This is a genomic window from Kocuria arenosa, assembly GCF_042879215.1.
GTDB lineage: Bacteria > Actinomycetota > Actinomycetes > Actinomycetales > Micrococcaceae > Kocuria > Kocuria arenosa.
Genome location: NZ_JBHZTA010000002.1, coordinates 1 through 57,439 on the forward strand (window position 1 = coordinate 1; position 57,439 = coordinate 57,439).

The window sequence follows — 57,439 nt, forward strand, 5'->3', positions numbered from 1 at the left end:
AAGAACGAGTCCATGCCGAAGGTCCGGGCCTCGTCGGGGACGATGGGCACGATCCGGTGGCCGAACTCCTTCTCCCGCAGGAGGTCCTTCAGGATCCGCACGAAGGCCATGGTGGTGGCGGCCATCTGCTTGCCGGAGCCCTTCTTCGCGGACTTGTACGCGGCGTCGGTCGGCAGCGCGATCTCGTGCTGCTCGTGCGGGCGGTCCGGGACGAAGCCGCCGAGCTCCTTCCGGCGCTCGAGCAGGTACTTGACCTCGGGCGAGTCCTTGCCGGGGTGGTAGTACGGGGCGCCGTAGAGGTCGCTCTCCAGCTCCTCGTCCGAGATGGGGATGCGCAGGTGGTCGCGGAAGGCCTTGAGGTCCTCCAGGGTGAGCTTCTTCATCTGGTGGGTCGCGTTGCGCGCCTCGAAGTGGCTGCCCAGGCCGTAGCCCTTGACGCCCTGCGCCAGGACCACGGTCGGCTGGCCCTCGTGCTCGGTCGCGGCCTTGTAGGCGGCGTAGACCTTCTGGTAGTCGTGCGCGCCGCGCTTGAGCTCCCAGATCTCGTCGTCGGTCATGTCCGCGACGAGCTCCTTGGTGGCCGGGGACTTGCCGAAGAAGTGGTCGCGGATGAATCCGCCGGACTCGGCCTTGAAGGTCTGGAAGTCGCCGTCCAGGGTCTCGTTCATGATCCGGACCAGCTCGCCGTCCTCGTCCTTGGCGAGCAGCTGGTCCCACTCGCGGCCCCAGAGGACCTTCACGACGTTCCAGCCGGCGCCGCGGAAGAAGGCCTCCAGCTCCTGGACGATCTTGCCGTTGCCGCGCACCGGCCCGTCCAGTCGCTGCAGGTTGCAGTTGATCACGAAGGTGAGGTTGTCCAGCTTGTCATTGGCGGCCAGCTGGAGGAGGCCGCGCGACTCCGGCTCGTCCATCTCGCCGTCGCCCAGGAACGCCCACACGTGCTGGTCGGAGGTGTCCTTGATGCCGCGGTTGTGCAGGTAGCGGTTGAACTGCGCCTGGTAGATCGCGTTCATCGGGCCGATGCCCATGGACACGGTCGGGAACTGCCAGAAGTCCGGCATCGAGCGCGGGTGCGGGTAGGAGGGCAGACCGTTCGGGGCCTTCGTCTTCTCCTGCCGGAACCCGTCGAGCTGCTCCTCGGTGAGCCGGCCCTCGAGATAGGCGCGCGCGTAGTTGCCGGGGGCCGAGTGGCCCTGCCAGAACACCTGGTCGCCGCCGCCGGGGTGGTCCGGGCCGCGGAAGAAGTGGTTGAGGCCCACTTCGTAGAGGGTCGCCACGCCGGCGTAGGAGGAGATGTGCCCGCCCACCCCGATCTCCGGGCGCTGGGCCCGGTGCACCATCACGGCGGCGTTCCAGCGCAGGAACGCGCGGTAGCGCCGCTCGATCTCCTCGTCACCGGGGAACTCCGGCTCCTGGTCCACCGGGATCGAGTTCACGTAGTCGGTGGTGGTGACCATCGGCACGCCCACGCTCTTCGCGCCGGCGTGCTGGAGGAGGGCGCGCATGACGTACTGCGCGCGCTCCGTGCCCTGCGTCTCGATCAGGCCCTCGAAGGACTCGATCCACTCCCGGGTCTCCTCGGTGTCGGAGTCCTTCAGGTTGTTGGTCAAGCCACTCAGGATGTGGTGGTTGCTGGATGAAGGCACGTTCAACCTCTCTTCGTCGAGTTGCCCGACGGAACCCGGGCGGGTGCGCGCGCGAGGACGCGGCCGGGTCGTCCGACAGTCTCAAAATACCCGTTGCCCGTTCCGCTGTCCGGACGCCACCCGGAACGGGTGGACGTCCGGGAACCGGCCCGTCGTGCGGATCGCGCCGCCGGGGCTGTCTCGGGCGTACGGAGTGTCTGTTGGGACCATGCTTCCACACCCGGGGCGGGCCGTCACACGGCGCGTCGCCCCACGATTCGGAGGCGCTCACCGTGCGGGAGCTTGAAAGACTTCCTGATCCGGTGTTGTCTGGACGGTGAAGCCGGTATCCGGCCCGCCACCGTGCCCCCGCGGTCCGCCGACGGGCAGGCGGAGCCCAGCACCGGTACGCAGTGCGCGGTCGTCGTTCGTCGGCCCGATCCCAGAAGGAGCAAGAACAGTGAGCGAGGCCAAGACCACCGCGGGTGACGCGGTAGTCCAGCTCGGTTTCAAGGATGGCGACTACATCCAGGAGTTCGGATACGACGAGGACGTCGACCTCGACCTGAGGGACGGCATCGAGGAAGTGATCGGGACGGACCTGCTCGACGAGGACGACCAGGAGGTCGTCGACGCCGTGCTCCTCTGGTTCCGCGAGGGCGACGGCGACCTCGTCGACACGCTGGTGGACGTCACCACCACCCTGGACGACGGCGGCGTGGTGTGGGTGCTGACCCCCAAGGCCGGGCGCGACGGCTATGTGCCGCCCGCAGAGGTCCAGGAGGCCGCGCCGACGGCGGGTCTGCACGTGACCACCACCGCACGCGTCAGCGCGGACTGGGCCGCGACCCGGCTCATGCCCAAGCGCAACGTCTGACCGGCCGTCACGGACCCCACCGGAGGAGACCACGCATGCTCGAGATCGGCACCCCCGCCCCGGACTTCACCCTCAAGAACCAGTTCGGCGAACCGGTCACCCTGAGCGCCCTCCGCGGCCGCCCCGTGGCGATCGTCTTCTACCCGTTCGCCTTCTCCGGGGTGTGCACCGGCGAGCTGTGCCGGCTCCAGGACAGCCTCTCCGTGTTCGACGACGCCGGGGTGAAGCTGCTCGCGGTGTCCGTGGACTCGAAGTACACGCTGCGGGCGTTCGCCCGGGAGGAGTCCTTCGACTTCGACCTGCTCTCCGACTTCTGGCCCCACGGGGAGGTGGCCCAGCGCTACGGGGTGTTCGACCCGGTGGCCGGTCTCGCGGAGCGGGCCACCTTCGTGCTGGACGCGGAGGGTGTCGTCGTCGACGCCTTCGGGGCCGAGCGCGGCGCGCCGCGGGAGCTCGAGGCCTACCGCACCGCCCTCAGCAAGCTGCACGGCTGAGCCCGGCCGGCCCGGTCCCGAAACGAGCAGCGATGTCCACCGTCCGCGCCGGCTACGGCGCTCCTGTGCACCCGGACCAGTTCCCCGACCCCGACGCCGCCGGGCTCGAGGCCGGACTGGCCGAGGCGGCCGCGCTGCTGGGCGGCCGGCGGACGGCCGTCCTGACGGGCGCGGGCATCAGCACCGACTCCGGGATCCCGGACTACCGGGGCCCCGGCTCCACCCCGCGCACCCCCATGACCTTCGACGAGTTCATGGGCAGCGCCGCCATGCGCAGCCACTACTGGGCGCGCAACCAGTACGGATGGCGCCACCTGGCCCGCGCCCGCCCCAACCCCGGGCACGCGGCCCTCGCCCGTCTCGAGGAGTCGGGGTGCGTGACGGGCCTGGTCACCCAGAACATCGACCGACTGCACCAGGCCGCGGGCTCCCTCAACGTCGTGGACCTGCACGGGCGCTACACGCAGGTCGGGTGCATGCGCTGCGCCACCCTCATCCCCCGGGCCGTGCTCTCCGACCTGTTCGACGCGCTCAACCCCGGCTTCTACGACTCGATCTCGTCCCCGGACGACATCGAGTTCGCCCCGGACGCCGACGCCGTGGTGCCGCGCACGGCGGGGTTCCGGGTGCCGGACTGCCCGGTCTGCGGCGGGGTCCTGAAGCCCGACGTCGTGTTCTTCGGGGAGAACGCGCCCCGGCACCGGGTGCTGCGCGCGCTGCGCATGGTGGAGGCCGCCGACGCCCTGCTGGTCGTGGGCTCGTCCCTGACCGTGAACTCGGGGCGCCGCTTTGTCCGCCACGCCGTGCGCGCCGACGTGCCGGTGGTCATCGTCAACCACGGGCGCACCCGGGGCGACGCCGCGGCACGGCTGAAGGTCGACGCGTCCGCGACCGACTTCCTGGTGGGGCTCGAGCGGCGACTCGCCCGGCCGTAGGACGGACCGGTGGATATGGTGAACGTCACGCCGGAGGGGGCCTGCCCCCGGTCGGCACCGATCCGTCACGGCGGGTAGCCTGTTCGGGAACCGGGTGCCGGCGGTTGCGGAAACCGCCCACCCGGTTGTCAGGGTCTTTAGCTCAGCTGGTAGAGCGCCACGCTTACACCGTGGATGTCATCGGTTCGATCCCGGTAGGACCCACCACGACCCTGCCGTGCCCCCCACGGGATCCGGCGCGGAGCGCGGTCAGCGGAAGTACACCTGCTTGTTCCCGGACCGGGTGCAGAGGACCACGACGGTGCCCAGGCGATCCGCCTTCCGGGCCCGCGTCGTGTAGCTGGAGGCCGTGCCCCCGCACAGCCGCGACGCGCCCTCGCTGACCTGGGTGATCGTCCCCTCGTCGAGCACCACTTTGGTGCCGAGGACCAGGTCCACCCTGCCGTCGGCGGCCGCCGCCGGTGCGAGTCCGGCGCCCCACCACAGGGCGGCAGCGGCCACAGCGCCCGTCAGTGCTCTCTTCCACGCGTCCATCCCGGCCCCCCCGGCTCGTCGTGCTCCAGCACTAATGTAAATGTAGGGCCCCCGGTGGGCGAGCGGCGATTGTGACGGAGGTCGTCCTCCGGCCGTCGCCGTCGTCCTGCCCCCTCCCTCCTCCCCGGCGAGCCGCGGCAACCAGTGCGCACCGGACGAAGCCCCCGCCCGGAGTTTGTAGGCTGGGGGCATGGCAGCAGAACAGAAAGCTCAGATCGGGGTCACCGGCCTCGCGGTCATGGGCGCCAACCTCGCCCGCAACTTCGCCCGGCACGGTTACACCGTCGCCCTCCACAACCGCTCCGTCGAGAAGACCGACGCCCTGCTCGACGCCCACGGCGACGAGGGGACGTTCATCCGCACGGAGACCCTGCAGGAACTCGTGGACGCCCTCGAGACCCCCCGCCGCATCCTCGTGATGGTCAAGGCCGGCGCCCCCGTGGACGCCGTCATCGAGCAGCTCGTGCCGCTGCTCGAGAAGGACGACATCATCATCGACGGCGGCAACTCGTACTTCCAGGACACCCGGCGCCGCGAGCGCGAGCTCGCCGAGAAGGGCCTGGACTTCGTGGGCATCGGCGTCTCGGGCGGTGAGGAGGGCGCCCTGCTCGGGCCCTCCATCATGCCCGGCGGCCCCCGCAAGTCCTACGACTCCCTCGGCCCCCTCCTCGAGGACATCGCCGCCAAGGCGGAGGACGGCACGCCGTGCTGCGCCTGGATCGACACGGACGGCGCCGGCCACTTCGTGAAGATGGTGCACAACGGCATCGAGTACGCCGACATGCAGGTCATCGGCGAGGCGCACGAGCTGCTGCGCTCCGTCGCCGGGCTCGAGCCGGCCGAGCAGGCCGACGTCTTCGAGCAGTGGAACCGCACCGAGCTGGCCTCCTACCTCATCGAGATCACCGCCCACGTGCTGCGCCAGGTCGACGCGCGCACGGACCAGCCCCTCATCGACGTGATCGTCGACGCCGCGGGGCAGAAGGGCACCGGCCGCTGGACCGTCCAGGAGGCTCTCGAGCTCGGCTCCCCGGTCACCGCGATCGCCGAGTCGGTCTTCGCCCGGGCGCTGTCCTCCGCCGAGCCGGAGATGCGCCTCGAGGCGCAGCGCGTGCTGCCCGCCGGCATCGGGGGCACCACCGAGGACGTCGTGCACGACCCCGGGTTCGTGGAGGACGTGCGCAAGGCCCTCTACGCCTCGAAGCTGGTCAGCTACGCCCAGGGCCTCGACATGCTCACCATGGCCGGCCGGGAGTACGGCTGGGACCTGGACCTCGCGACCATCGCGGGCCTGTGGCGGGAGGGCTGCATCATCCGGGCCGAGCTGCTCGAGGTCATCATGGAGGCGTACAAGGGGGACAAGCAGCCGCTGAACCTGCTGTTCGCACCCGAGTTCGTCGCCGCCGTCGAGGAGGCCCTGCCGTCCTGGCGGCGCGTCGTGGCCCGGGCCGTGGAGCGCGGCATCCCCGCGCCGGTGTTCGCCACCACGCTGAACTACTACGACTCGCTGCGCCGGCCCCGGCTCAACGCGGCCCTGACGCAGGGGCTGCGCGACTTCTTCGGCGCGCACACCTACCGGCGCGTCGACGACGCCGAGGGCGTCTACCACACCCTGTGGAGCGGGGACCGCTCCGAGGTCGTCTCCTAGCCGGGACCCCTCACGACGACGCCGGCCGGCCGCCCCCCAGCACGGGGGCGGCCGGCCGGCGTCGTCGCGGGGACGACCACCGGGCGGCTCACGGCGCGTCGAGGAAGGACCGGACGTCGGCGCCCAGCCGGCGGTCCGTCGCCGTGCCCAGGTGGCCCTTCGTCCGGTACAGCGCCAGCCGGCCCTGCGGGGCGGCCTCGGCCGTCTCCGAGAAGAGCGCGGGCCCGTAGAAGCGGTCGCGCCCGCCCCCGACCACGAGCAGCGGACAGGCGAGTCCGGGGAGCCGGCTCCCGGCGTCGAAGGCGTCCTCCGCGGCGATGGTCGCCAGCACGTCGGGGTCCGCCCCCGCCGTCCAGGGGCCCAGGACCCAGCCCAGGGCGCCGAGCAGGCGGCCGGTCAGGGGGCGTGCGGCCAGGTGCGGCATGAGGAGTGCGCCGGCGCTCCGGGGGCGGTGTGCGGCCAGCAGACGGGCGTACTCCCTCTGGGCCGCGCGGCCCGTCGGGCCCAGCCGGCAGGCGCCGGCGACGAGCACGAGCCGGCGGACGCACTCGGGGTGGTCCAGGGCGAGCTGGAGTGCCACGCTGCCACCGGTGGACACGCCGACCACGTCGACCGGTTCCGCGAACAGCTCGTGCAGCACGTCGGCGTAGTCCGTGGCCAGGTCGGTCATGGTCGCACCGGCGGGGAGGCCGTGGCGCCTGGTGATCCACCAGACGGTGCGGCTCGCGGCGAACGGGCGCACCTGGCCGAGCTCGAGCGCCAGTTCGATGCCCTCGGGGACCCGGTGGTGTCCGCTGAGTCCCGGGAGGAGGACGAGAGGCGGCCCGGAGCCGGCACAGAAGTACGGCAGGCCCGGCCCGAGGCAGCCGCTGCGCGTGACAGCGGAGCGCCCGCGGGGGCGGCTCACCGACGTCTCCGCGCGGCGGAAGGAATCCTGTGGTCATCGAGCTGTGCCATGTGCGCACCCCCCCGGCCCAGGGTGGACCGGGACGCGGGAGTCCGTCAACAGCGGGAGGCGCGGGCGACCTGCGGAGGGATGGAGCGGGACGGGCTCAGATCCACATCGCGGGGTCGATGTAGGTGGAGGGGTCCACGAGCGGCTGCTGCTTCTCGGGGGTGCGCGGGCGGACCTTGCCGGGGATTCCGGTGACGATCGAGTCCTCCGGCACGTCCTTGACCACCACGGCGTTGGCGCCCACGGCGGAGTCGGCACCGATCTCCACGGGGCCCAGGATCTTCGCGCCGGCGCCGATCACCACACGGTCGCCCACGGTCGGGTGCCGCTTGACCTTCTCCAGCGAGCGCCCGCCCAGGGTCACGCCGTGGTAGATCATCACGTCCTCGCCGATCTCCGCGGTCTCACCGATGACCACGCCCATGCCGTGATCGATGAAGAAGCGGCGCCCGATGGTCGCGCCCGGGTGGATCTCCACGCCCGTGAGGAAGCGGCCCAGCTGGGAGACCGTGCGGGCCAGCAGCCGCCGGTCGGGGTGCTGCCACAGCCGGTGGGACAGGCGGTGCACCCAGATCGCGTGCAGACCCGAGTAGTTGAGGGCGATCTCCACCCGAGAGCGCGCGGCCGGGTCGTGCGTCCGGGCCGTCTGCAGGTCCTCGGCGAGTCTGCTCCAAAAACTCACGGTCTTCCTCTGTTCTTCCGGGTGCTGGGTCCTGTCCCGCCGGGACCGGCAGGACGTGATGTGGGGCGCGGACGGGAACGACCCGCCCACCACCGGGGGCAACGTCACCGGCAGGCGGCGCTATTCCCGGCGGGGACGGGTCGTGGGCCCGTGGCGCGGCTCAGCCCCGGATGTCCTCGTAGAGGAGGGTGGAGATGTAGCGCTCGCCGAAGTCGCACACGATCGCCACGATCAGCTTGTCCCGGTTCTCCTCCTTGGCGGCCTCCTGGAGGGCGGCCCACACGATGGCTCCCGAGGAGATCCCGCCGAGGATGCCCTCCTTGGTGCCGAGCTCGCGGGCGACCCGCACGGAGTCCTCGACGGTGACGTCGTAGACGTCGTCGTAGATCGTACGGTCGAGGTTGTCGGGGATGAAGTTCGCCCCCAGGCCCTGGATCTTGTGAGGGCCGGCCTTGCCCTCGGTGAGCAGCGGCGAGTCGGCCGGCTCGACGACGACGAGGCGCACGTCCGGCTTCTGCTCGCGCAGGTAGCGGCCCGCGCCCGTGATGGTGCCACCGGTGCCCACGCCGGAGACGAACACGGCGACCTCGCCGTCGGTGTCCTCCCAGATCTCCGGGCCGGTGGTCGCGTAGTGGATCGCCGGGTTGGCCTCGTTGGCGAACTGCTTGGCCAGGACGGCGTTCTCGGTGCTGTCGACGATCTCCTGGGCCTTCTCGACGGCGCCGCGCATGCCCTCCGCGCCCGGGGTGAGCACGATCTGGGCGCCGTAGGCGCGGAGCATGACCCGGCGCTCCGTGGACATGGTCTCGGGCATGGTCAGGATGACCTTGTAGCCGCGGGCGGCGCCGACCATGGCCAGGGCGATGCCGGTGTTGCCGGAGGTGCCCTCGACGATCGTGCCGCCCGGCTTCAGCTGCCCGGACTTCTCGGCGGCGTCGATGATGGCCACGCCGATGCGGTCCTTGACGGAGTGGGCCGGGTTGTAGAACTCCAGCTTCACGGCGACGTTGCCGGGCAGGCCCTCGTCGAGCCGGTTCAGGTGGACGAGCGGGGTGCGGCCCACGATCTCGGTGACGTCGTTGTAGATCTTCGGCATGTGCGTACCTCGGTTTCTGCGTGGTCGGTTCTCTGTCGGATCTGGGTGGTGCTCGGGTGGTGCTGTGGCCGCCGGCGCTCTGGGGGGCCCGCGGCGGCGCGGTCCTAGCTCAGCCTAGCCAGGCACCGCAACTGCTACTACGCGGTAAGCCACGCGGAGTAACCTTTCCGGACCTTCGCCAGCTTGGGGTTGATGATCACCTGGCAGTAGCCGTTCCAGGGCTGCTGGGCGTAGAAGTCCTGGTGCTCCGGCTCGGCCTCCCAGAACGGTCCCAGCGGTTCCAGCGTCGTGACGATCGGCTGGTCCCACGCCGGCTGGGCCCGCCGGATCGACTGCTCGAACAGCTCCCGCTGCGCCTCGTCGGCCCAGAACATGGCGGAGCGGTACTGGGTGCCCACGTCGTAGCCCTGCCGGTTGAGGGTGGTGGGGTCGTGACCGGTGAAGAACAGGTCGAGGATCACGTCCGCCGGCACGACCGACGGGTCGAAGGTCACGGCGACCGCCTCGGCGTGCCCGGTCGTGCCCGAGCACACCGCGTAGTAGTCGGCGCGCCCGGGGTCGCCGCCGGTGTACCCGGAGACCACGGACGTGACTCCCCGGGTGATCCGGTAGACGGCGTCGAGGCACCAGAAGCACCCGCCCGCGAGCACGAAGGTCACGGGTGCGGCGGGGTCCTCGGCGGAGGGGCGTGGAGCGGGGGCAGGGCGTGCGTCGTCGTGCGCGGAGAAGGCCATGACCCGTACAACACCGCGCGGCCCGCATCATTCCCGCGTCCGGCACGGGACCCTCCGTGCCGGCCTCGGCGGCCGGTGCGCGACGGACTCCTAGACTGGGGCGCATGAGCGAGCAGAGCACGTCCCCGCCCGGGCCCGCCCCCTCCCTGTCGGAGGTGCTCGAGACCGTCGAGCAGCTGTGGCCCCTGCGCCTGCAGGAGCCCTGGGACGCCAGCGGGCTCGTCACCGGCCGCCCGGACCAGCCCGTGCGCCGGATCCTGTTCGCGGTGGACCCCGTGGCCGACGTCGTCGCCGAGGCCGTGTCCACCGGCGCCGACCTGCTGGTCACCCATCACCCCCTGCTCCTGCGCGGTGTGACCTCCGTGGCCGCCGACGGCTTCAAGGGCGCCGTGGTGCACGAGCTCATCGAGCACCGGTGCGCCCTGCTCGCCTGCCACACCAACGCGGACTCCGCCCCGGACGGCGTCTCGGACGCCGTGGCGCGGGCCGCCGGGCTCACGACGACGACGCCCCTCGCCCCCCACCCCGCCGATCCGGCCGTGGGCATCGGTCGGGTGGGGGACCTGGTGCGGCCCGTGCGCCTGCGGGAGCTGGCCCGGCGCCTGGCCGACGCCGTGCCGCCCACCGCCCACGGCGTGCGCGTGGCCGGGGACCCCGACGCCCTCGTCCGGCGCGTCGCGGTGTGCGGGGGAGCGGGGGACTCCCTCTTCGACGAGGTGCGGGCCGCCGGGGCCGACGTCTACGTGACCGCGGACCTTCGCCACCACCCCGCGTCCGAGGCGCGCGAGGCGGCGACGGGCCCCGGCGCCGGCGGCACCCCGTACCTCGTGGACCTCTCCCACTTCGCCAGCGAGTGGCTGTGGCTGCCCGTGGGCGCCGCCGCGCTGCGGCAGGCGCTCGCCGCACGCGGCCACGACGTCCGGGTCGAAGTCTCCGCACGGCGCTCCGACCCCTGGGACTTCCGCATCGACCACCCCGACCACGACCACCCCTCCCGTCCCGTCCACGACCCCGCCGCCGACCCCGCCGCACCGACCGCAGGAGGACCCGCATGAGCACCGCCACGCCCGAGCAGCAACGAGCCCTGCTGGAGCTCGAGCGCGTCGACGCTCGGCTGCGCCGGATCGCCGCCCGGATCGCCGAGCTGAAGACCGACCCCGAGGTCGCCGCCGCGCTGCAGCTCCGGGCCCGGGCGATCGCCACCGCCAAGGAGCTCGACTCCGGCGAGCAGGGGATCCGCGCCCGGCTGGCCGCCGCCGAGCAGAAGGTCGCCCGCGTCCAGGCCTCGATCGAGAAGGACCGCCGGCGCCTCGAGCAGGGCGGCTCCGCCAAGGACCTCATGGGCCTGCAGCACGAGATCGACACCCGCACCCGGCAGCTGGCCGAGGCGGAGGAGGCGGAGCTGGAGGTCATGCAGGAGCTCGAGGACGCTGTCGCCCACCGCGCCCGCATCACGCCGCGGCTCAAGGAGGCCGACGCGGAGGCGCGCCGTCGCGTCGAGGCCCGGGACGCGGAGGGCCGGGCCCTGACGGCCGAGCGGGGCGAGCTGGCCGGCACGCGCACCGCCGCCGCGGAGGGCGTGGGGCATCCCGGGCTGCTGGCGCGGTACGAGAAGATCCGGACCGGGCGCGGCACCGAGCGGCCGGCGGCCGCGGAACTGCGGGGCACCGCGTGCGGGTCCTGCGGAACGGCGCTCAGCCCCACGGACGCCGCGACGTTCCGGGCGGCCGCCGCGGACGAGGTGCTCACGTGCCCCGAGTGCGGGGTGGTCCTCGTCCGCTCCTGAAGCCTCCCGGGTCCGTCTGACGCCGGAGTGGCGCCGGAGGGCGCCGGGAGGGGAGCGGGGGACAGGCCGGCCTGTAAGCCGGGTTCTGTGCACACGGCCGGTCACCCGTGCCGTGCTGGTGACCATCCATCTAGGCCCACCGTTGCCGGTGGGCTCGAGCGGCCTACCCGGGTGCTCGGACGAGCAGCCCTCGGACGCACCCTGTCTGGCCTTGCTCCGGATGGGGTTTACCGAGCCGCGCCGGTCACCCGGCGCGCTGGTGGTCTCTTACACCACCTTTTCACCCTGACCCGCCGCCCGGACGGGCCGGGGGCGGGCGGTCTGTTCTCTGTGGCACTTTCCTGCGGGTCTCCCCGAGTGGGCGTTGCCCACCATCCTGCTCTGCGGAGCCCGGACTTTCCTCGCGCCGCGGCAACCGGAGCTGCGCGGCCCGCGGTCACCCGGCCGACCTGTCCGCCGTCCATCCTACCCGCCGGACCGGGGTGCCCGGACCGGCCCGCGGTGCGTCCCGACCGGCCGTCGGTGTCACTCGAACGGTCGCCGACATGCCCGCAGCCGGCCCCGCCGGCAGGTCCCGCCGGTGCGTACCGCTGCCCCCGCGGGACCACTAGACTTCTGCGGGTGCTGATCCTCCTCCCGCCCTCCGAGACCAAGACCGCCCCAGGCGCCGGGGCGCCCGTCGACCCCGCCGTCCTGTCCTTCCCCGGGCTCGCGGCCGCCCGGGAGCAGGTGCTCGCCGAGCTGGCGGCGACGAGCGCCCGCGCGGACGCGCTCGAGGTGCTGGGCGTGGGGGAGCGGCTGCGCGGGGAGGTCGAGCGCAACACCCGCCTGGGCAGGGAGCCCGCCGCACCGGCCCTCAGCGTCTACACCGGGGTGCTCTACGACGCCCTCGACCCGGCCGGGATGACCGGGGCGCAGCGGACCGCCGCGGCGGCCTCCCTCGTCGTCGTCTCGGCGCTGTGGGGCGCGGTGCGCCCCGACGACCGGATCCCGGCCTACCGGCTGTCCATGGGCGCCGAGCTGCCCGGGCTCGGCCGGCTCGCGGCCCACTGGAAGCGCCACCTGCCCGCGGTGCTGGAGCCGGCGGCCGGGAACGGGCTCGTCGTGGACTGCCGGTCGGCCGCCTACGCGGCGGCGTGGCGCGGCCCGCGCGAGCGGACGGTGGGGGTGAAGGTGGTCCGGGAACGGCACGGGAGGCGCCAGGTCGTGTCCCACATGGCCAAGCACACCCGCGGCCTGCTCGCCCGGCACCTCGTGGAGCGCGCCGCCGAGGGCGAGCGCCCGGAGTCTCCGCAGGAGCTGCTCTCGGCGGCGCAGGAGCGCTGGCACGCCGAGCTGACGGAGCCCACCGCCCGCTCGGCGGGCGAGCTCGTCGTCGTGCGCACCGAGGACTGAGCCCGGGGCGGGCGCCGGGTCCGGTGCGCGCCGGCCGCTCAGTGGCCGAACGGGTCCTCGTCGACGCCGGGGGTCCAGGTGTGGCCGCCACGGCCCCAGCCCTCGGCCCTGACCGCCTTGCGCGCCTTCCGGGACCACTTGTCGTTGAGCCGGTCCACGTAGAGCTTGCCGTCCAGGTGGTCGTACTCGTGCTGCATGACGCGGGCGAACCACCCGGTGGCCTCGAAGTCCACCGGCCGGCCGGCCACGTCGAAGCCGGCGACCCGGACCCAGTCCGCCCGCTTCAGCGGCCAGCTGTAGCCGGGCACGGACAGGCAGCCCTCGGACTCCTCGTCCGGATCCGGTGCGTCCTGCGAGATCTTGCCCGGGGTCAGCACGGGGTTGACGAGGACGCCGCGCGGCGCCACGTCGTCGTCGTTCTGGAAGGTGTAGGTGAAGATCCGCAGCCCCACGCCGATCTGCGGGGCGGCGAGCCCCACGCCGTGGGCGGCGTCCATGGTCTCGTACATGTCCTCGACGAGGGCGCGCAGCTCGTCGTCGAACTGCGCCACCTTGGCGGCGGGGCGGTGGAGGACGGGATCGCCGGTGATCACCACGGGGCGGACGGCCATGACGCACTTCCTTCGACTTGCCGGGGCCTGCGCCCCTTCGAACCGGACCGGGAACGACGAAAGGCCGTCCCGAGTCCTCGGGACGGCCTTTCACAGTGGGTGAGCGACGGGGGTTGAACCCGCGACCTCCTGGACCACAACCAGGCGCTCTGCCGAACTGAGCTACGCCCACCATGAACGCCCGCCGGAAGACCGTGCTTCCGCTGGGCAACGCATACGAGTGTACCGCATTCCCGGAGCGCCCCGGACCACGTCGGCCCGCCCGGCTTGCGGGGCGGACGTGGTCCGGCGCCGGGCGGAGGACTCAGGCGCCCGTGCGGGAGGCGGAGATCTCCGCGGCGATGCCCTTCGCGGTCGCCGAGTCCGGCCCCGGCTCGGCGGCGAACACGGCGCGGCGGTAGTACCGCAGTTCGTCGATCGAGTCCCGGATGTCGCCCAGGGCCCGGTGGTTGCCGGTCTTCGGCGGGGCCTGGAAATAGGCGCGCGGGAACCACCGGCGGGAGAGCTCCTTGATGGTGGAGACGTCGATCACGCGGTAGTGCAGGTGCGCCACGAGCTCCGGCATGTCGCGCACCAGGAACGTGCGGTCCGTGCCCACCGAGTTCCCGCCCAGCGGCGCCCTGCCCGGCTCGGGCACCCACTCCTTGATGTAGGCGAGGACCTGCTCCTGCGCCTCCTCCATCGTCAGACCGGAAGGGAGCTCGTCGAGCAGCTTGGAGGAGGTGTGCATGTTCCGCACGAAGTCCCCCATCTGCGCCAGCGACGCCTCGCTTGGGCGGATCACGACGTCGACCCCCTCCCCGAGGACGTTGAGCTCGTCGTCGGTGACGAGCGCCGCGACCTCGATGAGGGCGTCCTCCTCGATGGACAGTCCCGTCATCTCGCAGTCGATCCACACTATGCGTCCGTTCGAAGTAGCCACCCGGACAATCTACCGTGCCGCCCCGACGCCGCCGGTCCCGGCCGGTCCCCACCGTGACCCGTCGGGGACTCCCGGAGGAGCCGGGGATAGTATCGGGTCGACCACGGGTCCGTGCTGCGCCCAGCAGGGGCGCCCGCAGCCACCGGACGGGCGCATCGGGAGAGCAGTGCAGACCACTTCCAGGACGCCGGCGCCGGGCGGGGGCGCCGACGGCGCCGAGCCGGCCGGGAGCCCCGGCAGTTCCGGGTACGACTCCGGCTCGCTGCCGCGGACCGTGCTCATGGGCACCCTCGGCTCCGTCATGCTGCTCGTCGGCTCGCTGGGCGTCGGCTGGCTCGCCTCCGTCTCCCCGCTGCGGCAGGCGCCGGTGATCATCGGCATGCGCTTCACGACCACCGGGGTGATCGTCTCCATCCTCCTGCTCGCCGTGGGCGGGATGCTCCTGACCCGCGAGTGGCTGCGGCTGGGGCAGAAGCTCAACCGGTGGGGGCCCGGCAGCGGCCGGTGGGTGCTCATCGCCATCGCCGCGTGGTCCGCCCCCATGCTCGTGACGATCCCCCTGTTCAGCCGGGACGTGTACTCCTACATCGGCCAGGGCAGGGTGATGGCCAACGGCCTGAACCCCTACGAGCACGGCGTCTCCACGATCGACAACTTCTTCCAGCTCGGGGCGGACCAGATGTGGTCGGAGTCCCCGCCGCCCTACGGACCGCTCTTCCTGTGGCTCGAGCAGTCCGTGGTGGCCGTCACCGGGGCCGACCCGGACGCGGCGGTGCTCTGGTTCCGGGGCATGTGCGTGCTCGCGGTGATCGCGTGCATGTGGCTGATCCCGCGGCTCGCACGGCTGCACGGCATCAACCCGGCGCGGGCCCTGTGGCTCAGTGTGGCGAACCCCCTCTTCCTCACCACCTTCATCGTCTCCGTGCACAACGACGCCATCATGATCGCCCTGGCCCTGGGCGGCACCTACGCGGCCGCCGTGCACCGCAACTGGAAGGGCGGCCTGCTCGGCACCACGCTGGTCACCCTGTCCGTGGCGATCAAGCCCATCACCCTCGTCTTCCTGCCCTTCATCGGCCTGCTGTGGGCGGGCAGGAGCGCCTCGTGGACCCGGCGCTTCGCGGTCTGGTTCCTGGTCCTCGCCTACTCGGTGGCCCTGCTCTGGCTGATGGGCGAGGTCAACGGCTTCGGCTTCGGCTGGGTCGCCGCCATGTCCACCCCCGGCACGGTGTCCATCTGGTACGCCCCGGTGGGCCTCGTCGGCCTGCTCGCCACCACCCTGGCCGCGGCCGTGGGCGCCGACTCGGGCCAGTGGCGGGAGGTGACCCACTCGGTCGGCCAGGCCCTCGCGGTGCCCGTCGTCCTCTGGTTGATGTTCGTGGGCCGGGACGAACGGATCATCCGCAGGCTGACCTGGGCGTTCGCCGCGATCGTGGTGTTCTCCCCGATCATCCAGGCCTGGTACGTGGTGTGGCTCATCCCCCTGTTCGCCGTCACGGGCATCCGCAGCGACTGGCAGGTCGACATCCTGTTCTTCCTCACCGTCTTCTTCATGATCTACGCCGTCTCCGACCAGCTCGACGTCTTCCCGTACCTCGACCTGGACCTCAGCTCCGGCCGGTTGATCGCGGCGGTCGTCGCCCTCTCCTACGGCGTGTACCTGTGGTTCATCGACCCGGCGACCAGACGGCTCTTCCGCGGCCGCTACCAGCCCCTCGTGCAGAGCGCCGTGATCTGAGGGACCGGTGCCGCCCCGGCGAGTTGGTAAACTCGACGGCGGCGCCCGGGACGCGGTCCCGGGCGGCCCGCCCCAGTAGCTCAGTGGATAGAGCAGGAGCCTTCTAATCTCTTGGTCGGGGGTTCGACTCCCTCCTGGGGCACCGCTGCGACCCCGCACCACCGGATCACCGCCGGTGGTGCGGGGTCGCCCCGTGTCCAGGACCACGTCGCCGGAGACCCACCGCACCTTCTCCGTCCCCCAGCGGCCCCCGAGGTCGCGAAAGTGTGGACAAGCACCACCCTGTGAATTCGCATACGTTAAGTAGCACATCGACAGGTGCAGCGATCCGGTCACCCGACGTCCGCGCCAGGGCGGACGGCGACCCGGGGGAGCACCTCGGCGACGATCTCGGCGGCAGCCCGCCGGGACGGCCGCAGTTCCCGGACGGGGTGCCCGGGGCGGCCACGGACCACGCGTCCGGATCCGATTCAGGGGGAGGAACCATGAGCGTCACCATCATCAGGCAGTGGACGGGCAGGGGGGCCCGTTACTACCACTACGACACGGTGGAGGAGGCCGCGGAGGACACCCGGGACTTCATCGTGCGGCACGTCGGCCCGGACATCGACCCGCAGCAGCTGGAGGCGATCACCCGGGGCGTCGTCGACCTGCACTGCATGCACCTCGACTTCCGGGAGGACTGCATCGTCGTGGAGCCGGGGCACGCCGCCTAGCCACGCGGGGCGCACCGTGGGCGGGCAGCGGTGCACGGCGCCGGGGCACGGGAGAGCGCCTCGGCGCCGACCGCCGCACCCGGCCCGGGGGCCGCACTGCACCGACACCACCGGTTCCCTGCCGTCGGGACGTCCCTGCCGACGCCCGCGGGGACGCCCCGCCGACCGGAGGAACGGCTACGGTCGGCGGGGCGTCCTGCGGAACCGGGGGAAACGGCTCCCGTTCCGGCGGGCCGGCCGCCGTGCGGGCCACGAGAAGTCGATCTCCGCTGCATCCACAGGCGCTCCCGCGCCGGTAGTAGGGGTGAGGACACCCGCGCAGGATGACTTCCGGCAGGCCGCCGCCTGCCAGGCCACTGCAACGAACATCGAGGTGAGTCCGATGGCCCGGATCCGACTCTGCCAGTGCGGCGCCCCACCCCTCTACGGTCCGTGGTGCTGGGCGTGCTCCCACGAGCAGGAGAGGCGCCGGGAGCCCCTCGCCGTCATCTCCTGGAACGCCGCCGACATCGACTGACGGGCGCTCGCGGACCGTGGCGCGGCCGAGCGGCGGTCGCACTGCACAGGACGCGGTCCCCGGACGCGCGGCCTGCTGCGGTCCACAACCGGGGCTTCCCCGCCGCGGCGGCCCCCGGTCCGGCAGGACGCTGGGTGCACCCCGCCACCGGGGCCAGCACCGGCCGGAACGGCCGCCGTCCAGAGGAGTTCCCGATGACCGAGCAGATCACCGTCCGCGGCTACGTCGCCACGGACCCCGAGTCCCGCAACCTGCCCGACGGCACCGTGGTGGTGACCTTCCGGCTCGCCTCCACCCCGCGCTGGTTCGACCAGCAGGCGGGTTCGTGGCGGGACGGGCACACGGACTGTGAGTCAACATAGTCTATGCTCAGAGAGTGAAACGCGCTGTCATCTACGCCCGCATCAGCCAGGACCGCACTGGGGCTCACCTGGGGGTGAGCCGCCAACTCAGCGAGTGTGAGGACCTCGCTCGAGGCAGGGGTGTTGAGGTGATCGACCGTCTCACGGACAACGACATCAGTGCCTACTCTGGCAAGCGTCGTCCGGGCTACGAGGAGCTGTTGAAGCGGGTCCTCGACGGGTCCGTCGATGAGGTGCTGGTGTGGCACACCGATCGTCTCCACCGCTCGCCCAAGGAGTTGGAGGAGTACATCGATGCCTGCAGCGTCCACGGTGTGCAGACGCAGACGGTCAAGGCCGGCGAGCTGGACCTGGCGACGTCCACAGGGCGATTGATTGCCCGCCAGCTGGGATCTCTGGCCCGGTACGAGTCCGAGCACAAGGGTGAGCGGGTGAAGGCCAAGCGCCGTCAGGCCGCGCTCGCGGGCGTGTGGCAGGGTGGTGCTCGTCCGTTCGGCTGGCAGATCGTCAAGGAGACCGACGAGCACGGGAGCGTTCACAATTTGCCGGTGATCGACGAGACCGAGGCAGAACTGGTGCGGTGGGCCTTTCGGGCCGTGCTGGAGGGCAAGCCCATCTCCGCCATCGTCGCTCACTTCCAGCGTTCCGGGGTGCCCTCGGCACGGGGGAACGGATGGCGGCATTCGACTGTGCGTTCGCTGATGGGCAAGACCCGAAACTGCGGGATCGAGTCCTTGCACGGCGAGGAGCTCGGTCCCTCACAGTTCCCCGCTCTGGTCGACGAGGGAACCTTCCGCGCCGTCCAGCGCATCCTGAAGGACCCGAAGCGGCGGTCGCAGGACGACAACCGGGTCAAGCACCTTTTGGGTGGAATCGCGAAGTGTCACTGCGGGATGCCGATGGTAGTGGGTGGCACGGGCAAAGGCACACGGCAGTACGTCTGTGAGTCCTACCGGTACCCGGCGACTCGGCGCAAGGACATCAGCCATGTGAGTCGGCGTCTCGATGAGCTGGATGCGCACGTGGTGGAGCGGTGGCCACTCGTGATTTACGGTCGGTCGGGCGCCGCCCTGCGCCTTCATGGTCCTGCCAATGCCGATGATCTCGAAAAGCTCCAGCATGAGCTGAACATTCTTCGCGCTCAACAGGACGATCTGCTGGGCATGTGGGACCGGAAGGTGATCACCAGCAAGCAGTTCGAGACCCAGAACGTGCGATTCAGCGGGCGCGTAGGGGAGCTGGAGTCACGGCTGGCGACGATGGCCCAACAGGGCGGGGTCCTGCCGGACCTGCGCCCGAACCAGGTGATGGCCTACTGGGAGACCCTGGACGTACTGGAGAAGCGGGCGCTGCTGAAGCAGAGCGTGGAGATCATCTGCTACCCGACCGGAGGCAAGCAGTTCAGCAAACTGGCGAGTCCGTGGGAGTACGTGCGGATAACGCCACGAGCAGTCGCTGACGGCTCCGAGCGCATCGTCTATTGGACGCCCACCGTGGAGCCCGACTACGGCGAAGACGATCCTGCGTCCGTCGGGCTGCCTCCCGACACGCCACCACCTTGGCCACCACCGAGCTGACGAAGTCCGGGTTGGTGTCGAGACCGCGCTTCGGTGTAGAACATAAAGCTGACCTGCAAGAACGGAAGCGGAGGACCCATCAACACCAACGACCGGCTGATCCTGGAGCTGGTGGCCTCAGAGACCGAACGGGCAGGGAAGCTCCACGCGTCTATCCGCTACATTGCGAGCTGGCTGAACCTGCACAAGAACACCGCGCAGAGCCGTGTCACGGGCCTTGTGCGCGCCGATCTCATCGAGAAGGTGGATCGGGGTTCGATGCACAGTTCGGCCTCCTACCGGGTCACACAGAAGGGCCTGGCGGCCCTCCAGGTGCTCCGAGTGCCTCTGACGTGGGAGGTGATCACGCATGATGGCGGGGTGGATACGGAAGGATCTGGTACATGGTATAGGAGTGCGCAGGTGCCCGACGGCATGCGCCAGCCGCATCTTCGGGGACCCTGGGAAATGTGGAGCTCACTGCCCCACAACGTCTGGTACACGCCCGACGACGCGTTGCCCTACCTGACGACGGTGACGACGAGGTCGGTGCGCAACTGGACCAAGACCCTGGCGACACTGGAGATTCCACTGGCCGAGTGGGGCAAAGCCGGCACCCGGTTCCGCCTGCTCGATGCCGATCCCGGCGTGTTCGACCAGCTGCGTCTCGTTCAAGAGCACGAAGCGGCCCAGCAGGGGAGGACACTGGTCTCCCGTGCGTCCCTGGAACGGTCCTATGACGTGGAACGGACCCGGGCGGACGAAGCTTTGGAGAAGAGCAGGCGTGGGTCGTGACCCACTCCGCCTGCCGTTACATCGGTTGCCGCAACCACATCGAGCCCGGTATGGCATGGTGCCTTACGCACCAGCTGAATCTATGGGCGCGGATGGATCCGGACTTGCGGGAACGATTCGCCGCTCGCATGGTCGAGGGCATCACCACCAACGCCTCCGGGTGCTGGCTCTACTCGGGCTACCGCAACCCGGCGACCGGATACGCCGCTCCACTGCACGGTGGTCGTCGCACCACGGGCCATCGCTGGATGTTTTGGCACCTTAAGGCTCCTTTGAAGCCCGGCTATGATCTCCACCACATCTGTGGCGGCATCGGCGAAGAAGAGACCCGCCACTGCATTCGTCCAGCCCACCTGGTCCAGGTCCTTCCAAGCGACCACAAGGAACTGACCCGCCTGCGAGCGCAGATGATCGCCGCAGCCAAGTCTGGCTCCCGGTTTTACCAGACGAACCCCGGGGAGACCGGGCGCACGGTGGCCTTCGCCGGCGCCCATGACCTTCCACGCCACGAGGTCGACTACATCGATGCTGCATCGCCCGAGGTCAACGGGCTGGTCGCGGTGTGGAAGCTGGTGATTCCAGCACGGTTCCACTTTCACGGAACCATCCCTGACGGCGGAGGCGGCAACGCGGCCAGCGGCTCCGGGCACTAGAGGCGCCCGAGTCGGAACCCTGCGCTGACTAGGGATAGCGCGCCGATGGATGGCAGACGCGAACTTTCATCTGATGCCGCGTCGTGTAGAATAAGTGTTGCAGGAACTCCCGTGAACGTTTGGGAAAAGCCTGGCGAATGAATGAAGGAATGAATTGAGCCAACTGGCTCTGTTCATTCCTTTTTTTATGCCCGCATATATGTGATGTTTGTCACCTTAGACTGAAAGCCCAACAATGCCCAAACTCGTGACACCTCGCCTCTGTTCCATAGACGGATGCAACAATAAGCACCACGCCCGGGGCCTGTGTATTAACCACTACCAGGAGAAACTGCGCCAAAGAAGGAGGCCACCTACGCCGCCAGCGCCCCCTGCCGTGTGTGCCATCGACTACTGCCCGAACCCAGCCACGGACGCAGGCCTCTGCTCGAAGCACTACACCAACATGCAGCGCCACGGCACACCAGAAGCACCCCATCCACGACCGACGCGTGGACTCGGCGGTGACCCCGTAGAGTTCGCCCGCTCCAAGATCACAGTGACCGACGCCGGCTGCTGGGAGGTCAACACCTACGGCAACCGCTACCTCAGCTTCACCTACGGCGGAGAACAGTGGCAGGCACACCGATGGGCCTGGGTCTACCTGGCCGAGCTTCCCTTGAGGCGCTTCCCAGAGGAGCAGCTCGATCACATTTGCGAGAACACCGCTTGCATCCGACCAGCCCACCTGCAAAAGGTCACACAGGCGCAGAACAACTGGCTCACCGGCGAACGGAAGCGACTTCGGGAGGCGGCTGGCCCCGAAGCTGCCGAAGTTGGACTAACCAAGCCGCTGAGCCTCGCTGAACTGGCGGCTACCGTTCGAATATCGCCAGAGCTGATTGGGATGCCCCCCAATCCTGGGATCATCCAGCGATAGCGGACTGAGATGCGGGTTGCCAGGCGAAAGTCTCAAACCCGTAAAACTCCTGGGGCGCTACCTACTGGCGGAAATGGACGGTTGTAGGCGGGGGTCCCCCCCACCCCCAGGAGTAAAAATTCCTGTTACATAGGCCCAGGATTGTTGTGGATAGCGCAAAAAGGAGTGGATACTTTAAGGCCCGCACATGTGTACGTTTCTAAAATGTGCCCCCGGCAATACGAATGACGGTACCCGCTCGGCAAAATCAATCTATGCAAACCACATCTCGGCTATTCGCAGTCGGTTAATTTTCTTCCGAACCTGCGAGGAAAACCTCTTCGATTTCTCTAAACATCTCGGCCGCCCGAGCAACCTCGAGTACAGCAGGTTCATTTGTAGTCTCGCCCATGCCACAAGTTGAATGTTGGTTCACCAACTCTAAGTAGTGATGGTAGGAGCGCCTATATCCGAGCAAGCTTTCAATTGCAGTTCTAGCCCCGTCAAGGTCCTCACGATATAAAGCCCCACCAAGTTTCGGGGGATACGAAGGGGTTACTGCGGCAAGAAGTTTCGCGTAGCTTTTCAGGGATGCCCGTTCTAAAAGACTCCATAAATCCGACTGACTCTTATCTTTCCCTGCGTGATGGTAATGGAAGTACAAAGACGCAATTAGGGCGGGCTGGAAAATTGAGCCTGATACGGCTGAATCACCGACATACTTCTGAGCCGCAGCATCCACGTCATCCGCGATGCTTTCAAGCCAGTTGCTTTCCCCTCTTGATGATTTAAAGCATAAAACCAGCGCAAACTCACGACGCGTTTCCTGCTGGAGCAATATCCTGACTTGTAAATTGGCAAAAAACACTTCTGTATTGTCCAGTAGATTCATTGCCAGCCAGACGTAGTTATCTCCCTGTCCTTGATCACGTACTGCGCCGCGCATTACGGTGTTGTAGGCATCGGCGAGAGCAGCGAGCAATCCTAAACTTAGAGGGCTACCGTTGGCAACATGCTTATCTATTCTCGGTATTGTGATGCTAGCATCAAATATTAGCTTTTGTTGAAAATACTCTAATAGCCTGTTGGATGAAGGCTCCTCCCCGTTGCACAAAAGTGTCAACGCTAGTTCAATCGCCTTATCACTTACATCCTCTTCGAGAATATTGTTTTGATAGAACCGATCAAAGTACAAGGGATTTGCAACCCGCCGTGGAGCTTTCATTGAGGGGTCGTCGGCTGCATACCACGTATTGCGCCTCGAAGTAGCCAAGGTAGGAAATAAAAAGCAACTTATCTCTTCGGCAAAACTGACATCCGCCGCAGTCCAATTGTCCAGAGTACTAAGTACTTCTTGCCACTGCTGCCATTGCTGAGTCGCCTCCCCCTTTCTGGGGGCGAACCGATTGAAGTTGCCACCAATAGCGAGCCGCTTATTTCGATGGACTACTTCATAAAAATCGAATGCATGTAAACGGAGGTACGTCATTGCAAGGTAATCTACAAAATCAACCTCAGCATGCACGTTTCTCCACTGATTGTCGACAGCAGAAACTAACCTCATAATCTTTCTGGGTTGTTCGCAAACCTTAATCAGATGCTCGCTCCACAAGCTGGATAGTCTGTCATCGTCGCGCTGACTTAGTATAAAATTGTGGTTTTTATAAAGCTGTCCTAAATGATTATTCAGTAGATCTGTGCGTTGCTTAGCTGTGAGAGGGGGAATGTCAAGACGCAACTGGATAATCTTTTCCAGATACTCTCGACCGCGTTCTACGTCGCCACCAGTCACTTCTGTGTGCGATAAAACGCCAAGAAGACTTTCCTCGTCGTAGGAGAGAAGGTAATGAACCTTGGGGATTCTACCCAGCAATCTAACCATTTTAAATACTTGGAGAAGTTCTTGCGCATCAAGGCGATCTAGGTCATCCATGACCACCAACACGTTGTGAGGGCTATTCTCGAAATGGGTTGTAAGCTCACGCAGTAATTGATTGGGGGTCTTGCCAGATCGAACCTTTTGAGATAAATCGCTTATTGCACCCATGCCGTCCGCGTCGACTAAACGAGCTACGATGCCTATAGGAGCAATCCAGTCTAAAAAATCGGCCAGTTCTTCTCGTGACTGGAGTCGGTCTTTCTGGCCGGGCAGAGTATTGATCAGTTCACTGTATAAGGCGGCAACTTCAGCCTCATAAGTGCTAAACATCCAGGGAGTGTGTCGGACAACTTTCCAAGAAGCCTGGTTCTCTAAGGTCGGTCCTTCTCCGAGGACTTGTTCAATTTGGTTGATAAGCGAAGTTTTACCGCTGCCCCACGGTCCCGATATTGCAGCCACGGAACTATTAGTGTTTTGGCCGAGCCGTCTTATGCCCTCCGTTATTGTTCTTACTAGTTGACTACGCCCAATAAGATCTTGTGATTCATCGGTAATGGATTCGTCATTGTATAACATGCGGGTGCTGGGCCTCAGGTGAATTGGTGGTAAGTAATATATAGTTGTCACGATGATATAAAATTTAAGAGGTGTTCTACTTCATCATGGTTGAGTGCTAATTGTCCTAAACCGTTTCTTTAGAATGCTGATAGTTGCACAAAATAGAAACCGTTCTTCGCATATCAAAACTGGTGCTCACAAATAAAGGCATCATTACGCGCTTACCGTGCGGTTCTAATAGCTCGGTCCTTCAGTCTTTGGTGTAGACCGCCCCTGAGTAGTATGTCGATAAGCTGGCCATCATCACTCATATCTAGTAGAATGTTGGCGGCTTTCTGATGTCCTTCACTTGCTGTGTAAATGATGCTTTCGATCTCATTCCGCAGGGAAGGCGAGAAAGCGAAGTCAACTGGATCGTTGGCCATGGCCTCGCGCTGGAGCTGTTCGCTTTCTTCGGCGTGGCGGAAGACGGACTGGACGGCGTTGAGCTGGTCGGCGTCGGTGATGCCGGTGCCTTCGAAGAGCTTGTTGATGTGCTCGATGAGCTCCTCGAAGGTGCCCTTCTTTTTCTCCCGGATCTGTCCGGAGCCGGCCTCCGTCATGGGTTTGAGCCCGTCACCCTGACCGTCCTGCAACACCAGGTCGGCGGCCTGCTGCTTCTTGAGCTTGTAGTGGGTCAGCACCACATCAGAGAGGTCCAGGGAGGTGGAGTCGGTGTCGGGGCTTTTCAGCAACCGTGCGAGCAGTTTGAGGTAGATGGCCAACTTTTCCACTCGGGTGTCGCCGTAGTCGATGATCTGTGAAAAAAAGTCGTAGGCCTTGGTGAACGCCCCTACGGTGGAGCGGAACTCCTCGAGGGCGGCAATCTCCAGCTCATCTGCCTTTAGCCGGGCTTGGCGCATGCGGTCGTGGAAGACGTCCGCGGCGGGTTTGAGGTAGGAGTAGAGCTCGTTGTGAGCTGCCTTTGCGCCCTTGAGCCGCAGGTGCTGAGTCACCCATCGGGTGGCCACGGCGTCGACGTCGCGGTCGTCGTAGATGCGCATAGCGTCGAGTTTGGCGATCATGTCGTGGACGATGTCGGGGTCGGACTCGCCCTGGAGCTCGGCATCCTCGTAGTAGTCCTGGAAGGCTTTAAGGATAATTTGGGGGTCGTTGACGAAGTCCAGGACGTAGGTCTGCTCCTTGCCCGGGATCACCCGATTGAGCCGCGACAGGGTCTGGACGGCGGCGATGCCCGACAGCTTCTTGTCCACGTACATGCCCACCAGCAGCGGCTGGTCAAAGCCGGTCTGGAACTTGTTGGCCACCAGCATGATCTGAAACTCGTCCGTGCCGAACGCGGTGGTCAGACCCCGTCCCTTCAGGCCCGGGTTCATGGTGGTCTCGGTGAACGGGTCCGGCCCGGACTCCTGGTCCTCGACCTCCCCGGAAAACGCCACCAGGGCCGCCAGCTGGGGCGTGTAGCCCTTCTCGTCCAGGTAGCGATCGATGGCCAGTTTGTAGCGCACGGCTTCCTTGCGGGAGCCGGTGACGACCATGGCCTTGGCGCGGCCGGCCAGGTGGTGGGCGACGTTGTCGCGGAAGTGCTCAACTATCACCGCGACCTTCTGCTCGATGTTGTAGGGGTGCAGCTTCACCCACTGCAGCATCTGCTTGGCCCCCTTGTCCCGGTCCACCTCGACCTCCCCGGGGTGGGTGCGGGCGTTGGCGATCCGGGCCGCCATGGCATAGGTGGTGTAGTTCTTCAGCACGTCCAGGATGAAGCCCTCCTGGATGGCCTGCTTCATCGAGTACAGATCGAAGACTTGATTGTCCCCGTGCTCGTCGGCTCGCCCGAACAACTCGATGGTCTTGGCCTTCGGCGTGGCCGTGAAGGCGAGAAACGACAGGGTCTTCGAGGCCCCGGCGCGGGTGGCCATCTCGGCGGTCAGCACATCCTCAGCACTGATGTCCTCCTCGTCCTCCAACGCGTCGGCGGTCAGTACCTTCTTCAGGGACTTCGCGGCGTCACCCGCCTGAGAGGAATGGGCCTCATCGGCGATGATCGCATATGTCTTGCCCTTCAAGCCCTGGTTCTCCTGGATCACGGTGAGGGCGTGGGGGAAGGTCTGCAGGGTCACCCCGATGATCTTTTTGCCCGCGATCAGCGCCTCGGCCAGCTGCTTGGACTTCGAGCCCTCGGAGCCGGAAGTGATTGGGGCAAACACGCCCTTAACGGTCTCCAACTGCTCCACGGCCTTCTGCAGCTGGCCGTCCAGCACATTGCGGTCGCTGATGACGATGACACCGTCGAAAACCTTAGAGCCGTCCTGTCGGTGCAGGGAGGACATGCGGTGCGCGGTCCAAGCGATCGAGTCTGTTTTCCCAGACCCGGCCGAGTGCTGGATCAGATAGTTGTGCCCCGGCCCCTCAGCCCGGGCGGCCTCGACCAGCTTCGTGACCACCCGCCACTGGTGGTAGCGAGGGAACCGCACCGAGGACGCCCAGAACTTCTTCCCGGTAATAGCGTCGGTACGTTCTTCGAACCGGTAGTGGACGAACTTGGACAGGATCGTCAGCCATGCGTCCCGTTCCAGAACCTTTTCCCAGAAGTAGGAGGTCGGGCTGGACCCGGGTATTGGCGCGTTGCCAGCGCCATTGTTGTGCCCGGCATTGAAGGGCAGGAAGCGGGTGGCCGGACCCTCCAGCTTGGTGGTCATGTGGACCTCCTCATTGGAGACCACGAAATGAACCAACGCACCCCGACCAAACGACAGCAACGGCTCCCCAGCGGGGGAGCGGTCGTGGCGATACTGGGCTAGAGCGTTGTCGATCGACTGGGTCAGATCCGTCTTCAACTCCGCGGTGGCCACGGGGATGCCGTTGAGGAAGTACACCAGGTCCAATGACTTGTTGTTGGACCTGGAGTAGTGGACCTGGCGCATCACCCGCACCCGGTTCCGCCCATACCGTTCCACCGTGGTGGGGTTCAGCCCGTCAGCGGGCTGAGGCTGGAACATCCGGAATGGTGCTGCGCCCGTAACGGAAAAACCCTTTCTCAGCAGGTTCAACGTCCCGCCGGCGTTGTGCGGGTCCGTGGCTGCGACCTTCGCGATCCGGTCCAGGATTCGAACTCGCGCCTTCGCCTGCATTGCCGGCGAGGCGTCAGGCTTAACTACCTTCGTTAGCTCGTCGGGGGCAGTTTCATCCAGCCAAGTGAACACGTCCTCAGGGAACAGGGCTCGCTCGACGTCATAGCCGGCGTCCGTGGGGGAGTACAGCCAGCCATGGGAAGCTAAGTGCTCAGCCAGCTCCGACTCGAACTCCACCTCGTTATGCAACGCCATAGTCCTTGAGCACCCTCTCCTTCGGCTTCTTCCAGTTCCTAACATCAATCTTGCCTGTTACTGCCGCAGAAATAAGCGCAGCACGCCGCTCCGTGGACAACGAAATCGCAGACTGGGCGTCGTCAATCGCAGCGTCGATCTTCGCCGACTCGCGTTGAATGTACTTGACGATGGGTCGCTGTTCGTTCAACGGGGGAACTACAAAGACGAAGTCCTTTAAGTCGTCGACGGATAAATTGGGTTGGGCGGATCCGCCAATACTTAAAGTGCGTTGAACTTCTTCAGTTTGTGTACTTAGCATGTAGAAAGCGAACTCTGGGTCGAGGTCAGTATCAGGACGCAATCTAAGCGCAACCAAAGATGACGCAAGTGCGCCGTCGGAAATTCCTTTAACAATAGCCTTCTTTCCGATTGACCCCCGTAAACAGTAAAGAATGTCGTTTTCTTGTAACTTCGCTCCCCCCAGGGTTGCATACTTTTCTGCGGTGATGTAATTCATGTTGGAATAATCAACGGTGTCACCAGAAAGGTGTCCGGCATTAATGAAGGGAACCCCTTCTTGAAGCATTTCGTCTTGGGAGGGGTAATTACTTCCCCGGTCACCATTAAGGAATTCGAATACCCAGGACAATTTAAGTTTGGACCAGTGCGGAGGAACCTCGCTAAGTGTGAATTCTTCCGTGCTGGAATTGAATAGAGATAAAGGTAGTCCCTTGGTGATTGAGTTTGATATGGTCGCAAATCGACGTTCGATTAATAAGGTGACAAGTCCTTTCTGATCTGCGATAAAGTCGTTAATCTCCGCAATTTCTTCATCCAAATAGACGGAAATTTTCCATTGTTCCTCTACTGGTGGAACTGGAAGTGGAGTTTTGCCAAAGTCGGCGTAACGCATTGACTGTCCATCTCGTAGCTGATTAGTCAAACTTGCGATGGTTTCAATATATCCCGTGGACTTGAGAAGATACCGAAAATATTGTGGCAAGGCGTCTGCTTTAGGGGATATAACAGTATAAGCGGGGCTGACTTTTCCTCTGTGCTGCGACCATTCCAGCCCCCCTTGGAAACTACGAAGATGGATGATAAAGTCGTTAACTTCAACGTGCTTCATTCTTGTGCCGGATAGCGCGAGCACCACCTTGTTTCCAGTTAGTGCCATATATTCGGCCTGAGGTAGTACTCCCAGTGACTGAGAGGGTGTTAGATGAACGTCTTCCATTCGCTCCGGCTCATTGCGAAGTCCAAATACGGATTTGCTAGGCCTGACGTGCCAGTGGCTAGGGATTTCGCCTAGCCACGGATATCCGGTGCATCTGTACTGTGGGTACGGCTGGATATCATTCATGATTTAACCTGCTCTAGTCGGACTCGGATACGCCCGAGAACAGCATCAAGGTCCTTATCTATTTCCTCGAGGGGTCGAGGTGGAACATACTTATAGAAGTGACGAGTAAATGGAATCTCACAGCCCTCTCTAAGTTTGGTTGCGTCAATCCATGCATCCGGAATGAAGGGTGCAACTTCGCGGTCGAAGTATTCTTGGATGTCCTGGTCCCACGGAATGTTTTCGGTATCACGCAATTCAGGATCGGGTTCTGGTTTATTCTTGGCGCCTGTAATAGGCGGGGCGGTGTTATCGCGTACTGACAGCCCCGTGATCAGGGTTCGCTGCTGGGCGGGGGTCAACGATATGCCAGCGGTGGCCAAGGCCTGGTGAATCTTGGTGCTGAACTGGTCGCGGTTTTTTACTATCCCACCGCCAACGGTTTTTAAGGCCTCGCGAAGCTTTTCAGAATTCGCTTCGGTGAGTTTTTGCAGGGGCTTTAAGGCCAATGCGGCATGGATACGGTCTTCGTCTGCGGCGAAGTTGAGTTTCAGTGGTCGCTCTACGGTGATGGTGCGGTAAAGGAAGTCGGTGGTATTAAAAATCTTGGAGTGCTCGTTTTCTCCGAAGTCTCCGTAAAGCCGCACGATCCGGTCGATGTCGTTGGGGCCAAGCTCATTCCGCTTGGAGCCCAATCCCTTCCGCATTTTGCGGAAGAACTTCGACCCGTCAATTAGTTGCACCTTGCCTTGGCGCTCCGATGCTTTTTGTTTGGAAAGTACCCAAACATAGGTAGCAATGCCGGTGTTGTAAAACATGTCACTGGGTAGGGAAATGATCGCCTCCAGGTAATCTCGTTCGACGATCCACTTTCGGATGTTGGATTCTCCTGACCCTGCTCCACCGGTGAACAATGGTGAGCCGTTAAGGACGATGGCTCCGCGGCCTCCGACGGAGTCGTCCCTGTTCGGACGCAGCTTTGAGATTAAGTGCAACAGGAAGAGCATTGATCCGTCCGAAACTCGGGGCAACCCCGGACCGAAGCGGCCGGCGTATCCTCGAATCTCATGCTCCTCGCGGACTTCCTTTTCTTGCTTTTTCCAATCCACACCGAACGGTGGATTAGACAGGCAATAGTTGAAGGTCAGCCCGGGGTGCCCGTCGCCAGTGAGTGTGTCCCCCAGAACGATGGCATCCACGGACTGGCCCTTGATCACCATGTCAGCTTTGCAGATGGCATAGGACTGCGGATTAATTTCCTGCCCCGCCAGGGTCAGTTGGGCATTGGGATTCATTTCTCGTAAGTGGTCCTCGGCGACCGAAAGCATCCCCCCAGTGCCGGCTGTGGGGTCGTAGACTGAGCGGACGATGTGCTTATCTCGAAGCTCGGTGACGTCCCCAGCGAACAGGACGTCCACCATCAGCTCGATGACCTCACGGGGGGGTGAAGTGCTCACCTGCGGTCTCATTGGAGGCCTCGGCGAACTTGCGGATAAGCTCTTCGAAAATGTGGCCCATCCTTTCGTTGGACACTCGTTCGGGGTGCAGGTCCACCTCGGCGAAACGCTGCAGTACTAGGAAGAGAAGGTTGGCCTGCTCGAGTTCCTCAATGCGGTCCTCGATCTTGTACTTATCGAAGATGTCGCGCACATTTGGGGAGAAAGCGTTGATGTAGGCGGTGAGGTTCGCGCCAACGTTCTCAGGATCTCCCATGAGAGAGTCCAGGTCGAAGCGACTCGTGTTAAAAAAGGAGTATTGGTGGTCCGTTTGTTGCCGCAGTAGTACCGGGCGTACCGGCAATCCCTTCTTCTGAGCGTCAGACACGACCTTCAGGACGGCTGGCTTGCTGTCGGCTAGCACGCTGTCCAAACGGCGCAGGACGGTAAAGGGGAGAATGAAGTCGCCGTACTGGTGAGCCTTGAAGTTGCCCCTCAACAGGTCGGCGATGCTCCAGATGAACGATGCGTAATTGATCAATCAGTGCCCTACTCGATCTCGTTGTCGTGTGCGCGGTCAGGTTCAGCAGGAGACTGAATCGTGTCAGCGACCACAGCCACCGTGCCACTGGGGAAGCCAGCGTTCCCAACCGCAATTGGTTTCTGTTGAGTATCTCATCGCTCCTGGTTCGACCGCGGATGCCAGGTCCAGCGGGGCTCCTCGCGATCGGGTCGCCTTCGAGGTGGCCCAGCCGTCGCATCAGGGTCGGGGGCGCTGGCCCTTTTGCTCAGTGCACATGGATCGAGGGGCGTCTCTGGTGGAGACGCCCCTCGATGGAGATAATCACGTGGGCTGGTGGATGCCCTTCTTGGTTCAGTCTTGGTTGTCGGTCATGTCCTCTTCGATGGTCTCTGTGGTGGATTGCCCATCGTTGTCCGGCTCGTGCGGAAGGTGCCTAGGCTTAGGACCATTCTCCAAGTACGCAGTGGCTACGCGTAGCCTATGCGCGTTATCTCCGAGGTAGCCAATTCCTCGATTGCAGGCTCCGCACAGCAGTCCTCGAATGCATCCGCCACAGCTTCCCGTGCCCGGACAGCAGTTGTGATCGTGATCGATGGCGAGTGAAGCCCCATTGGGCTCCCGACCACAGATTGCGCAACCGCCTCCCTGAGCTTCGAGCGTGGCATCGTATTGTTCTTGGGTGATCCCGTAGACCTTTTCCAACCGGGTGCTCCGCTGTAACGCTGGCGGCCTGGTAGTCCTCCGACATTCCCAGCAACGAGGATGCAAACCGTCCGGCTGCTTGCGATCCTTCGGGAAGTTCACCGCGGTCACCGGCTTCCACGCCAGGCATCCCGTGCACCGCTTTCTACCCTGGGAGTCACGAAGCGAAGCGGCTCCCTCCGGGAGCTTCCGGCGGGAGCGAGGCCGCAGCGGCCGCAGTTTTTCCCCTTTGAGCTGTTGCGCTCGGTGGGCCTTGCACAGTCCTACTGCGCCCGCGTCCCGTGTGCACGCCGGTCCCGGGCAATTCTGAACAACGCCGACCTGTCTTAGGGGTTGTAGCTCGTTGCCACGTTGTAGCTGTCCGTAGTGCCCGTAGCACCACCCCTTCACTGCCCTCGTCCGGTCACATCCGTCGAACTCGCACATCTCCTGCCCGTCTGACACGAACATCCCCCGTCTCTGCAGTGGCCGGGCGTCCGGCCAACCAGCGCATTCGGTCTCTACGTGCATTGATGTACGTAATGAATGCGTTGTCGCACAGTAGGGGCACACCAACTGGTTCTCCGTCCAGGCGTTCCGTTCCCTGGGGCTCAACGCACTGGCCAGCGTCAAGAAGGGCCAGCCCGTGCTGGTGGTCGGCAAGCTCAAGGTCCGGTTCTGGGAGGGCGAGCACGGGCGGAACACGGCCGTGGACGTGGACGCGGTGTCCATCGGGCACGACCTCGCGCTCGGCACGGCCTGCTTCCAGCGCACCGTGAGCTCCTCGCCGGCCGCGGACCAGCCCGCGAATCAGGCGGGGGACCAGCCCGCCGCCCAGCCCGAGGACGCCGCGGGGACCGGTACCCCGGACCGTCCGACGGCGACGCCGGCCGACCCGTCGGGTGAGAGCGACGACCCCTCGGGCGAGAGCGGGGATCCGGCGGTCCCGGACGACGTCGACCCCGAGACGGGCGAGCTCCTCGGGAGCGCTGCGGGCCCGGGCCGGCGCTCGCGGCGCCAGCCCGCCGCCACCTGAGCAGCCCGCGGACGAAGCCGTCCCGGCGTGGGGACGGAGCCGGGGCGCGGTGCCGCCGCCCCCCGCTCCATCCGCGCCCGGCGGCCGCCCGTCGGCCGCCGCGGAGCGGGGTAGCCTTGAGGGCATGGCGGAATTCATCTACACAATGTCCAAGGCCCGCAAGACCGTGGGCGACAAAGTCATCCTGGACGACGTCACCATGTCGTTCTATCCCGGTGCGAAGATCGGCGTCGTGGGGCCCAACGGGGCCGGCAAGTCCACCATCCTCAAGATCATGGCCGGCCTCGACCAGCCGTCCAACGGCGAGGCCCGGCTCAGCCCCGGCTACACCGTCGGCATCCTGCTCCAGGAGCCGCCGCTGAACGAGGAGAAGACCGTCCTCGGCAACGTCGAGGAGGGCGTGGGCGAGATCAAGGCGAAGGTCGACCGCTTCAACGCGATCTCCGAGGAGATGGCTCAGCCGGACGCCGACTTCGACACCCTCATGGAGGAGATGGGCAAGCTCCAGGAGGACATCGACGCCGCCAACGCCTGGGACCTCGACTCCCAGCTGGAGCAGGCGATGGACGCCCTGCGCTGCCCGCCGCCGGACGCCGACGTCAAGGTCCTCTCCGGTGGTGAGCGCCGCCGCGTGGCCCTGTGCAAGCTGCTGCTGCAGAAGCCGGACCTCCTGCTGCTCGACGAGCCCACCAACCACCTCGACGCCGAGTCCGTGCTGTGGCTGGAGCAGCACCTGAAGGACTACCACGGCGCGGTCATGGCCGTGACCCACGACCGGTACTTCCTCGACCACGTGGCCGAGTGGATCTGCGAGGTCGACCGCGGCCGGCTGTACGGCTACGAGGGCAACTACTCGGCCTACCTCGAGACCAAGCGCGCCCGCATGGAGGTGCAGGGCAAGAAGGACGCCAAGCAGGCCAAGCGCCTCGCCGACGAGCTGGAGTGGGTGCGCTCCAACGCCAAGGGCCGCCAGGCGAAGTCGAAGGCCCGCCTGGCCCGCTACGAGGAGATGGCCGCCGAGGCCGAGAAGACCCGCAAGTTGGACTTCGAGGAGATCCAGATCCCGCCGGGGCCCCGCCTGGGCAGCCTCGTGATCGAGGCGAAGGACCTGCAGAAGGGCTTCGGGGACCGCAGCCTCATCAAGGGCCTGTCCTTCTCCCTGCCGCGCAACGGCATCGTGGGCGTCATCGGCCCCAACGGCGTCGGCAAGTCGACCCTGTTCAAGACCATCGTGGGCCTCGAGGAACTGGACGGCGGGGAGCTGAGGATCGGCGACTCCGTCAAGATCTCCTACGTGGACCAGAACCGCGCGAACCTCGACGCCGGCAAGTCGCTGTGGGAGGTCGTCTCGGACGGCCTCGACTACATCAACGTCGGCAACGTGGAGATGCCCTCGCGCGCCTACGTCTCCGCGTTCGGGTTCAAGGGGCCCGACCAGCAGAAGAAGGCGGGGGTGCTGTCCGGCGGAGAGCGCAACCGGCTGAACCTGGCCATGACCCTCAAGCAGGGCGGCAACCTGCTGCTGCTCGACGAGCCCACCAACGACCTCGACGTCGAGACCCTCGGCTCCCTGGAGAACGCGCTGCTGGAGTTCCCGGGCTGCGCCGTGGTCGTCTCCCACGACCGGTGGTTCCTCGACCGGGTCGCCACCCACATCCTCGCGTGGGAGGGCACCGACGAGGAGCCGGACCAGTGGTACTGGTTCGAGGGCAACTTCGAGGCCTACGAGGCCAACAAGGTGGAGCGCCTCGGCGCGGACGCCGCGCGGCCGCACCGCGTCACCCACCGCCGCCTCACCCGCGACTGACGCAGGACCGGGCCCGGACTCCCCGAGACGACGAAGGGGCCCGTCCGGTGGGGAAGGACTGTTCTTCCCCACCGGACGGGCCCCTTCGGTGTGCGCCGGTCCGGCGTGCGCCGGTGTTCCTAGGAGAACTCCGGGAAGCGCATCATGCCCTCCTGGGCGGTCGTGGCGACGAGCCGGCCGTCCCGGGAGAACATCCGGCCCACGCCGAGGCCGCGGGCCGAGGAGGCGTTGGGGGAGGACTGCACGTAGAGCAGCCACTCGTCCGCGCGGGTCTCCCGGTGCCACCACATCGCGTGGTCGAGCGAGGCGATGTTCATGCCGGGCTCGATCCACGTCCTGCCGTGCAGGCGCAGGATCGGCTCGAGCAGCGTGTAGTCGCTCGCGTAGGCGAGCGCCGCGCGGTGGATGTTCGGGTCGTCCGGCAGCGGCTTGAGGGTCTTGATCCACACCGCGTTGAACGGCTCCCCCCGGGAGTCCGGCTTGAAGTAGATCGGCTCCGTGATGTAGCGCATGTCGAAGGGCCGCTCGTGGGCGATCGCCTGCGCCTCGGGGGCGTCCACGTGGCCCAGCAGCTCCACGGCGCTCGGCAGGGACTCGGGGTCGGGCAGGTTCTGGGGCGACTCGTCCTGGTGGTCCAGGCCCTGGGCCGGGACCTGGAAGGATGCGATGGCCGAGAGGATGGCGCGCCCGTCCTGGTAGGCGTGCACGCGGCGGGCGGAGAAGGACCGCCCGTCCCGGATCCGCTCCACCCCGAAGGTGATCGGCTGGGACACGTCCCCGGCGCGCAGGAAGTACGCGTGCAGGGAGTGGATGATCCGCTCCGGGTCCACGGTGCGCATGGCGGCGGTCGCGGCCTGCGCCAGGACCTGCCCGCCGTAGACCCGGCCGCGCGCGGGGGAGATGGAGTGGCCCACGTAGATGTCCTCGAGGGTGCGCGCGCCACCCCCGTCCGCGAGGTCGAGCATGTCGAGCAGGGCCTGCGTGGGGTCCGGGATCGGGCTGTAGGTCATGGTCTTCACTCTAGCCAAGCCGCCGGTCGCGCCGGGGCGCGCCCCGGTGTGATGGGATGGGGGGCATGTCTTCGCTGCTGATCCCCATCCAGATGCGCTTCGGCGACATCGACAGCTACGGTCACGTCAACAACGTCACCATGCTCCAGTACCTCGAGGACGCCCGGGTCCGGCTCATGGCCCGGCCGCTGCCCGGCGGCGCCGCCGCCGGCGTCCCGGAGGGCGCCACGTTCCGCACCCTGCTGGGGGACCTCATGACCGTGATCGGCCGGCAGGAGGTCGAGTACAGGGAGCAGCTGCTCTACCGCGCCGAGCCGGTGTCCGTGCGCGTGTGGGTCTCCGCCGTGGGCGGGTCGAGCTTCGTGCTGGACTACGCGGTCCAGGAGGAGGACGGCGCGCGGGTCTACGCCGTGGCCCAGACGGTCGTCGTGGTGATCGACCGCGCCTCCGGACGGCCCGTGCGCCTCGACGACACCCAGCGGAGCCTGCTCGAGCAGTGGTCGGACGCCCCGACCCGCTTCGCCCGCCGGCCCGCGCCGGCCGAGGCCTGAGCCCCGTGGGCCGGTCCCTTCCGCTGACGGATCCGCGGGACGTCGCCGACCTGCGGACCTACCTGTCCCGGGCCCGCGGGGTGGACCCCCAGGGGGCGGTGCGCTTCCAGGCGCGCGGGCGCGCCCTCGGGGTCTACGTGTGCGTGCTCGAGCCCCACGGCCTGCTCGACACCACGCCCACGGTCCTGGGTCTGCGCACGGCCGCGCTGGCCGAGGAGCAGGCCCTGGACGTCACCGTCCCGCTCGGCGGGGTCCTCGACCGGATGCCGCGCCAGGACCAGGACGCCACGGAGGTGGGCCTGCCCCCCGTGGACGCGAACGTCTCGTGGGCGGGCATCGCCCCGCCCCTGAGCGGATGGGTCCCGGTGGGAGACGTCGCCGGGGACGCGCTGCGGGACGCCGCCCGGGCCGGGATCGCCGAGGTCGCCCGGGCCGTGCCCACGGACGCGGGGGCCGCCGTCGTCGACACCGTGCGCTCGCAGGTCTGGGGCCGCTCCTCCGGGTGGGCGGAGCCCCTCGCGGGGCGCCTGACCGGGGCGCCGCTGCCGGACGGCGCGGCGTTCGCCGCGTACTCGCTCGGGTTCCTGCGCCCGGGCGCGGAGGTCGCCGTCGCGGAGAACGGCCGCTGGGTGCGCCTGAGCACTCCTGGCGGGCACGTGCTGGCCAAGCGCTGAGCTCGGCGCCGGGGCCGCCTCAGCCGGGCCGGTTGATCATGGCGTGGGCGGCGCGGTCGAAGTAGTCCCAGATGATCCCGTCGTGCAGCGGGGAGAGCTCCAGGGTGTCCAGGGCCGCGCGCATGTGCGTCAGCCAGGTCTCGCGCGCCCACGTGTCCACGGGGAACGGCACGTGCCGCATCCGCAGCCGCGGGTGCCCGCGCTGCTCCGAGTAGGTGGTCGGCCCGCCCCAGTACTGCTCGAGGAACATCCGCAGCCGCTCCTCGGCGGGGCCGAGGTCGTCCTCCGGGTAGAGCGCCCGGAACCGCTCGTCCTCGGCCACCCGGGCGTAGAACTCGTGCACGAGCTTCACGAACGTCTCGTGCCCGCCCACCTGGTCGTAGAACGACGACGCCGTGCCCGCCTCGGCCTGCTCCCGCTCGTCGCCGACCTGCGGCACGGGGCGGCGCAGCTGGGACAGGGGCGCCCCGACCGCGAACGACCGCGCCCCGGGCGGGGCTGCGGCGGCGGGGTCGGTGCGCGGGTCCTGGCCGGCCGGAGGCGTGGTGCCGGGCTCGCCGGGACCGTGCCCGCCCGGACCGGGTCGCTGCTGCTCGCCGCTCATGCGCGCGCCACCTCGTAGGCGGCGTCCACGGCCTGCGCGCGCACCGCGCGGGCGGTCGCGTCGCGCTGCTCGAGCACCAGCCGGCGGAGCCCGTGCAGGTCCTCGGACAGGTCCGCGAGAAAGGCGTCCGCGGCGTCGACCGTCTCCTGGGCGGGGATGTTCGGGTACATGCCGATCGCGATCTGCTGGGCGAGCTCGTGGGTGCGGGTGCGCCACACGTCGGGGATCGCCGCGAAGTACTGCGCGGCCCAGGGGGCCAGCAGCGAGGTGTCGGCGGCCGTGCGGAACCCGTCGATCGCCGCGTCCTGGATCGAGTTGGGCAGCGACCCGTCCACCATGATCTGCTGCCAGGCCCGGGCCTTGGCCTCCGCCGTGGGGATCGAGGCCCGGGCGCGGGCGGCCGCGATCGCACCGTTCTCGGTGTTGTCCTGCGCGAGCATCCCGTCCACGTCGGTGTCACCGGCGCGTCCGCCGGCGCACAGGGCGGTCAGCAGACTCCAGCGCAGGTCGGTGTCCAGCGCCAGGCCCTCCAGGGCGCGCCGCCCGTCGAGGAGCTGCTCGAGGACGACCAGCTGCTCCTCGGTGCGGGCGTGCCGGGCGAAGGCCCGGAGGAACTGCAGCTGCTGGTCGGAACCGGCGGCCGCCTCCTCGGTGAGCCGGCGGAGCCGGTCGGCGGCCGCGTGCACGGTGGACTCGCGCAGGGGCTCGGCCACGTAGCCGTCGAGCACCGTGTCCAGCTGGCGCAGCTGCACCTGGATGCCGGTCGAGACCGTCTCGTGGGCGATGTTGCCGAGCACGAGCTCCACGTAGCGGCGGGCGGGCGTCTCGCCGTCGTGCACGCCGTCCCACACGGACGCCTGGACGAGGGCGCGCGGGAGCGTGTCCTCGAAGTTCTTCAGGTGGGTGAGGGCGGTGTCCAGGGAGCACTCGTCGAGGCGGATCTTGGCGTAGGCGAGGTCGTCGTCGTTGAGCAGCACGAGGTCCGGCAGCTCCCGGCCCACCAGCTGCGGCACCTCCGTGGACGGGCCGTCGACGTCGAGCTCGACCCGGTGCGTGCGCACGAGCTTGCCCTGCTCCCCGTCGTGGTCGTAGAAGCCCACGGCCAGGCGGTGCGGGCGCAGCGTGGGGTGCTCCTCGGGCGCGGTCTGCTGGATCCGGAAGGCGCGGATGATCCCGTCCTGATCGGTCTCGAGGACCGGGGCCAGCGTGTTCACGCCGGCGGTCTCGAGCCACTTCGCGGCCCACTGGTCGAGGTCCCGGCCGCTGGCCTCCTCGAGCCGGACCATGAGGTCGCGCAGCTCGGTGCTGCCCCACGCGTGCTCCCGGAAGTACCGGTGCAGCCCGGCCATGAACTGCTCCTGGCCCACCCAGGCCACCAGCTGCTTGAGCACCGAGGCGCCCTTGGCGTAGGTGATGCCGTCGAAGTTCACCAGCACGTCCTCGAGGTCGCGGATCTCGGCCTTGATGGGGTGCGTGGTGGGCAGCTGGTCCTGCTCGTAGCCCCAGGACTTCTCCCCGGCGGCGAACGTGGTCCACGCGTCCGTGTACCGGGTGTTCTCCGCCGCGGCGAGGGTGGACATGAACTCGGCGAAGGACTCGTTGAGCCACAGGTCGTTCCACCAGCGCATGGTCACGAAGTCGCCGAACCACATGTGCGCCAGCTCGTGCAGGACCGTGATGGCCCGCCGCTCCACCCGGGCCTGCGTGGGCCGGGAGCGGAAGACGTAGAGCTCCACGAAGGTCACCGCGCCGGCGTTCTCCATGGCCCCGGCGTTGAACTGCGGGACGAACAGCTGGTCGTACTTCTCGAACGGGTAGGGCACCCCGAACTGCGCCTCGAAGAACTCGAAGCCCTGCTTGGTGATCCCGAACATCTCCTCCGCCTCGACGTGCTCCATGAGCGAGCGGCGGGCGTACAGGCCCAGGGGGATCGTGCGGCCGTCGGCGCTGGTGAGCTCGTCGTGCACGGACGCGTAGGGGCCGGCGATCAGCGACGTGACGTAGCAGGGGACCACCGGGGTGGGGGCGAAGGACCACGTGGCGGCGCCGTCCCCGGCGGGGACCGGCTCCGGGGTGGGCTGGGTGGAGACCACCGTCCAGTGCGCGGGGGCCGTGACCGTGAACGCGAAGCGCGCCTTCAGGTCCGGCTGCTCGAACACGGCGAACACCCGCCGGGTGTCCGCCACCTCGAACTGGGTGTAGAGGTAGACCTCGTCGTCGACCGGGTCCACGAACCGGTGCAGGCCCTCGCCGGTGTTCATGTACCGGCAGTCCGACTCGACCGTCAGCACGTTGTCCCGGGCGAGGCCGAGCAGCTGGATCCGCACGCCGTCCGAGACCTCGGCCGGGTCGAGCGCCGCGCCGTTGAGCACCACGGAGTGCACCGCGTCGGTGATCGCGTCGATGAACGTCGTGGCGCCCGGGCTCGCGCGGAAGCGCACGGTGGTCGTGGAGCGGAAGAGGCGCTCGCCGCGGGTCAGGTCGAGGACCACCTCGTAGGCGTCCACCGCCACGGTCTCGGCCCGCGCGGCCGCCTCCTGGCGGGTCAGGTTGGTTCCGGGCACTTCAGTGCCGTCCTCTCGTCGGGGTCGGGGTCGGGGTCGGGGTCGGGTCGGGATCGCGTCGTGGTCGGGGCGTCCGCGACCGGTGGGCCGCAGGGGATCGTCCCATTATGTCAGCCGGGTCCCGGCCGCCCCGCGAGGCTCTGCGGTGTCCTCGGCGCCCGCCGCGGCGACGCACTACGCTGGAGGGCGGCCGGTCCGCCTCCGCGGGCCCTCCGCCACGATCCCGCCCCGTTCCACGCGAACCCCAGGAGCACGCCGCCCATGCGCGTCCACATCGCCACCGACCACGCCGGCCTGGACCTCTCCCGCTACCTGGTCGAGGAGCTCGTCGCCGCCGGCTACGACCTCGTCGACCACGGCCCCGCCGAGTACGACGCCCTCGACGACTACCCCGCGTTCTGCATCAGCGCAGCCCGCGCCGTCCGGGCGGACCGGGACGCGGGGCTCGACTCCCTCGGGATCGTCCTGGGCGGATCGGGCAACGGCGAGCAGATCGCCGCGAACAAGGTCGAGGACATCCGCGCCGCCCTGGCCTGGAACCTGGACACCGCCCGGCTCGCGCGCCAGCACAACGACGCCCAGGTCGTGGCGGTCGGCGGCCGCCAGCACCCCCAGGAGGAGGCGCTGGCGATCGTCCGGGCGTTCCTCGCGGAGCCCTTCTCCGGCGACGAGCGCCACGAGCGCCGGATCGCGCAGATCGGCGAGTACGAGTCCACCGGCACGGTCGCCGGCAAGCTCGAGGACCTGCGTCCGCGCGAGTTCCCGGCCGCCCGGGAGGCCTGAGTGCCGGAGGGCCACTCGGTCCACCGCCTCGCCCGCCAGTTCGCCGACTGCTTCGTGGGACAGACCCTGTCCGTGAGCTCCCCGCAGGGGCGCTTCGCCGGCGGGGCGGCCGCCCTGGACGGCGCCGTGCTCGAGGGGGCGCGGGCCCACGGCAAGCAGCTGTTCCTCGACTTCGCCGGGGACCGCGTGCTGCGCTCGCACCTCGGCCTCTACGGCGCGTGGAGCTTCGGCGGCAACGACCGCTTCCGCGGCGCCTCCTCGATCGGGGCCCCGCGCCGGATCGGTGAGCGGGAGGTGCACGACGACGACGCCGCCCCCACCGGCCCGCTGGTGCCGCCGGCGCCGGTGGGGGCGGTGCGCGTGCGCCTGGTCGGGGAGGAGGGCTGGGCCGACCTGCGCGGGCCGTCGCTGTGCGTGCTCGAGAGCTCCGCCGAGGCCGAGGCGGCCCGGGCGAGGCTGGGCCCGGACCCGCTCGACCCGCACGCGGACCCCGCGTCCTTCACGGCAGCGGTGCGTCGCAGCCGCCGCCCGGTGGGCGCGCTGCTCATGGACCAGGCCGTCGTGGCAGGGGTGGGCAACATCTTCCGCGCGGAGTCGCTCTTCCGCCGCGGACTGGACCCCATGACGCCGGGGCGAGCCCTCGGCGAGCCCGTGCTGCGGGAGCTGTGGGCGGAGAACGCGGCCCTCATGCGCACCGGCGTGCGGCTGGGCCGGATCGTGACGACCGACCCGGCCGACCGTCCGGGGATCGAGGAGGCGCAGGCGTGGCCCGAGCACGCCCACCTCGTCTACAAGCGCCAGGGCCTGCCGTGCCGCCGGTGCGGGACGCCCGTGGTCGCGGGGGAGCTGGAGGGGCGCACGCTCTACTGGTGCCCGTCCTGCCAGCGCTGACCGTGCCCTGGGCCGCGGCGTAGCCTGGAGCCATGTCCAGTTGCTGCGGCGCGGCCGGCTACCAGCGCGTCTTCGGCCCCCGCTTCGCACGCCGCCTCGCCCGCCGGTACCGGCGGCGGGGACTGGACCGCGCCTCCCGGCGTGTCGTGGAGTTCCTCGCCACCCAGGAACTGGAGGAGGCCAGCGTGCTGGAGATCGGCGGCGGCGTGGGCGCGATCCAGCTCGAGCTGCTGCGCCGGGGCGCCGCGCGGACCACGAACCTGGAGCTCGTGGACTCCTACGAGGCCGACGCCGCGGAGCTGGCCGCCGCCGCCGGCATGTCCGGCCGTGTGGAGCGGCGGCAGCTGGACATCGCCGCGGACCCAGAGGCGGTCGCCCCGCACGACGTCGTGGTGCTGCACCGGGTGGTGTGCTGCTACCCCGACCACGCGCGGCTCCTGGGTGCCGCCGCGGGCCGTGCGACGCGCCTGTTCGTGTTCAGCCACCCGCCCGGCCACCGCCTCCTCCGGGCGCTCGCCGCCCTGGAGAACCTCGGTCTCCGCGCGACCGGGACGCCCTTCCGCGCCTACGTGCACTCCCCGGCGGCCATGCTCGCCGTCCTGCAGGAGCACGGGCTGCGCCCCGTGCACGAGGACCGGGGCGCGGTGTGGCGGGTGGTCGGTCTGGCCCGGTGCGACGTGCCGAGCCCCCGTCGCCGACGGTCCCCGGGCCGCAGCAGCGGGTCGGACATCGGCGAGCCTCGGGACGGGGCCGGACACCGGCCGGTGCGCGAGCGCCGGTCCGGCGCGGCCGCGGAACGACGAACGCCCCGGTCCAGGGGGACCGGGGCGAACGTGCACGGAGAGGGGATGACGGGAATCGAACCCGCGTAATCAGTTTGGAAGACTGAGGCTCTACCATTGAGCTACATCCCCACAGAGCGCTCTGTCGAGGCCATTCCCATTAACCGGTCCGGCGCGCGCGGTGTCAAATCCCGGAGGCCGGGCGGCCCCACGGTGCGCGGCCCGGCAGAGCGTGCGCGAACCGGGCAGAGCGGGGTCCGGCGGGCCGAGGTGCGGCCCCGTCCACCCAGCCGGTAGACTCGCCGGTGGTCCGTGCTCGTGCACCGGACCACAGTCGTTGCAGCCGAGGCTGCAGGTACCGGGGCGTAGCGTAGTGGCTAGCGCGCCTGCTTTGGGAGCAGGAGATCGCAGGTTCGAGTCCTGTCGCCCCGACGTTGGAGCGGCTGCCCGGTCACGCCGGGCAGCCGCCTTCCCGACTGTCCCGGGCCGGAGAACGGCACCGGAAGACCCAACCGACCTACCACTCAGGAGTGCAGCGGAAGTGAAGAGCGCCGTCGAGAAACTCAACCCCACCCAGGTCAAGATCGTGGTGGACGTCCCGTTCGCGGAACTGAAGCCGTTCATCGACCAGACCTACACCTCGCTCGCCAACCAGATCCAGGTCCCCGGCTTCCGCCGCGGCAAGGTTCCGGCGCGGCTGATCGAGCAGCGCGTGGGCTTCGACTTCGTCGTCGAGAACGCGCTCAACGAGGGCCTGAACACCTTCTTCCAGCAGGCGCTGGCGGAAAACGAGATCACCCCGCTGACCCAGCCCCAGGTCGAGGTCCTCGCCAAGCCGGACGAGGCGAACCGCGAGGCCGACATCAAGGTCGAGATCGACGTGGCCGTGCGCCCCGAGATCGAGCTGCCCGACTACAAGGGCCTCGAGGTCGAGGTGGAGGCCCGCGAGGCGTCCGCCGAGGACGAGCAGAAGGCCCTCGACGAGCTGCGCGGGCGCTTCGGCACCCTGAAGACCGTGGACCGTCCCGCCGTCGAGGGCGACTTCGTCACCCTCGACCTGCAGGCCCTGGTCGACGGCGAGGAGGTCGACGCCGCCAACGACCTGTCCTACCAGGTGGGCGCCGGCACGATGCTCGACGGCATGGACGAGGCCATCACCGGTCTTTCCGCCGACGAGGACGCCACCTTCGAGACCAAGCTCGCCGGAGGCGAGCACAGCGGTGAGGACGCGACCGTCAAGGTCAAGGTCACCGCCGTCAAGGAGCGCGAGCTGCCCGAGGCCGACGACGAGTTCGCCCAGCTGGCCTCCGAGTTCGACACCATCGAGGAGCTCAAGGAGGACCTGAAGAAGCAGGCCGCCGAGGGCACCGTGGTGGAGCAGGGCGTCGAGGCCCGCGACAAGGTCCTGGAGAAGCTGCTGGCCCTCGTGGAGATCCCCGTGCCGCAGGCCGTGATCGACGAGCAGATCGCCCAGCACTTCGACAACCCGCAGGCCGAGGCCGACCACGACACCGCGGACCACCGGGCCGAGGTCCAGAAGAACGCCGAGGACGCGTTCCGCAACGAGATCGTGCTGGACGCGGTCGCCGAGGCCGAGGAGATCGGCGTCGAGCAGTCCGAGCTGATCGACTACATCATCAACATGTCCCAGCAGTACGGCATGGACCCGAACCAGTTCGCCCAGCTGCTGGACTCCTCGGGCCAGGCCGGTCTGATGGTGGGCGAGGTGCGCCGCCGCAAGGCTCTGGCCAAGGTCCTGGAGTATGCGACGGTCACCGACACCGAGGGCAACACGGTGGACCTCTCCGAGTTCGTGCGCCCGCAGGGCGAGGAGCAGGCGGGGGAGGCCGCCGAGGAGATCGAGCCCGAGGAGACCACCGCGGCCCCGACCCCGGGCACCGAGGAGGACTCCGCGGACTCGCCCGAGTCCGCGGAGTCCGCCGACTCCCCGGAGTCGGCCGACTCCGCCGACTCCCCGGACTCCGCCCAGTGACGTCCTGAGAGCCCGTCCGAAGGCGCCGCCGTCCCCTCGGGGCGGCGGCGCCTTCGTCCGTCGGGGGCTCGCGGGCCCGACCATGCGCCATCAGCGAACAACCCGGACGGGGACCGGCCGGGGCCCGGGGCGGGCACTAGTGTTCTGTTCAGAGATCACCGGACCACACGGACGAAAGAGGCACTGTTACATGACCTCCGCTCACGAGTCGCCGTTCGGCTCGACCCACGCAACCTCCACCGGACCGCGCCTGCAGGGCGGCGGCCCCATGGGCGGCCAGGACGACTACGTCTACAACCGGCTGCTCAAGGAGCGCATCATCTGGCTGGGCTCCGAGGTGCGCGACGACAACGCGAACCTCATCTGCTCGCAGATGCTGCTGCTCTCCGCCGAGGACCCGCAGGCGGACATCTTCCTGTACATCAACTCCCCGGGCGGGTCCGTCACCGCCGGCATGGCGATCTACGACACCATGCAGCTCATCCCCAACGACGTCGTGACCGTGGCCACCGGCCTGGCCGCGTCGATGGGCCAGTTCCTGCTCTCCTCGGGCACCAAGGGCAAGCGCTACTCCACCCCGAACGCCCGGATCCTCATGCACCAGCCCTCCGGCGGCATGGGCGGCACCGCCTCGGACATCCGGGTGCAGGCCGAGCTGATCCTGTCGATGAAGCAGCGCCTCGCGGAGCTCACCGCCGAGCAGACCGGCCAGTCCCTGGAGACGATCCTCCGGGACAACGACCGCGACAACTGGTTCGACGCCCAGCGCGGCCTCGAGTACGGCTTCTTCGACCACATCGCCAGCTCGGCCGGGTCCATGACCGGCGGCGGCGGGACCATGAAGGACCAGGATTAGGACCTCGGCGGTCCCACCACTTCATCAGGCACGCTCTTACAGACCTCCGAGGAACTCAACCATGACCTTCACCCACGGACCTTCGTCCACGGCCGGTTCCGCGGCCGCCATGCCCACCAGCCGCTACGTGCTCCCCGACTTCGAGGAGCGCACCCCCTACGGGTACCGCCGGCAGAACCCGTACACCAAGCTGTTCGAGGACCGGATCATCTTCCTGGGCGTCCAGGTCGACGACGCCTCGGCGGACGACGTCATGGCGCAGCTGCTCGTGCTCGAGGCGCAGGACGCCGACCGGGACATCACGATGTACATCAACTCCCCGGGCGGGTCGTTCACCGCGATGACGGCGATCTACGACACGATGCAGTTCATCCGCCCCGAGGTCCAGACGGTCTGCCTCGGGCAGGCCGCGTCCGCGGCGGCCGTGCTGCTCGCCGGCGGCACCCCGGGCAAGCGCCTGGCCCTGCCGAACGCCCGCGTGCTGATCCACCAGCCGGCCATGTCCGGTCAGGGCGGGGGCCAGGCCTCGGACATCGAGATCCAGGCCAACGAGATCATGCGCATGCGCGAGTGGCTGGAGGAGACCCTGGCCCTGCACTCCGGCAAGACCGCCGAGGAGGTCAACCGCGACATCGAGCGCGACAAGATCCTCACCGCGTCCGCCGCCAAGGAGTACGGGATCGTGGACCACGTCCTGGAGTCCCGGAAGATCCACAAGCCCGCGACCGTCACCTCCTGACCCGGACGACCCGCCGCAGCTCTCCCGCAGCGCCCCGGTGCACTGCGACCCGACCGGTCGCGGCGCACCGGGGCGCCCTGGTGTTGGGGCGGAACCCGGTCCTCGCCTATCCTGGACGAGGATTCCCGTACCCCGACCAGAGGACTGTTACATGGCGCGCATCGGCGAGACCGCGGATCTGCTCAAGTGCTCCTTCTGCGGCAAGAGCCAGAAGCAGGTCCGCAAGCTCATCGCGGGCCCGCGCGTCTACATCTGCGACGAGTGCATCGAGCTGTGCAACGAGATCATCGAGGAGGAGCTGAGCGAGGTCAAGGACCTCGAGCAGCAGGAGCTCCCCACGCCCCACGAGATCTACCAGCACCTCCACCAGTACGTGATCGGCCAGGAGACCGCCAAGCGCGCGCTGGCCGTGGCCGTGTACAACCACTACAAGCGGGTCCGGGCCGGCGAGAACGGCAAGCCCCTGTCCCTGGCCACGGCGGCCGGAGACGAGGACGTCGAGATCGCCAAGTCCAACATCCTGCTGGTCGGGCCCACCGGCTCCGGCAAGACGTACCTGGCGCAGTCGCTGGCCCGCAAGCTCGACGTGCCCTTCGCGGTCGCGGACGCCACGTCCCTCACGGAGGCCGGCTACGTCGGCGAGGACGTCGAGAACATCCTGCTCAAGCTCATCCAGGCCGCGGACTACGACGTCAAGCGGGCCGAGACCGGCATCATCTACATCGACGAGATCGACAAGATCTCGCGCAAGTCCGAGAACCCCTCGATCACCCGTGACGTCTCCGGCGAGGGCGTGCAGCAGGCGCTGCTGAAGATCCTCGAGGGCACGGTCGCGTCGGTGCCCCCGCAGGGCGGGCGCAAGCACCCGCAGCAGGAGTTCATCCAGATCGACACCACCAACGTCCTGTTCATCGTCGCGGGCGCCTTCGCGGGCCTCGAGGACATCGTGGACTCCCGGGCCGGGCGCACGAGCATCGGCTTCGGCGCGGAGCTCAAGCAGAGCGGGCCGCGCCACGAGGTGATGGCCGACGTCATGCCGGAGGACCTGCTGAAGTTCGGCCTGATCCCCGAGCTCATCGGCCGCCTGCCCGTGGTGACCACGCTGCGCGAGCTGTCGGTGGCCGATCTCACCCGCATCCTCACCGAGCCGCGCAACGCGCTCGTGAAGCAGTACAAGAAGATGTTCCAGCTGGACGGCGTCGAGCTGACGTTCGACCCCGAGGCGCTGACCGCCGTCGCCGAGCTCGCGATCCAGCGGGGCACGGGCGCCCGCGGTCTGCGCGCCATCCTCGAGGACGTGCTCCAGCCCGTCATGTTCGAGCTCCCCAGCCGGGACGACATCGCCGCCGTGCTGGTCACCGCCGAGGCCGTGGCCAAGCAGGCCGAGCCGGAGATCATCACCCACGAGATGATCCGCGAGGAGCAGAACCGGAACAAAACCGCCTGAGCCGTGGCTACTACTCGGTGACGCGTCCGCCACCCCCGGCGGACGCCCGCACGAGAGGAACCTGATGACGGACAAGGTGGAGTTCTGGTTCGACCCCCTGTGCCCCTGGGCCTGGATGACCTCCCGATGGATGGAGGAGGTCGAGCGCCTGCGCGACGTCGAGGTGGACTGGCGGATCATCTCGCTGGGCATCCTCAACGAGGACAACGCCGACAACCACCACCACGGCCAGCAGAAGTCGATGTGGCTGGTGCGCGTGGTCGAGGCGGCGGCCCGCGCCCACGGTGACGAGTACCTGAAGAAGCTCTACGACGCGATGGGCACCCGGCGACACCCCGGCGGGGTGGAGGACCTGGAGCAGATCATCCACGAGTCGCTCGAGGAGACCGGCCTGCCGGCGGAGCTCGCGGCGGCCAAGGACTCCACCGAGTTCGACGACGCGCTGCGCGCCTCCACGGACGCCGCCCGGGCGGTCGCCGGCGAGGACATCGGCACCCCGTGCATCGCGGTCAACGGCGTCGGCTTCTTCGGGCCGGTCTTCACCCCCGCCCCGACGGGGGAGGACGCCGCGCGGATCTGGGACGGTTCCCTGGCCCTGGCCTCCTACCCCGGCTTCTACGAGCTCAAGCGCGGACGGGAGCAGGGCCCGGACTTCTCCTGACCCGTCCCCGGACGGGTCCGGAGCACCGGACGCCACGAGGGCCCGGCCGCCGCGGCGGCCGGGCCCTCGTGCTGCGTGCCGGGCCGGCGCTACCTGGCCGGCTCCTCCGCGGGGATCAGCTCGACGTCGCGCACGGCCAGGCCCTCGGGCCCGGCGACGAGCACGAGCTCGGCGGCGTTGCCGGCGGCCTTGAGATCACCCAGTCCCGCCTCGAGCCGGGCGACGTCCTCGGCGGCGGCCGTGATGGTCGCCGAGCGCACCGCGGTGCGCTGCTTGACCTTGGCCTCCGACTTGGCTTTGCGCAGCCCGGAGAGGGCCTCGCCCACGGTCGTGAGCACCTCCGGGTCGGCGTCGGTCACGGCGTCCGCGAAGCCCTCGACGCCCGGCCACGACGCCCGGTGCACGGAGCCGGAGCGCCACCAGGACCACACCTCGTCCGTGGCGAACGGCAGGACGGGCGCGAAGAGGCGCAGCAGCGCGTCGAGGGTCGTGGCGAGCGCGGCGTGCACGGACGCCTGCGCGGCCTCCCCGCGGGCCCCGTACGCGCGGTCCTTCACGAGCTCGACGTAGTCGTCGGTGAAGGTCCAGAAGAACTGCTCGGTGAGCTGCAGGGCCCGGGCGTACTCGTAGTCCCGGAACGCCTGGCCGGCGCGCTCCACGACCGTGGCCAGCTGGGCGAGCAGCGCCCGGTCGACCGCGTCGGTCACCACGTCCGCGGACGCCCCGGCGCCGAGCACGGAGGCCTCCGTGACGCCCTGGGCGAGGACGAACTTCGAGGCGTTGAGCAGCTTGATGGCCAGCCGGCGGCCGATCTTCATCTGCCCCTCGTCGTAGGCGGTGTCCGCGCCCAGGCGGGCGGAGGCGGCCCAGTAGCGCACCGCGTCGGCCCCGTAGTTCTCGAGCACCTCGGTGGGGACCACCACGTTGCCCTTGGACTTGGACATCTTCTTGCGGTCCGGGTCGAGGATCCACCCGGAGAGCGCGGTGTTGGTCCAGGGCACCGTGCCGGCCAGCGACTCGGAGCGCACCACCGTGGAGAACAGCCAGGTCCTGATGATGTCGTGGCCCTGGGGCCGGAGGTCCATCGGGAAGGTGTTGGCGTGCAGCTGCTCGTCGAACGCCCAGCCGGTGGCGATCTGGGGGGTCAGCGAGGACGTGGCCCAGGTGTCGAGCACGTCCGGGTCGCCCGTGAAGCCGTGCGGCCGGCCCCGCTGGGACTCGTCGAAGCCGGGGGCGGGGTCGGCGGCGGGGTCCACGGGCAACTGGTCGAGGGCGGGCAGGACGGGGGCGTCGTAGTCCGGGTTGCCGTCGGCGTCGAGCCGGTACCAGACCGGGAACGGCACCCCGAAGAAGCGCTGGCGGGAGATCAGCCAGTCGCCGTGCAGGCCCTCGATCCAGTTCTCGTACCGGGAGCGCATGAACGCGGGGTGCCAGTCCATCTCGCGCCCGCGCCCGATCAGCGCCTCGCGCCGGTCGGCGTCGCGGCCGCCGTTGCGGAGGTACCACTGGCGGGAGGTGACGACCTCCAGGGGCTTGTCGCCCTTCTCGTAGAAGTTCACCGGGTGCATGACCTTCCGGGGCTCGCCGTCCAGGTCCCCGGACGCGCGGAGCATGTCCACGACCGCCTGCTGGGCCGAGAACACCGTCCTGCCTGCCACCTCGGCGTAGCGCTCTGCCGGGGCGCCCGCGGCGATCCACTCGGGCGTCTCGCTCGCGAAGCGGCCGTCACGGCCGATCAGCGCGCGCGTCGGCAGGTCCAGCTCCCGCCACCACGTGACGTCGGTGAGGTCGCCGAAGGTGCAGATCATGGCGATCCCGGAGCCCTTGTCCGGCTTGGCCAACGGGTGCGCCCGCACCTCGACCTCGACGTCGAACAGCGGGGAGCGCACCGTGGTGCCGAACAGCGGCTGGTAGCGCTCGTCGTCCGGGTGGGCCACGAGGGCCACGCACGCGGGCAGCAGCTCGGGGCGGGTGGTCTCGATGTGCACCGGCTCGCCGCCGGGACGGTGGAAGGCCACCCGGTGGTAGGTGCCCTCGCGCTCCCGGTCCTCGAGCTCGGCCTGGGCGACGGCGGTGCGGAAGGTGACGTCCCACAGGGTGGGGGCCTCGGCCATGTAGGCGTTGCCGGCCGCGAGGTCCTGGAGGAAGGCGCGCTGGGAGACGGCCCGGGAGCGGGCGTCGATGGTGCGGTAGGTGCGGGTCCAGTCCACGGACAGGCCCAGGGTGGAGAACAGGTGCTCGAAGACCAACTCGTCCTCGACGGCCAGCTCCTCGCACAGCTCGATGAAGTTCTTGCGCGAGACCACGTCCCAGTCGCGCTGGTTCTTCGCGGGCTGCTCCGGCGGGCGGTAGCCCTCGACGTAGGGCCGGGTGGGGTCGCAGCGCACACCGTAGTAGTTCTGCACGCGGCGCTCGGTGGGCAGGCCGTTGTCGTCCCAGCCCAGCGGATAGAAGACGTTCTTGCCGCTCATCCGCTGGAAACGGGCGATCACGTCGGTCTGCGTGTAGGAAAACATGTGGCCGACGTGCAGGGAGCCCGAGGCGGTCGGCGGGGGAGTGTCGATCGAGTAGACCTGCTCACGGGTCGTGTCCTCGTCGAAGGCGAAGGTGCCCTCCTCGCGCCACTTCTGCGCGTACTTCTGCTCGAGGCCCTCCAGCGCGGGCTTGTCGGGAACGGTCACGGGCGTGGTCTCGGGCGTGGTCTCCGGTGCGGTTCCGGGCGTGTCTGTGCCCTGCGTGTTGTCAGCCATGCCGACCAGTCTCTCACGAGCCCCGGCGCGCGCCCCGACGTCCCGGTGCCGGCGTCCCGGTGCCGGCGTCCGGATGCTTGGGCGGCGCCCGGCGCCCGGCTAGCGTGGGGCCCATGACCGATCAGCAGAGCTCGAACACGCACACCGGCAAGGTCGCCGTCGTCACCGGCGCGTCGACCGGCATCGGGGAGGCCACGGCGCGCGAGCTGCGCCGCTGCGGCTGGACCGTCTACGCGGTGGCCCGCCGCGCCGAACGGCTCGAGGCCCTGGCCCGGGAGACCGGGGCCGTCCCCGCGCCGTGCGACATCACCTCGGACGCCGACGTCGAGGCCCTCCGGGACCGGGTGCTGGAGGAGCAGGGCCGCGTGGACGCGCTGCTCAACATCTCCGGCGGCGCCCGCGGCACGGACCGCGTGGCCGACGCCAGCACCGAGGACTGGGAGTGGATGTTCCAGGTCAACGTGCTCGGCACGATGCGCCTGACCCGTGCCCTCCTCCCGGCGCTGCGCGCGAACGGCGAGGGCACCGTCCTGAACCTCACGTCCCTCGCGGCGCACCGGGCATACGAGGGCGGCGGCGGCTACAACGCCGCGAAGTTCGCCGAGCGGGCCATGACGGAGGCGCTGCGGCTCGAGGAGGCCGAGCACAACGTGCGCGTCGTCGAGATCGCCCCGGGTCTCGTGCAGACGCCGGAGTTCTCCCTCAACCGCCTCGGCGGGGACCAGGAGGCCGCGGAGAAGGTCTACGCGGGCGTGGACAAGCCCCTCACCTCCGAGGACGTCGCCCAGGTGTGCGCCTTCGCGGTGAACCTGCCCCACCACGTGGACCTCGACACCGTGACCATCAAGCCGGTCGCCCAGGCGGCCCCGCACAAGCTGATCCGCGACCAGTAGCTCTCCCCGCCGAGGTTGCGAGCTCCTTCCGCCGAGGTCACGGCCGTCGGCCACCGCGGCCCGCCGGGTCGCCGACAGCAGCAACCTCGGCGCGCTCCCGGTGGGTTAAGATGGGAGCAGTCATCACGGCGTCGATCCGGCCATCACCGGGGAGTCTTCGGAAGAACAGGCCCGCCCCGCCACGGGGAGCGCCCCAGTAGAGCCGAACGGGTAAGCCCGTCACAGCAGTCACGAGCGGCGCACCCGCGTCCCCCCAGGGGGCCCGGGGCGCAAGCGAGGTGGTACCGCGTTCCGCCCCGGGCGACCGGCCGGCAGCGTCCTTGCACCCTGACCCGCACGAGCAGCACCGACGTCAGAACGAGGATGGACCCCGTGTCAGACCAGCCCGTCTACCCCAAGGCGACCACCGACCCCGCGGCCCGCGGCGTGCCCGCGGCGCCCGCCTTCCCGGCCGTCGAGGAGCGCGTCCTCGCCTACTGGGCGCAGGACCGCACGTTCCAGGCCAGCGTGGACCAGCGCGACCCCGGCCGGGACGGCTCCAACGAGTTCGTCTTCTACGACGGCCCGCCCTTCGCCAACGGCCTGCCGCACTACGGGCACCTCCTGACGGGCTACGTCAAGGACCTCGTGGCCCGCTACCAGACCCAGCAGGGCCGCCGGGTGGAGCGCCGCTTCGGCTGGGACACCCACGGCCTGCCCGCCGAGCTCGAGGCGATGAAGCAGCTCGGGATGGCGGACAAGCAGGAGATCGAGCGGATGGGCGTCGCGGCGTTCAACGACGCCTGCCGGTCCTCCGTGATGAAGTACGCCTCCGAGTGGCAGGACTACGTCACCCGCCAGGCCCGCTGGGTCGACTTCGACAACGACTACAAGACCCTCAACCCGGACTACATGGAGTCCGTGATCGCGGCGTTCAAGGCCCTCGACGACAAGGGCCTCGTCTACTCCGGCTACCGCGTCCTGCCCTACTGCTGGAAGGACGAGACCCCGCTGTCCAACCACGAGCTGCGGATGGACGACGACGTCTACCAGGACCGCCAGGACCAGACGGTGACCGTCACGTTCCCCGTGCTCGACGACGCCTCGTGGGCGGTCCGGCCCGAGCTGGCCGCCGAGCTCGCCGGGGTGGAGGCCCTCGCCTGGACCACCACGCCCTGGACATTGCCGACCAACCAGGCGATCGCCGTGGGCCCCGACATCGTCTACGCCGTGGTCCCTGGCGCCGGCGAGCTCGCGGGCCGTCGCTTCCTGGTCGCCGAGGAGCTGCTGGGCGCCTACGCCAAGGACCTCGGCTGGGGCGGGGCCGAGGACCCGGCGGCGGCCGCGGCCGCGGCGGTGACCGCACGGCACCGCGGGGCGGACCTCGAAGGGCTGCGCTACCAGCGGCTGTGGGACTACTTCGCGGACGCCGAGCGCTTCGGCACGGGCACGTCCTGGCAGTTCGTCGTGGCCGACTACGTCACCACGACCGACGGCACCGGGCTCGTGCACCAGGCGCCCGCCTACGGCGAGGACGACCAGAACGTCTGCGCCCGCTACGACATCCCCGTGGTGCTCTCCCTCGACGAGTCCGGGGTGTTCTACCGGCTCTTCGAGGACGAGCGGCTCGCCCCCGGGGCGCCCCTGGCCGGCATCGCCGGGCGCAACGTCTTCGACAAGGACGTGGCCCGCACGGTGGTCCGGGATCTCAGGGCCCAGGACCGGCTGGTCCGGGAGGCCAGCTACGAGCACCCGTACCCGCACTGCTGGCGCTGCCGGAACCCGCTGATCTACCGCGCCGTGTCCTCCTGGTTCGTGGAGGTCACCCGGATCAAGGAGCGGATGGTCGAGCTCAACCAGCAGATCACCTGGATCCCGGAGAACGTCAAGGACGGCCAGTTCGGCAAGTGGCTGGAGAACGCCCGCGACTGGTCGATCTCCCGCAACCGGTACTGGGGCACGCCCATCCCCGTGTGGGAGTCCGACGACCCCGAGCACCCCCGCCGCGACGTCTACGGCTCCCTCGCGGAGCTGGAGGCCGACTTCGGCCGGCTCCCGGTGAACGACCGCGGCGAGGTCGACCTGCACCGGCCGTGGATCGACGAGCTGACCCGCCCGAACCCCGACGACCCGACCGGCCGCGCCACGATGCGCCGCGTCCCCGAGGTGCTCGACGTCTGGTTCGACTCCGGGTCCATGCCCTACGCGCAGGTGCACTACCCGATGGAGAACCGGGAGTGGTTCGAGACCCACAACCCGGGCGACTTCATCGTGGAGTACATCGGCCAGACCCGCGGCTGGTTCTACACGCTCCACATCCTGGCCACCGCGCTGTTCGACCGCCCCGCGTTCCGCAACGTCATCAGCCACGGCATCGTGCTGGGCTCGGACGGGCAGAAGATGTCGAAGTCCCTGCGCAACTACCCGGACGTCAACGAGGTCCTGGACCGGGACGGCGCGGACGCGATGCGCTGGTTCCTGATGTCCAGCCCCATCCTGCGCGGCGGGAACCTGGTGGTCACCGAGCAGAGCATCCGCGACGGCGTGCGCCAGATGATGCTGCCGCTGTGGAACGTCTACCACTTCTTCGGCCTGTACACGAACGCCGCGAACGGCGGCGCCGGCTACGAGGCGCGCACCCGCCACGAATCGGGAAACGTGATGGACCGCTTCGTGCTGGCCGCGACCGGCCGGCTCGTGACGGACGTGCAGGACGCCTTCGACCGCTACGACGTCTCCGGGGCCGCGGAGCGCCTGCGCTCCTACATGGACACCCTGACCAACTGGTACGTGCGCCGCTCCCGGGACCGGTTCTTCGACGAGGACACCGTCGCCTTCGACGTCCTGTACACCTGCCTCGAGACCGTCTGCCGCGTGGCCGCCCCGTTGCTGCCCCTGGTCACGGAGGAGATCTGGCGCGGGCTGACCGCCGGGCGCTCGGTGCACCTGACCGACTGGCCGGACGCGTCGCTGTTCCCCGCCGAGACCGACCTGGTGGCGCGGATGGAGACGACCCGCAGCATCTGCTCGGCCGGTTCCGCCCTGCGCAAGGCTCACCAGCTGCGCGTGCGCCAGCCGCTGGCCGGCATGACCGTCGTCGTCCCCGGCGGTGGTGAACTCGCGGGCACCTTCGAGCGCATCGTCGCGGACGAGCTGAACCTCAGATCGGTGACCCTGCTCGACGCGGCGGAGGCCTCCGCGGAGCAGTTCGGCATCTCCCAGCAGCTCAGGGTCAACGCCCGCGCCGCGGGCCCGCGCCTGGGCAAGGGCGTGCAGACCGTCATCAGGGCCGCCAAGGCGGGGGACTGGTCCACCGCGGAGAACGGCACCGTCACCGCCGGCGGAACGGCGCTGCAGGAGGGCGAGTACGAGCTCGAGACCGTCGTGGCGGAAGACGCCGCGGCCGGTTCCCGTGCCGTGGCCGTCCTGCCCGGCGGCGGCTTCCTCGTCCTCGACACCGAGCTCACCCCCGAACTTGAGGCAGAGGGCACCGCCCGGGACATGGTCCGGGCCATCCAGCAGGCCCGCAAGGACGCCGCCCTCCAGGTCTCCGACCGGATCCGCACCGTCGTCACCGCCGACGAGCGGACGGTCGCCGCGCTCGAGGCCAACCGCGGGCTCGTGGCCGGCGAGACGCTCTCCGCCGAGCTCGAGCTGCGCGTGGGCGAACCGGCCGTGGCCGTGTCCGTCGTGGGCGCCCCGACCGGGAGTTCCACCGGCACCTTTACCGGCGCCGCCCCCAGCGCCACCGCCGACGCCGGGGCGGTGCAGGCATGAGCGCCCCGTTCGCGGAGACCGGCGGCGCGGAGACCGTCGAGGAGGTCTACGCCCGGCTGCTCGAGCGCGCCCCCGAGAACCGGATGGCCCCGCGCCTCGACGCGATGCGCCGGACCATGGAGGTCCTCGGCGAGCCGCAGTGCGCCGCCCCGGTGATCCACCTGACCGGCACCAACGGCAAGACCTCGACCGCACGGATGGTGGAGGCCCTGCTGCTCGCCCATGATCTGCGGGTGGGCCGCTACACCAGCCCCCACCTCTCCCGGGTCACCGAGCGGATCAGCGTGGACGGCGCGCCCGTCGACGACGAGACCTTCGTGCGCGTGTACGGCGAGATCGCCCCCTACCTCGGCTTCGTGGACGCCGAGCTGGCCGAGCGGGGCGAGCCCCGGCTCAGCTACTTCGAGACCGTCACGGCGCTCGCGTTCGCGGTCTTCGCGGACGCGCCGGTCGACGTCGTCGTCCTCGAAGTGGGCATCGGCGGGTCCTGGGACGCCACGAACGTGGCGGACGCCGCGGTGTCCGTGGTGACGCCCGTCGACCTCGACCACACGGACATGCTCGGCGACACGCTCGGGGAGATCGCCACGGAAAAGGCCGGGATCCTCAAGCCCGGGGGGTTCCTCGTCTCCGCCGCGCAGGACCCCGAGGCCGCGGAGGTGCTCCTCTCCCGGGCCCGGGAGCTCGGCGTCCCGTTCCGCTTCGGCGGCGTCGAGTTCGGCGTGGAGGCCCGCGCCACGGCCGTGGGCGGACAGGTCCTCACCCTGCAGGGCCTGGCCGCCCGGTATCCCGAGGTCCTGCTGCCGCTGTTCGGCGCCCACCAGGCGGAGAACGCCGCCCTGGCCGTCGCCGCCGTGGAGGCCTTCCTGGGCGGCGGCGGGAAGGAGCTCAACCCCGAGCTGGTCCGCACCGGCCTGGGCGCCGTCGAGTCCCCAGGCCGGCTGGAGCTGGCCCGCAAGGCGCCCCCGGTGGTCCTCGACGCCGCGCACAACCCGCACGGGCTCACGGCCGCGGCGGCCGCACTCAAGGAGGCCTTCACGTTCGGGAAGCTCAACCTCGTGGTGGGCGTGCTCCAGGAGAAGGACGCCGAGGCCATGCTGCGGGTCCTGCTGGACGAGTACGAGGAGTTCCACACCGAGTTCTGGTTCACCCGGTCCTCCTCGCCCCGGGCGGTGGACCCGCAGGAGCTCGTGGAGCTCGCCGTGGACCTCGGCTTCCCGGAGGACGTCGTCCACGCCGTCACCCAGCTCGACGACGCGATGACCGAGGCCGTCCAGGACGCCGCCGCCCGCCCGGAGTTCGACGGCGCCGTGCTGGTCACGGGCTCGATCACCGTGGTCGGCGAGGCCCGTACGCTGCTGGGGCTGTGACCGTGCGCCGCGCCCCGCACCGACCGCACCCCCCGCAGGAGAGGACCCGTCCCACGTGGCACGCATGACCAGAGCCCAGCGCGACCGGCGCCCCGGGCAGCCCCGGCCGCGGCGGTCGATCCGCACGATGTTCGCCTCCTCCGTGCTGGTCATGGAGGCGTTCATCGCGTTCTTCGCCGCCCTCACCGCCTACGGGGTCCTCGGCCGCGAGCTGGGGGACGGGGCCCGGACGGCGATCCTGGCCGGCGGGACCGGGCTCGCCCTCCTCCTCGGACTGGCGCCCGCCGTCCTGGGCCGGTCCTGGGGGTACACCGTCGGGTGGGCCCTGCAGGCCGTGTTCCTGGCCACGGGCTTCGTGCTCCCCACGATGTTCTTCGTGGGCGGGCTGTCCGTGCTCGCCTGGTGGTACGCCGTGCGCACCGGGGCGCGGCTGGACCGGGAGAACGCCGCCCGCGACGCCGCCCAGGCGCAGTGGGAGCGGGAGCACCCGGACGGCTAGGCTGGGCACCGACATCCTGGACCCGCACCTCGGAAGGACCCCCATGACCACGGAACGCACCCTCGTCCTCGTCAAGCCCGACGGCGTGGCCCGCGGCCTCACCGGCGAGGTGCTCGCCCGGATCGAGGCGAAGGGCTACCGCCTGGCCGACCTGCGCCTGCTGCACGCGGAGCGCTCCGTGCTGGAGCAGCACTACGCGGAGCACCGGGGGAAGCCGTTCTTCGAGCCGCTCGTCGAGTTCATGCTCAGCGGTCCGGTCGTGGCCGCCGTCGTCGAGGGCCACCGGGTGATCGAGGGCTTCCGGTCCCTGGCCGGGACCACCGAGCCGACCACCGCCGCGCCGGGCACGATCCGCGGCGACCTCGGCCGGGACTGGGGCGAGAAGGTCCAGCAGAACATCGTGCACGGCTCCGACTCCCCGGAGTCCGCCGAGCGCGAGATCGGGATCTGGTTCGGCTGAGCCCGGACCCGACGACGACGGCCTCCGCCCAGCACGGGCGGAGGCCGTCGTCGTCGG

The 57,439-nt window shown here is 68.6% G+C and carries 49 protein-coding genes, 5 tRNA genes, 1 other RNA gene and 1 pseudogene; 35 read left to right on the forward strand and 21 right to left on the reverse strand.

What is annotated here, in order from left to right:
- The coding region (gene aceE / locus ACFYE3_RS03390) for a pyruvate dehydrogenase (acetyl-transferring), homodimeric type (protein ID WP_387806058.1) at positions 1–1,646 on the reverse strand (1,646 nt) is incomplete at its 3' end.
- A 439-nt stretch (positions 1,647–2,085) separates the two neighbouring features.
- Here aceE and ACFYE3_RS03395 point away from each other — a divergent pair.
- The 4 genes from ACFYE3_RS03395 to ACFYE3_RS03410 all read left to right on the forward strand — a co-directional run bounded on the left by ACFYE3_RS03395 (position 2,086) and on the right by ACFYE3_RS03410 (position 4,138).
- Positions 2,086–2,502 carry a DUF3052 domain-containing protein gene (locus ACFYE3_RS03395; protein ID WP_368831278.1) on the forward strand — a complete coding sequence of 139 codons (417 nt, stop codon included), beginning with the start codon at positions 2,086–2,088 and terminating at the stop codon, positions 2,500–2,502.
- 35 nt (positions 2,503–2,537) lie between these two features.
- A complete protein-coding gene (locus ACFYE3_RS03400) occupies positions 2,538–2,996 on the forward strand; it encodes a peroxiredoxin (protein WP_387606042.1) in 459 nt (152 codons plus the stop codon).
- 32 nt (positions 2,997–3,028) lie between these two features.
- Positions 3,029–3,931 carry an NAD-dependent protein deacetylase gene (locus ACFYE3_RS03405; RefSeq protein WP_387606045.1) on the forward strand — a complete coding sequence of 301 codons (903 nt, stop codon included), beginning with the start codon at positions 3,029–3,031 and terminating at the stop codon, positions 3,929–3,931.
- 131 nt (positions 3,932–4,062) lie between these two features.
- A tRNA-Val gene (locus tag ACFYE3_RS03410) sits at positions 4,063–4,138 on the forward strand.
- Between the two features lie 42 nt (positions 4,139–4,180).
- Here the strand turns inward: ACFYE3_RS03410 and ACFYE3_RS03415 are convergent.
- The gene (locus ACFYE3_RS03415; protein WP_387606048.1) at positions 4,181–4,432 is read right to left on the reverse strand and encodes a hypothetical protein; all 252 of its coding nucleotides are present in this window, start codon (positions 4,430–4,432) and stop codon (positions 4,181–4,183) included.
- A gap of 223 nt (positions 4,433–4,655) precedes the next feature.
- Between ACFYE3_RS03415 and gndA the strand changes: the two genes are divergently transcribed.
- Positions 4,656–6,113: an NADP-dependent phosphogluconate dehydrogenase gene (gndA, locus tag ACFYE3_RS03420; protein ID WP_387606050.1), complete on the forward strand. Its 1,458-nt coding sequence runs from the start codon at positions 4,656–4,658 to the stop codon at positions 6,111–6,113.
- A gap of 88 nt (positions 6,114–6,201) precedes the next feature.
- Here gndA and ACFYE3_RS03425 read toward each other — a convergent pair whose 3' ends face one another.
- The 4 genes from ACFYE3_RS03425 to msrA form a co-directional block, all read right to left on the reverse strand.
- Entirely contained in the window at positions 6,202–7,020 is an 819-nt protein-coding gene (locus tag ACFYE3_RS03425) for an alpha/beta fold hydrolase (RefSeq protein WP_387606052.1), read from the reverse strand.
- A 145-nt stretch (positions 7,021–7,165) separates the two neighbouring features.
- Complete coding sequence (gene epsC, locus ACFYE3_RS03430; protein WP_368819927.1) at positions 7,166–7,750, reverse strand: serine O-acetyltransferase EpsC; 585 nt, start codon at positions 7,748–7,750, stop codon at positions 7,166–7,168.
- 160 nt (positions 7,751–7,910) lie between these two features.
- Entirely contained in the window at positions 7,911–8,846 is a 936-nt protein-coding gene (cysK, locus tag ACFYE3_RS03435; RefSeq protein ID WP_368819928.1) for a cysteine synthase A, read from the reverse strand.
- A 137-nt stretch (positions 8,847–8,983) separates the two neighbouring features.
- Positions 8,984–9,580 carry a peptide-methionine (S)-S-oxide reductase MsrA gene (gene msrA, locus ACFYE3_RS03440; protein ID WP_387606054.1) on the reverse strand — a complete coding sequence of 199 codons (597 nt, stop codon included), beginning with the start codon at positions 9,578–9,580 and terminating at the stop codon, positions 8,984–8,986.
- Positions 9,581–9,684: 104 nt separating this feature from the next.
- On the opposite strand from msrA, the gene ACFYE3_RS03445 reads away from it, so the two are divergent.
- A complete protein-coding gene (locus ACFYE3_RS03445) occupies positions 9,685–10,635 on the forward strand; it encodes a Nif3-like dinuclear metal center hexameric protein (RefSeq protein WP_387606056.1) in 951 nt (316 codons plus the stop codon).
- Positions 10,632–11,366, forward strand: a complete 735-nt coding sequence (locus tag ACFYE3_RS03450; protein WP_387606058.1) for a zinc ribbon domain-containing protein — start codon at positions 10,632–10,634, stop codon at positions 11,364–11,366. The genes ACFYE3_RS03445 and ACFYE3_RS03450 overlap by 4 nt, the downstream gene beginning before the upstream one ends.
- A 58-nt stretch (positions 11,367–11,424) precedes the next feature.
- Here the strand turns inward: ACFYE3_RS03450 and rnpB are convergent.
- Positions 11,425–11,818, reverse strand: an RNA gene (gene rnpB / locus ACFYE3_RS03455) — RNase P RNA component class A.
- 169 nt (positions 11,819–11,987) lie between these two features.
- Between rnpB and ACFYE3_RS03460 the strand changes: the two genes are divergently transcribed.
- Positions 11,988–12,761: a YaaA family protein gene (locus ACFYE3_RS03460; protein ID WP_387606061.1), complete on the forward strand. Its 774-nt coding sequence runs from the start codon at positions 11,988–11,990 to the stop codon at positions 12,759–12,761.
- Positions 12,762–12,799: 38 nt separating this feature from the next.
- Here the strand turns inward: ACFYE3_RS03460 and def are convergent, their stop codons facing one another.
- The 3 genes from def to orn all read right to left on the reverse strand — a co-directional run bounded on the left by def (position 12,800) and on the right by orn (position 14,294).
- Positions 12,800–13,372, reverse strand: a complete 573-nt coding sequence (gene def, locus ACFYE3_RS03465) for a peptide deformylase (RefSeq protein ID WP_387606062.1) — start codon at positions 13,370–13,372, stop codon at positions 12,800–12,802.
- Between the two features lie 98 nt (positions 13,373–13,470).
- Positions 13,471–13,544, reverse strand: a tRNA-His gene (locus ACFYE3_RS03470).
- Positions 13,545–13,676: 132 nt separating this feature from the next.
- Positions 13,677–14,294 (reverse strand): oligoribonuclease, encoded by a 618-nt coding sequence (orn, locus tag ACFYE3_RS03475; protein WP_387606064.1) that lies wholly within the window; start codon positions 14,292–14,294, stop codon positions 13,677–13,679.
- Positions 14,295–14,460: 166 nt separating this feature from the next.
- Between orn and mptB the strand changes: the two genes are divergently transcribed.
- The 9 genes from mptB to ACFYE3_RS03520 all read left to right on the forward strand — a co-directional run bounded on the left by mptB (position 14,461) and on the right by ACFYE3_RS03520 (position 21,550).
- Positions 14,461–16,032: a polyprenol phosphomannose-dependent alpha 1,6 mannosyltransferase MptB gene (gene mptB, locus ACFYE3_RS03480; RefSeq protein ID WP_387606067.1), complete on the forward strand. Its 1,572-nt coding sequence runs from the start codon at positions 14,461–14,463 to the stop codon at positions 16,030–16,032.
- A gap of 69 nt (positions 16,033–16,101) precedes the next feature.
- Positions 16,102–16,174: transfer RNA gene (locus ACFYE3_RS03485), tRNA-Arg, on the forward strand.
- 343 nt (positions 16,175–16,517) lie between these two features.
- A complete protein-coding gene (locus ACFYE3_RS03490; protein WP_368819936.1) occupies positions 16,518–16,748 on the forward strand; it encodes a hypothetical protein in 231 nt (76 codons plus the stop codon).
- Between the two features lie 382 nt (positions 16,749–17,130).
- Complete coding sequence (locus ACFYE3_RS03495) at positions 17,131–17,265, forward strand: hypothetical protein (protein WP_387606069.1); 135 nt, start codon at positions 17,131–17,133, stop codon at positions 17,263–17,265.
- A gap of 194 nt (positions 17,266–17,459) precedes the next feature.
- On the forward strand, positions 17,460–17,627 hold the full coding sequence (locus ACFYE3_RS03500) for a single-stranded DNA-binding protein (protein WP_387606071.1): 168 nt from the start codon (positions 17,460–17,462) through the stop codon (positions 17,625–17,627).
- A gap of 14 nt (positions 17,628–17,641) precedes the next feature.
- Positions 17,642–19,204 (forward strand): recombinase family protein, encoded by a 1,563-nt coding sequence (locus ACFYE3_RS03505; RefSeq protein WP_387606074.1) that lies wholly within the window; start codon positions 17,642–17,644, stop codon positions 19,202–19,204.
- A gap of 111 nt (positions 19,205–19,315) precedes the next feature.
- Positions 19,316–19,978: a hypothetical protein gene (locus tag ACFYE3_RS03510; protein ID WP_387606076.1), complete on the forward strand. Its 663-nt coding sequence runs from the start codon at positions 19,316–19,318 to the stop codon at positions 19,976–19,978.
- Positions 19,975–20,631, forward strand: a complete 657-nt coding sequence (locus ACFYE3_RS03515; RefSeq protein ID WP_387606078.1) for a hypothetical protein — start codon at positions 19,975–19,977, stop codon at positions 20,629–20,631. The genes ACFYE3_RS03510 and ACFYE3_RS03515 overlap by 4 nt, the downstream gene beginning before the upstream one ends.
- A 538-nt stretch (positions 20,632–21,169) precedes the next feature.
- A complete protein-coding gene (locus ACFYE3_RS03520; RefSeq protein ID WP_387606079.1) occupies positions 21,170–21,550 on the forward strand; it encodes a hypothetical protein in 381 nt (126 codons plus the stop codon).
- A gap of 286 nt (positions 21,551–21,836) precedes the next feature.
- Here the strand turns inward: ACFYE3_RS03520 and ACFYE3_RS03525 are convergent, their stop codons facing one another.
- From ACFYE3_RS03525 to ACFYE3_RS03550, 6 genes are all read right to left on the reverse strand, one after another.
- The gene (locus ACFYE3_RS03525; RefSeq protein WP_387606081.1) at positions 21,837–23,984 is read right to left on the reverse strand and encodes a KAP family P-loop NTPase fold protein; all 2,148 of its coding nucleotides are present in this window, start codon (positions 23,982–23,984) and stop codon (positions 21,837–21,839) included.
- 203 nt (positions 23,985–24,187) lie between these two features.
- Positions 24,188–27,274, reverse strand: a complete 3,087-nt coding sequence (locus tag ACFYE3_RS03530) for a type I restriction endonuclease subunit R (RefSeq protein ID WP_387606083.1) — start codon at positions 27,272–27,274, stop codon at positions 24,188–24,190.
- A 4-nt stretch (positions 27,275–27,278) separates the two neighbouring features.
- Positions 27,279–28,511 carry a restriction endonuclease subunit S gene (locus ACFYE3_RS03535; RefSeq protein WP_387606085.1) on the reverse strand — a complete coding sequence of 411 codons (1,233 nt, stop codon included), beginning with the start codon at positions 28,509–28,511 and terminating at the stop codon, positions 27,279–27,281.
- 122 nt (positions 28,512–28,633) lie between these two features.
- Positions 28,634–30,073, reverse strand: coding sequence for an HsdM family class I SAM-dependent methyltransferase (locus ACFYE3_RS03540; RefSeq protein ID WP_387606086.1), 1,440 nt, complete (start codon positions 30,071–30,073; stop codon positions 28,634–28,636).
- Positions 30,051–30,593 carry a type I restriction-modification system subunit M N-terminal domain-containing protein gene (locus ACFYE3_RS03545; RefSeq protein ID WP_387606087.1) on the reverse strand — a complete coding sequence of 181 codons (543 nt, stop codon included), beginning with the start codon at positions 30,591–30,593 and terminating at the stop codon, positions 30,051–30,053. The genes ACFYE3_RS03540 and ACFYE3_RS03545 overlap by 23 nt, the downstream gene beginning before the upstream one ends.
- 333 nt (positions 30,594–30,926) lie before the next feature.
- On the reverse strand, positions 30,927–31,787 hold the full coding sequence (locus ACFYE3_RS03550) for an endonuclease VII domain-containing protein (protein ID WP_387606089.1): 861 nt from the start codon (positions 31,785–31,787) through the stop codon (positions 30,927–30,929).
- A 49-nt stretch (positions 31,788–31,836) separates the two neighbouring features.
- Between ACFYE3_RS03550 and ACFYE3_RS03555 the strand changes: the two are divergent.
- Both ACFYE3_RS03555 and ettA read left to right on the forward strand, forming a co-directional pair.
- Positions 31,837–32,292: pseudogene (locus ACFYE3_RS03555) on the forward strand (single-stranded DNA-binding protein); the annotation flags it as partial.
- 124 nt (positions 32,293–32,416) lie between these two features.
- Positions 32,417–34,099, forward strand: coding sequence for an energy-dependent translational throttle protein EttA (gene ettA / locus ACFYE3_RS03560; protein WP_387606091.1), 1,683 nt, complete (start codon positions 32,417–32,419; stop codon positions 34,097–34,099).
- A 119-nt stretch (positions 34,100–34,218) separates the two neighbouring features.
- On the opposite strand, the gene ACFYE3_RS03565 is transcribed toward ettA, so the two are convergent.
- The gene (locus ACFYE3_RS03565; RefSeq protein ID WP_387606094.1) at positions 34,219–35,109 is read right to left on the reverse strand and encodes an acyl-CoA thioesterase; all 891 of its coding nucleotides are present in this window, start codon (positions 35,107–35,109) and stop codon (positions 34,219–34,221) included.
- Positions 35,110–35,174: 65 nt separating this feature from the next.
- Here ACFYE3_RS03565 and ACFYE3_RS03570 point away from each other — a divergent pair, with 65 nt between their 5' ends.
- Both ACFYE3_RS03570 and ACFYE3_RS03575 read left to right on the forward strand, forming a co-directional pair.
- Positions 35,175–35,660 carry an acyl-CoA thioesterase gene (locus ACFYE3_RS03570; protein ID WP_387606096.1) on the forward strand — a complete coding sequence of 162 codons (486 nt, stop codon included), beginning with the start codon at positions 35,175–35,177 and terminating at the stop codon, positions 35,658–35,660.
- 5 nt (positions 35,661–35,665) lie between these two features.
- On the forward strand, positions 35,666–36,334 hold the full coding sequence (locus ACFYE3_RS03575; RefSeq protein ID WP_387606097.1) for a hypothetical protein: 669 nt from the start codon (positions 35,666–35,668) through the stop codon (positions 36,332–36,334).
- A 19-nt stretch (positions 36,335–36,353) separates the two neighbouring features.
- Here ACFYE3_RS03575 and ACFYE3_RS03580 read toward each other — a convergent pair whose 3' ends face one another.
- Positions 36,354–36,785 (reverse strand): globin, encoded by a 432-nt coding sequence (locus ACFYE3_RS03580; protein ID WP_387606980.1) that lies wholly within the window; start codon positions 36,783–36,785, stop codon positions 36,354–36,356.
- A gap of 149 nt (positions 36,786–36,934) precedes the next feature.
- Positions 36,935–39,502, reverse strand: coding sequence for an aminopeptidase N (gene pepN, locus ACFYE3_RS03585; RefSeq protein ID WP_387606100.1), 2,568 nt, complete (start codon positions 39,500–39,502; stop codon positions 36,935–36,937).
- 261 nt (positions 39,503–39,763) lie between these two features.
- On the opposite strand from pepN, the gene ACFYE3_RS03590 reads away from it, so the two are divergent.
- Genes ACFYE3_RS03590 through ACFYE3_RS03600 form a run of 3 tightly spaced genes read left to right on the forward strand, consistent with a single transcriptional unit; the run spans position 39,764 to position 42,048 of the window.
- Positions 39,764–40,285 carry a ribose-5-phosphate isomerase gene (locus tag ACFYE3_RS03590; protein WP_387606101.1) on the forward strand — a complete coding sequence of 174 codons (522 nt, stop codon included), beginning with the start codon at positions 39,764–39,766 and terminating at the stop codon, positions 40,283–40,285.
- Complete coding sequence (locus ACFYE3_RS03595) at positions 40,286–41,176, forward strand: Fpg/Nei family DNA glycosylase (RefSeq protein ID WP_387606103.1); 891 nt, start codon at positions 40,286–40,288, stop codon at positions 41,174–41,176.
- A gap of 32 nt (positions 41,177–41,208) precedes the next feature.
- Positions 41,209–42,048: a methyltransferase domain-containing protein gene (locus tag ACFYE3_RS03600; protein ID WP_387606105.1), complete on the forward strand. Its 840-nt coding sequence runs from the start codon at positions 41,209–41,211 to the stop codon at positions 42,046–42,048.
- Here the strand turns inward: ACFYE3_RS03600 and ACFYE3_RS03605 are convergent.
- Positions 42,020–42,090 (reverse strand) — tRNA-Gly (locus tag ACFYE3_RS03605). The two genes, ACFYE3_RS03600 and ACFYE3_RS03605, sit on opposite strands and share 29 nt — an antisense overlap.
- A 227-nt stretch (positions 42,091–42,317) precedes the next feature.
- On the opposite strand from ACFYE3_RS03605, the gene ACFYE3_RS03610 reads away from it, so the two are divergent.
- From ACFYE3_RS03610 to ACFYE3_RS03635, 6 genes are all read left to right on the forward strand, one after another.
- Positions 42,318–42,390: transfer RNA gene (locus ACFYE3_RS03610), tRNA-Pro, on the forward strand.
- 109 nt (positions 42,391–42,499) lie between these two features.
- Positions 42,500–43,951: a trigger factor gene (gene tig / locus ACFYE3_RS03615; RefSeq protein ID WP_387606107.1), complete on the forward strand. Its 1,452-nt coding sequence runs from the start codon at positions 42,500–42,502 to the stop codon at positions 43,949–43,951.
- A gap of 190 nt (positions 43,952–44,141) precedes the next feature.
- Positions 44,142–44,807, forward strand: a complete 666-nt coding sequence (locus ACFYE3_RS03620) for an ATP-dependent Clp protease proteolytic subunit (RefSeq protein ID WP_387606108.1) — start codon at positions 44,142–44,144, stop codon at positions 44,805–44,807.
- A 61-nt stretch (positions 44,808–44,868) separates the two neighbouring features.
- Entirely contained in the window at positions 44,869–45,546 is a 678-nt protein-coding gene (locus tag ACFYE3_RS03625) for an ATP-dependent Clp protease proteolytic subunit (protein ID WP_368819948.1), read from the forward strand.
- Between the two features lie 151 nt (positions 45,547–45,697).
- Positions 45,698–46,993 carry an ATP-dependent Clp protease ATP-binding subunit ClpX gene (gene clpX / locus ACFYE3_RS03630; RefSeq protein ID WP_387606110.1) on the forward strand — a complete coding sequence of 432 codons (1,296 nt, stop codon included), beginning with the start codon at positions 45,698–45,700 and terminating at the stop codon, positions 46,991–46,993.
- 64 nt (positions 46,994–47,057) lie between these two features.
- Positions 47,058–47,654, forward strand: coding sequence for a DsbA family oxidoreductase (locus ACFYE3_RS03635; RefSeq protein WP_387606112.1), 597 nt, complete (start codon positions 47,058–47,060; stop codon positions 47,652–47,654).
- An 89-nt stretch (positions 47,655–47,743) separates the two neighbouring features.
- Here ACFYE3_RS03635 and valS read toward each other — a convergent pair whose 3' ends face one another.
- Positions 47,744–50,404, reverse strand: coding sequence for a valine--tRNA ligase (gene valS / locus ACFYE3_RS03640; protein ID WP_387606115.1), 2,661 nt, complete (start codon positions 50,402–50,404; stop codon positions 47,744–47,746).
- 113 nt (positions 50,405–50,517) lie between these two features.
- Here valS and ACFYE3_RS03645 point away from each other — a divergent pair, with 113 nt between their 5' ends.
- The 5 genes from ACFYE3_RS03645 to ndk all read left to right on the forward strand — a co-directional run bounded on the left by ACFYE3_RS03645 (position 50,518) and on the right by ndk (position 57,382).
- Positions 50,518–51,297 carry an SDR family oxidoreductase gene (locus ACFYE3_RS03645; protein WP_387606117.1) on the forward strand — a complete coding sequence of 260 codons (780 nt, stop codon included), beginning with the start codon at positions 50,518–50,520 and terminating at the stop codon, positions 51,295–51,297.
- 372 nt (positions 51,298–51,669) lie between these two features.
- Positions 51,670–55,053, forward strand: a complete 3,384-nt coding sequence (gene ileS, locus ACFYE3_RS03650) for an isoleucine--tRNA ligase (protein WP_387606119.1) — start codon at positions 51,670–51,672, stop codon at positions 55,051–55,053.
- Entirely contained in the window at positions 55,050–56,423 is a 1,374-nt protein-coding gene (locus ACFYE3_RS03655) for a bifunctional folylpolyglutamate synthase/dihydrofolate synthase (protein WP_387606121.1), read from the forward strand. Before ileS ends, ACFYE3_RS03655 begins: the two co-directional genes overlap by 4 nt.
- 64 nt (positions 56,424–56,487) lie before the next feature.
- Positions 56,488–56,922 (forward strand): DUF4233 domain-containing protein, encoded by a 435-nt coding sequence (locus ACFYE3_RS03660; protein ID WP_387606123.1) that lies wholly within the window; start codon positions 56,488–56,490, stop codon positions 56,920–56,922.
- Positions 56,923–56,965: 43 nt separating this feature from the next.
- Positions 56,966–57,382, forward strand: coding sequence for a nucleoside-diphosphate kinase (gene ndk / locus ACFYE3_RS03665; RefSeq protein WP_368819956.1), 417 nt, complete (start codon positions 56,966–56,968; stop codon positions 57,380–57,382).
- Positions 57,383–57,439: the final 57 nt, after the last annotated feature.

Bases quoted from the DNA above. Each gene is read 5' to 3' on its own strand.
- ACFYE3_RS03625 (WP_368819948.1), top strand. From the start codon at position 44,869: ATGACCTTCACCCACGGACCTTCGTCCACGGCCGGTTCCGCGGCCGCC.
- ACFYE3_RS03525 (WP_387606081.1), bottom strand. From the start codon at position 23,984: ATGTTATACAATGACGAATCCATTACCGATGAATCACAAGATCTTATT.
- ACFYE3_RS03570 (WP_387606096.1), top strand. From the start codon at position 35,175: ATGTCTTCGCTGCTGATCCCCATCCAGATGCGCTTCGGCGACATCGAC.
- ACFYE3_RS03635 (WP_387606112.1), top strand. From the start codon at position 47,058: ATGACGGACAAGGTGGAGTTCTGGTTCGACCCCCTGTGCCCCTGGGCC.
- ACFYE3_RS03590 (WP_387606101.1), top strand. From the start codon at position 39,764: ATGCGCGTCCACATCGCCACCGACCACGCCGGCCTGGACCTCTCCCGC.
- ACFYE3_RS03500 (WP_387606071.1), top strand. From the start codon at position 17,460: ATGACCGAGCAGATCACCGTCCGCGGCTACGTCGCCACGGACCCCGAG.
- ACFYE3_RS03645 (WP_387606117.1), top strand. From the start codon at position 50,518: ATGACCGATCAGCAGAGCTCGAACACGCACACCGGCAAGGTCGCCGTC.
- ACFYE3_RS03660 (WP_387606123.1), top strand. From the start codon at position 56,488: ATGACCAGAGCCCAGCGCGACCGGCGCCCCGGGCAGCCCCGGCCGCGG.
- ettA (WP_387606091.1), top strand. From the start codon at position 32,417: ATGGCGGAATTCATCTACACAATGTCCAAGGCCCGCAAGACCGTGGGC.
- ACFYE3_RS03600 (WP_387606105.1), top strand. From the start codon at position 41,209: ATGTCCAGTTGCTGCGGCGCGGCCGGCTACCAGCGCGTCTTCGGCCCC.
- ACFYE3_RS03550 (WP_387606089.1), bottom strand. From the start codon at position 31,787: ATGCACGTAGAGACCGAATGCGCTGGTTGGCCGGACGCCCGGCCACTG.
- ACFYE3_RS03620 (WP_387606108.1), top strand. From the start codon at position 44,142: ATGACCTCCGCTCACGAGTCGCCGTTCGGCTCGACCCACGCAACCTCC.
- valS (WP_387606115.1), bottom strand. From the start codon at position 50,404: ATGGCTGACAACACGCAGGGCACAGACACGCCCGGAACCGCACCGGAG.
- ACFYE3_RS03495 (WP_387606069.1), top strand. From the start codon at position 17,131: ATGGCCCGGATCCGACTCTGCCAGTGCGGCGCCCCACCCCTCTACGGT.
- ACFYE3_RS03655 (WP_387606121.1), top strand. From the start codon at position 55,050: ATGAGCGCCCCGTTCGCGGAGACCGGCGGCGCGGAGACCGTCGAGGAG.
- clpX (WP_387606110.1), top strand. From the start codon at position 45,698: ATGGCGCGCATCGGCGAGACCGCGGATCTGCTCAAGTGCTCCTTCTGC.
- ACFYE3_RS03405 (WP_387606045.1), top strand. From the start codon at position 3,029: ATGTCCACCGTCCGCGCCGGCTACGGCGCTCCTGTGCACCCGGACCAG.
- ndk (WP_368819956.1), top strand. From the start codon at position 56,966: ATGACCACGGAACGCACCCTCGTCCTCGTCAAGCCCGACGGCGTGGCC.
- ACFYE3_RS03450 (WP_387606058.1), top strand. From the start codon at position 10,632: ATGAGCACCGCCACGCCCGAGCAGCAACGAGCCCTGCTGGAGCTCGAG.
- ACFYE3_RS03400 (WP_387606042.1), top strand. From the start codon at position 2,538: ATGCTCGAGATCGGCACCCCCGCCCCGGACTTCACCCTCAAGAACCAG.
- def (WP_387606062.1), bottom strand. From the start codon at position 13,372: ATGGCCGTCCGCCCCGTGGTGATCACCGGCGATCCCGTCCTCCACCGC.
- ACFYE3_RS03490 (WP_368819936.1), top strand. From the start codon at position 16,518: ATGAGCGTCACCATCATCAGGCAGTGGACGGGCAGGGGGGCCCGTTAC.
- gndA (WP_387606050.1), top strand. From the start codon at position 4,656: ATGGCAGCAGAACAGAAAGCTCAGATCGGGGTCACCGGCCTCGCGGTC.
- ACFYE3_RS03535 (WP_387606085.1), bottom strand. From the start codon at position 28,511: ATGGAAGACGTTCATCTAACACCCTCTCAGTCACTGGGAGTACTACCT.
- cysK (WP_368819928.1), bottom strand. From the start codon at position 8,846: ATGCCGAAGATCTACAACGACGTCACCGAGATCGTGGGCCGCACCCCG.
- ACFYE3_RS03565 (WP_387606094.1), bottom strand. From the start codon at position 35,109: ATGACCTACAGCCCGATCCCGGACCCCACGCAGGCCCTGCTCGACATG.
- msrA (WP_387606054.1), bottom strand. From the start codon at position 9,580: ATGGCCTTCTCCGCGCACGACGACGCACGCCCTGCCCCCGCTCCACGC.
- ACFYE3_RS03445 (WP_387606056.1), top strand. From the start codon at position 9,685: ATGAGCGAGCAGAGCACGTCCCCGCCCGGGCCCGCCCCCTCCCTGTCG.